This window comes from Methylophaga thiooxydans DMS010 (assembly GCF_000156355.1).
In the GTDB taxonomy this organism is placed as follows: domain Bacteria; phylum Pseudomonadota; class Gammaproteobacteria; order Nitrosococcales; family Methylophagaceae; genus Methylophaga; species Methylophaga thiooxydans.
Genome location: NZ_GG657899.1, coordinates 459,734 through 517,404, shown reverse-complemented (window position 1 = coordinate 517,404; position 57,671 = coordinate 459,734). Strand labels below are relative to the sequence as shown.

Annotated in this window: 55 protein-coding genes and 1 tRNA gene (3 of these 56 only partly in view); 13 read left to right on the top strand and 43 right to left on the bottom strand. The window is 45.1% G+C overall.

Going from position 1 to position 57,671, the window contains the following annotated elements:
• Nucleotides 1–3, bottom strand: partial view of a response regulator transcription factor gene (locus MDMS009_RS11350; protein WP_008291232.1) — the 5' end (the start) only. The gene continues 378 nt to the left of window position 1, outside the view; only the first 3 of its 381 coding nucleotides appear in the window; the start codon lies at nucleotides 1–3; its stop codon lies beyond the left edge, outside the window.
• Nucleotides 1–1,756 carry the 5' portion of a sensor histidine kinase gene (locus tag MDMS009_RS15875; protein ID WP_008291782.1) on the bottom strand. The gene continues 5 nt to the left of window position 1, outside the view, so 1,756 of the gene's 1,761 nt are visible here — the first part of the coding sequence; the start codon lies at nucleotides 1,754–1,756; its stop codon lies off the left edge, out of view. Before MDMS009_RS15875 ends, MDMS009_RS11350 begins: the two co-directional genes overlap by 8 nt.
• Entirely contained in the window at nucleotides 1,744–1,869 is a 126-nt protein-coding gene (locus MDMS009_RS16605; protein WP_272941075.1) for a hypothetical protein, read from the bottom strand. The genes MDMS009_RS15875 and MDMS009_RS16605 overlap by 13 nt, the downstream gene beginning before the upstream one ends.
• A 251-nt stretch (nucleotides 1,870–2,120) precedes the next feature.
• Nucleotides 2,121–2,738 (bottom strand): response regulator, encoded by a 618-nt coding sequence (locus MDMS009_RS11335; protein ID WP_008291593.1) that lies wholly within the window; start codon nucleotides 2,736–2,738, stop codon nucleotides 2,121–2,123.
• Between the two features lie 337 nt (nucleotides 2,739–3,075).
• On the opposite strand from MDMS009_RS11335, the gene MDMS009_RS11330 reads away from it, so the two are divergent.
• Both MDMS009_RS11330 and MDMS009_RS11325 read left to right on the top strand, forming a co-directional pair.
• Nucleotides 3,076–3,306, top strand: a complete 231-nt coding sequence (locus tag MDMS009_RS11330) for a DUF2789 domain-containing protein (RefSeq protein ID WP_008291323.1) — start codon at nucleotides 3,076–3,078, stop codon at nucleotides 3,304–3,306.
• Nucleotides 3,299–4,660: a class II fumarate hydratase gene (locus tag MDMS009_RS11325; protein ID WP_008291385.1), complete on the top strand. Its 1,362-nt coding sequence runs from the start codon at nucleotides 3,299–3,301 to the stop codon at nucleotides 4,658–4,660. The genes MDMS009_RS11330 and MDMS009_RS11325 overlap by 8 nt, the downstream gene beginning before the upstream one ends.
• On the opposite strand, the gene MDMS009_RS11320 is transcribed toward MDMS009_RS11325, so the two are convergent.
• From MDMS009_RS11320 to MDMS009_RS11300, 5 genes are all read right to left on the bottom strand, one after another.
• Nucleotides 4,661–5,416: a slipin family protein gene (locus MDMS009_RS11320; protein ID WP_043888228.1), complete on the bottom strand. Its 756-nt coding sequence runs from the start codon at nucleotides 5,414–5,416 to the stop codon at nucleotides 4,661–4,663.
• Nucleotides 5,413–6,786 (bottom strand): NfeD family protein, encoded by a 1,374-nt coding sequence (locus MDMS009_RS11315; RefSeq protein ID WP_008291427.1) that lies wholly within the window; start codon nucleotides 6,784–6,786, stop codon nucleotides 5,413–5,415. Before MDMS009_RS11315 ends, MDMS009_RS11320 begins: the two co-directional genes overlap by 4 nt.
• 36 nt (nucleotides 6,787–6,822) lie before the next feature.
• Nucleotides 6,823–8,016, bottom strand: coding sequence for a cyclopropane fatty acyl phospholipid synthase (gene cfa, locus MDMS009_RS11310; protein ID WP_008291626.1), 1,194 nt, complete (start codon nucleotides 8,014–8,016; stop codon nucleotides 6,823–6,825).
• A gap of 174 nt (nucleotides 8,017–8,190) precedes the next feature.
• The gene (gene bfr, locus MDMS009_RS11305) at nucleotides 8,191–8,670 is read right to left on the bottom strand and encodes a bacterioferritin (protein ID WP_008291211.1); all 480 of its coding nucleotides are present in this window, start codon (nucleotides 8,668–8,670) and stop codon (nucleotides 8,191–8,193) included.
• A 329-nt stretch (nucleotides 8,671–8,999) separates the two neighbouring features.
• Entirely contained in the window at nucleotides 9,000–9,212 is a 213-nt protein-coding gene (locus MDMS009_RS11300; protein WP_036313956.1) for a (2Fe-2S)-binding protein, read from the bottom strand.
• Nucleotides 9,213–9,368: 156 nt separating this feature from the next.
• Here MDMS009_RS11300 and MDMS009_RS11295 point away from each other — a divergent pair, with 156 nt between their 5' ends.
• A complete protein-coding gene (locus MDMS009_RS11295) occupies nucleotides 9,369–10,067 on the top strand; it encodes a response regulator transcription factor (protein WP_036313958.1) in 699 nt (232 codons plus the stop codon).
• Here MDMS009_RS11295 and MDMS009_RS11290 read toward each other — a convergent pair whose 3' ends face one another.
• The 8 genes from MDMS009_RS11290 to MDMS009_RS11255 are packed head-to-tail and all read right to left on the bottom strand — an operon-like array spanning nucleotide 10,068 to nucleotide 17,880.
• On the bottom strand, nucleotides 10,068–11,369 hold the full coding sequence (locus MDMS009_RS11290; RefSeq protein WP_008291750.1) for a sensor histidine kinase: 1,302 nt from the start codon (nucleotides 11,367–11,369) through the stop codon (nucleotides 10,068–10,070).
• On the bottom strand, nucleotides 11,369–12,406 hold the full coding sequence (locus MDMS009_RS11285; RefSeq protein ID WP_043888226.1) for an SAM-dependent methyltransferase: 1,038 nt from the start codon (nucleotides 12,404–12,406) through the stop codon (nucleotides 11,369–11,371). The genes MDMS009_RS11290 and MDMS009_RS11285 overlap by 1 nt, the downstream gene beginning before the upstream one ends.
• A complete protein-coding gene (locus MDMS009_RS11280; RefSeq protein WP_043888302.1) occupies nucleotides 12,393–13,163 on the bottom strand; it encodes a DUF1295 domain-containing protein in 771 nt (256 codons plus the stop codon). The genes MDMS009_RS11285 and MDMS009_RS11280 overlap by 14 nt, the downstream gene beginning before the upstream one ends.
• Complete coding sequence (locus tag MDMS009_RS11275; protein WP_008291249.1) at nucleotides 13,150–13,683, bottom strand: DUF2878 domain-containing protein; 534 nt, start codon at nucleotides 13,681–13,683, stop codon at nucleotides 13,150–13,152. The genes MDMS009_RS11280 and MDMS009_RS11275 overlap by 14 nt, the downstream gene beginning before the upstream one ends.
• Nucleotides 13,676–14,941 (bottom strand): SAM-dependent methyltransferase, encoded by a 1,266-nt coding sequence (locus tag MDMS009_RS11270; protein WP_008291230.1) that lies wholly within the window; start codon nucleotides 14,939–14,941, stop codon nucleotides 13,676–13,678. Before MDMS009_RS11270 ends, MDMS009_RS11275 begins: the two co-directional genes overlap by 8 nt.
• Complete coding sequence (locus MDMS009_RS11265) at nucleotides 14,938–15,717, bottom strand: DUF1365 domain-containing protein (RefSeq protein WP_008291506.1); 780 nt, start codon at nucleotides 15,715–15,717, stop codon at nucleotides 14,938–14,940. The genes MDMS009_RS11270 and MDMS009_RS11265 overlap by 4 nt, the downstream gene beginning before the upstream one ends.
• A complete protein-coding gene (locus MDMS009_RS11260) occupies nucleotides 15,710–16,960 on the bottom strand; it encodes an NAD(P)/FAD-dependent oxidoreductase (protein ID WP_043888225.1) in 1,251 nt (416 codons plus the stop codon). Before MDMS009_RS11260 ends, MDMS009_RS11265 begins: the two co-directional genes overlap by 8 nt.
• A complete protein-coding gene (locus MDMS009_RS11255; RefSeq protein ID WP_008291751.1) occupies nucleotides 16,960–17,880 on the bottom strand; it encodes an acyl-CoA desaturase in 921 nt (306 codons plus the stop codon). Before MDMS009_RS11255 ends, MDMS009_RS11260 begins: the two co-directional genes overlap by 1 nt.
• Nucleotides 17,881–18,024: 144 nt before the next feature.
• Here MDMS009_RS11255 and MDMS009_RS11250 point away from each other — a divergent pair, with 144 nt between their 5' ends.
• Nucleotides 18,025–18,558 carry a chalcone isomerase family protein gene (locus MDMS009_RS11250; RefSeq protein ID WP_154647025.1) on the top strand — a complete coding sequence of 178 codons (534 nt, stop codon included), beginning with the start codon at nucleotides 18,025–18,027 and terminating at the stop codon, nucleotides 18,556–18,558.
• Nucleotides 18,559–18,560: 2 nt separating this feature from the next.
• Here MDMS009_RS11250 and MDMS009_RS11245 read toward each other — a convergent pair whose 3' ends face one another.
• The 7 genes from MDMS009_RS11245 to ectA all read right to left on the bottom strand — a co-directional run bounded on the left by MDMS009_RS11245 (nucleotide 18,561) and on the right by ectA (nucleotide 26,224).
• Nucleotides 18,561–19,922, bottom strand: a complete 1,362-nt coding sequence (locus tag MDMS009_RS11245; protein ID WP_008291455.1) for an alanine/glycine:cation symporter family protein — start codon at nucleotides 19,920–19,922, stop codon at nucleotides 18,561–18,563.
• 6 nt (nucleotides 19,923–19,928) lie between these two features.
• Nucleotides 19,929–21,347: a sodium/proline symporter gene (locus tag MDMS009_RS11240; protein ID WP_008291397.1), complete on the bottom strand. Its 1,419-nt coding sequence runs from the start codon at nucleotides 21,345–21,347 to the stop codon at nucleotides 19,929–19,931.
• Nucleotides 21,348–21,386: 39 nt separating this feature from the next.
• The gene (locus MDMS009_RS11235; protein ID WP_008291693.1) at nucleotides 21,387–22,262 is read right to left on the bottom strand and encodes a TPR end-of-group domain-containing protein; all 876 of its coding nucleotides are present in this window, start codon (nucleotides 22,260–22,262) and stop codon (nucleotides 21,387–21,389) included.
• Entirely contained in the window at nucleotides 22,247–23,689 is a 1,443-nt protein-coding gene (locus MDMS009_RS11230; RefSeq protein WP_008291361.1) for an aspartate kinase, read from the bottom strand. Before MDMS009_RS11230 ends, MDMS009_RS11235 begins: the two co-directional genes overlap by 16 nt.
• 145 nt (nucleotides 23,690–23,834) lie before the next feature.
• A complete protein-coding gene (locus MDMS009_RS11225; protein WP_008291583.1) occupies nucleotides 23,835–24,239 on the bottom strand; it encodes an ectoine synthase in 405 nt (134 codons plus the stop codon).
• An 89-nt stretch (nucleotides 24,240–24,328) separates the two neighbouring features.
• Nucleotides 24,329–25,663, bottom strand: a complete 1,335-nt coding sequence (gene ectB / locus MDMS009_RS11220; RefSeq protein WP_008291572.1) for a diaminobutyrate--2-oxoglutarate transaminase — start codon at nucleotides 25,661–25,663, stop codon at nucleotides 24,329–24,331.
• Nucleotides 25,664–25,714: 51 nt separating this feature from the next.
• Entirely contained in the window at nucleotides 25,715–26,224 is a 510-nt protein-coding gene (gene ectA, locus MDMS009_RS11215; protein ID WP_008291259.1) for a diaminobutyrate acetyltransferase, read from the bottom strand.
• A 198-nt stretch (nucleotides 26,225–26,422) separates the two neighbouring features.
• On the opposite strand from ectA, the gene MDMS009_RS11210 reads away from it, so the two are divergent.
• Both MDMS009_RS11210 and MDMS009_RS11205 read left to right on the top strand, forming a co-directional pair.
• Nucleotides 26,423–26,857: a chemotaxis protein CheW gene (locus MDMS009_RS11210; RefSeq protein WP_008291326.1), complete on the top strand. Its 435-nt coding sequence runs from the start codon at nucleotides 26,423–26,425 to the stop codon at nucleotides 26,855–26,857.
• Entirely contained in the window at nucleotides 26,850–27,449 is a 600-nt protein-coding gene (locus MDMS009_RS11205; RefSeq protein WP_008291647.1) for a MarR family winged helix-turn-helix transcriptional regulator, read from the top strand. The genes MDMS009_RS11210 and MDMS009_RS11205 overlap by 8 nt, the downstream gene beginning before the upstream one ends.
• A gap of 217 nt (nucleotides 27,450–27,666) precedes the next feature.
• Here the strand turns inward: MDMS009_RS11205 and MDMS009_RS11200 are convergent, their stop codons facing one another.
• From MDMS009_RS11200 to MDMS009_RS11155, 10 genes are all read right to left on the bottom strand, one after another.
• Nucleotides 27,667–28,713, bottom strand: coding sequence for an NADP(H)-dependent aldo-keto reductase (locus MDMS009_RS11200; RefSeq protein ID WP_008291392.1), 1,047 nt, complete (start codon nucleotides 28,711–28,713; stop codon nucleotides 27,667–27,669).
• A gap of 91 nt (nucleotides 28,714–28,804) precedes the next feature.
• On the bottom strand, nucleotides 28,805–30,226 hold the full coding sequence (gene ccoG, locus MDMS009_RS11195; protein ID WP_008291732.1) for a cytochrome c oxidase accessory protein CcoG: 1,422 nt from the start codon (nucleotides 30,224–30,226) through the stop codon (nucleotides 28,805–28,807).
• A 36-nt stretch (nucleotides 30,227–30,262) separates the two neighbouring features.
• Nucleotides 30,263–31,645: an aminotransferase-like domain-containing protein gene (locus tag MDMS009_RS11190; protein WP_008291306.1), complete on the bottom strand. Its 1,383-nt coding sequence runs from the start codon at nucleotides 31,643–31,645 to the stop codon at nucleotides 30,263–30,265.
• 561 nt (nucleotides 31,646–32,206) lie between these two features.
• Nucleotides 32,207–32,283, bottom strand: a tRNA-Pro gene (locus MDMS009_RS11185).
• A 101-nt stretch (nucleotides 32,284–32,384) separates the two neighbouring features.
• Nucleotides 32,385–34,757 (bottom strand): phosphoenolpyruvate synthase, encoded by a 2,373-nt coding sequence (gene ppsA, locus MDMS009_RS11180; protein ID WP_043888224.1) that lies wholly within the window; start codon nucleotides 34,755–34,757, stop codon nucleotides 32,385–32,387.
• A gap of 8 nt (nucleotides 34,758–34,765) precedes the next feature.
• Complete coding sequence (locus MDMS009_RS11175) at nucleotides 34,766–35,656, bottom strand: pyruvate, water dikinase regulatory protein (protein ID WP_008291266.1); 891 nt, start codon at nucleotides 35,654–35,656, stop codon at nucleotides 34,766–34,768.
• Nucleotides 35,657–35,700: 44 nt separating this feature from the next.
• Nucleotides 35,701–37,335 carry an acyl-CoA synthetase gene (locus MDMS009_RS11170; protein WP_008291378.1) on the bottom strand — a complete coding sequence of 545 codons (1,635 nt, stop codon included), beginning with the start codon at nucleotides 37,333–37,335 and terminating at the stop codon, nucleotides 35,701–35,703.
• The gene (locus tag MDMS009_RS11165; protein WP_081443622.1) at nucleotides 37,332–38,489 is read right to left on the bottom strand and encodes an HpcH/HpaI aldolase/citrate lyase family protein; all 1,158 of its coding nucleotides are present in this window, start codon (nucleotides 38,487–38,489) and stop codon (nucleotides 37,332–37,334) included. Before MDMS009_RS11165 ends, MDMS009_RS11170 begins: the two co-directional genes overlap by 4 nt.
• A gap of 44 nt (nucleotides 38,490–38,533) precedes the next feature.
• Nucleotides 38,534–39,769: a malic enzyme-like NAD(P)-binding protein gene (locus MDMS009_RS11160; protein WP_008291596.1), complete on the bottom strand. Its 1,236-nt coding sequence runs from the start codon at nucleotides 39,767–39,769 to the stop codon at nucleotides 38,534–38,536.
• 3 nt (nucleotides 39,770–39,772) lie between these two features.
• Nucleotides 39,773–40,507: a GntR family transcriptional regulator gene (locus MDMS009_RS11155; RefSeq protein ID WP_036312961.1), complete on the bottom strand. Its 735-nt coding sequence runs from the start codon at nucleotides 40,505–40,507 to the stop codon at nucleotides 39,773–39,775.
• Nucleotides 40,508–40,821: 314 nt separating this feature from the next.
• On the opposite strand from MDMS009_RS11155, the gene MDMS009_RS11150 reads away from it, so the two are divergent.
• The 7 genes from MDMS009_RS11150 (at nucleotide 40,822) to MDMS009_RS15870 (ending at nucleotide 48,895) form a co-directional block, all read left to right on the top strand.
• A complete protein-coding gene (locus MDMS009_RS11150; protein ID WP_008291380.1) occupies nucleotides 40,822–41,703 on the top strand; it encodes an HpcH/HpaI aldolase/citrate lyase family protein in 882 nt (293 codons plus the stop codon).
• Nucleotides 41,696–42,772: a MaoC family dehydratase gene (locus MDMS009_RS11145; protein WP_008291569.1), complete on the top strand. Its 1,077-nt coding sequence runs from the start codon at nucleotides 41,696–41,698 to the stop codon at nucleotides 42,770–42,772. The genes MDMS009_RS11150 and MDMS009_RS11145 overlap by 8 nt, the downstream gene beginning before the upstream one ends.
• Nucleotides 42,773–42,785: 13 nt before the next feature.
• Nucleotides 42,786–43,781, top strand: a complete 996-nt coding sequence (locus MDMS009_RS11140; protein ID WP_008291218.1) for an HpcH/HpaI aldolase/citrate lyase family protein — start codon at nucleotides 42,786–42,788, stop codon at nucleotides 43,779–43,781.
• Nucleotides 43,782–43,792: 11 nt separating this feature from the next.
• On the top strand, nucleotides 43,793–44,683 hold the full coding sequence (gene prpB, locus MDMS009_RS11135) for a methylisocitrate lyase (protein ID WP_043888222.1): 891 nt from the start codon (nucleotides 43,793–43,795) through the stop codon (nucleotides 44,681–44,683).
• Nucleotides 44,684–44,726: 43 nt separating this feature from the next.
• Nucleotides 44,727–45,869 (top strand): bifunctional 2-methylcitrate synthase/citrate synthase, encoded by a 1,143-nt coding sequence (prpC, locus tag MDMS009_RS11130; protein WP_008291209.1) that lies wholly within the window; start codon nucleotides 44,727–44,729, stop codon nucleotides 45,867–45,869.
• A 29-nt stretch (nucleotides 45,870–45,898) separates the two neighbouring features.
• A complete protein-coding gene (locus MDMS009_RS11125) occupies nucleotides 45,899–47,356 on the top strand; it encodes a bifunctional 2-methylcitrate dehydratase/aconitate hydratase (RefSeq protein WP_008291406.1) in 1,458 nt (485 codons plus the stop codon).
• Between the two features lie 102 nt (nucleotides 47,357–47,458).
• Nucleotides 47,459–48,895: a sensor domain-containing diguanylate cyclase gene (locus tag MDMS009_RS15870; protein ID WP_008291416.1), complete on the top strand. Its 1,437-nt coding sequence runs from the start codon at nucleotides 47,459–47,461 to the stop codon at nucleotides 48,893–48,895.
• Here the strand turns inward: MDMS009_RS15870 and MDMS009_RS11115 are convergent.
• The 9 genes from MDMS009_RS11115 to rplT form a co-directional block, all read right to left on the bottom strand.
• On the bottom strand, nucleotides 48,892–49,314 hold the full coding sequence (locus MDMS009_RS11115) for a group I truncated hemoglobin (RefSeq protein ID WP_008291702.1): 423 nt from the start codon (nucleotides 49,312–49,314) through the stop codon (nucleotides 48,892–48,894). The genes MDMS009_RS15870 and MDMS009_RS11115 overlap by 4 nt on opposite strands.
• Nucleotides 49,314–50,141, bottom strand: coding sequence for a DUF3034 family protein (locus MDMS009_RS11110; protein ID WP_043888221.1), 828 nt, complete (start codon nucleotides 50,139–50,141; stop codon nucleotides 49,314–49,316). Before MDMS009_RS11110 ends, MDMS009_RS11115 begins: the two co-directional genes overlap by 1 nt.
• Nucleotides 50,089–52,452 carry a bifunctional diguanylate cyclase/phosphodiesterase gene (locus MDMS009_RS11105; RefSeq protein ID WP_237700518.1) on the bottom strand — a complete coding sequence of 788 codons (2,364 nt, stop codon included), beginning with the start codon at nucleotides 52,450–52,452 and terminating at the stop codon, nucleotides 50,089–50,091. Before MDMS009_RS11105 ends, MDMS009_RS11110 begins: the two co-directional genes overlap by 53 nt.
• Nucleotides 52,430–53,059, bottom strand: coding sequence for a methylamine utilization protein (locus MDMS009_RS11100; RefSeq protein WP_008291465.1), 630 nt, complete (start codon nucleotides 53,057–53,059; stop codon nucleotides 52,430–52,432). The genes MDMS009_RS11105 and MDMS009_RS11100 overlap by 23 nt, the downstream gene beginning before the upstream one ends.
• 276 nt (nucleotides 53,060–53,335) lie before the next feature.
• Nucleotides 53,336–53,701 carry a MerR family transcriptional regulator gene (locus MDMS009_RS11095; RefSeq protein ID WP_008291620.1) on the bottom strand — a complete coding sequence of 122 codons (366 nt, stop codon included), beginning with the start codon at nucleotides 53,699–53,701 and terminating at the stop codon, nucleotides 53,336–53,338.
• Nucleotides 53,685–53,981, bottom strand: a complete 297-nt coding sequence (gene ihfA, locus MDMS009_RS11090) for an integration host factor subunit alpha (RefSeq protein WP_008291438.1) — start codon at nucleotides 53,979–53,981, stop codon at nucleotides 53,685–53,687. Before ihfA ends, MDMS009_RS11095 begins: the two co-directional genes overlap by 17 nt.
• Nucleotides 53,982–54,015: 34 nt before the next feature.
• Nucleotides 54,016–56,391, bottom strand: a complete 2,376-nt coding sequence (gene pheT / locus MDMS009_RS11085; protein WP_008291659.1) for a phenylalanine--tRNA ligase subunit beta — start codon at nucleotides 56,389–56,391, stop codon at nucleotides 54,016–54,018.
• 18 nt (nucleotides 56,392–56,409) lie between these two features.
• Nucleotides 56,410–57,426, bottom strand: a complete 1,017-nt coding sequence (gene pheS, locus MDMS009_RS11080) for a phenylalanine--tRNA ligase subunit alpha (RefSeq protein WP_043888294.1) — start codon at nucleotides 57,424–57,426, stop codon at nucleotides 56,410–56,412.
• Between the two features lie 128 nt (nucleotides 57,427–57,554).
• Nucleotides 57,555–57,671 carry the end of a 50S ribosomal protein L20 gene (rplT, locus tag MDMS009_RS11075; RefSeq protein WP_008291239.1) on the bottom strand. 243 nt of this gene lie beyond the right edge of the window, so the window shows 117 of its 360 coding nt (coding positions 244–360); its start codon lies beyond the right edge, outside the window; it ends in the stop codon at nucleotides 57,555–57,557.

Sequence of the window (57,671 nt, the reverse complement as noted above, 5' to 3'; positions counted from 1 at the left end):
CATACCCCCTCACTTTTATATCCGCTTCAAAAGTTGGTATCCACAACGTCACTTGCGTGCCTTGGTTGGGCTGACTGGTAATATCAAGATGGCCACTGTGTAATGCCAAAATTTCGCAAGTAAGTGCCATGCCAAGGCCTGTTCCCGGAACCGAGCCGGCATTATCGGCACGGTAAAATTTTTCGCCTACACGCGACAACTGCGTTTGATTCATACCGATACCTTGATCAGTTATACGGATGCCGAACCAGCTAAGCCCATCAATTTCTTGATTGATAACGACTGTGTCCACGATGACAATACCGTTCTGTTTAGAATATTTATACGCATTAGATAAAATATTCATCACAGCCTGTTCTAGCTTGTGCTCATCAAATTCAATAATCGGCCACGCACAGTTATCTGGCTCAAATATCAACTCACAGTGGCTACTCGTAGCCGCAATGTAATCACAACAGTCTTTTACGAGTTGTTGAACATTACCGTGATTCAGCTCCAATACAGCATTACTACGCGCCTCAATTTTCGCTATATCTAATAAATCATCCACTAAATGCTTGAGGTTTTGAGCTTGGCGGTTAATGGTGTCAGCAACGAACTTTGTTTTTTCTTCAGGGTATTCATTTACCATTAATAATTCACTGTACCCCATGACACTTGCGAGCGGTGTCCTTAACTCGTGAGCAGCAGTGGTAAGGAATTCACTTTTCATTCTATCGATTTCACTTTCGTGGGTAATATCTCGCAGATAAAACACTTCTGAAAAAGCATCCCCAGCATTGGTATTTACACGCTTTTTAATACATTTCAGTACCTTAAAATCTGGCAAATGAACACGAAACTCAGTTAGCTGCAATAAGTCCTCTAGAGATTCAACTGCTTCATGACTTTTTTTATCTATGGTACGGAGTAATAATTGTTCAAACTCATTTAATGTCTGACCTATCAGGTGTTTTACATGTGAGCCAAACATGGCGTGTAATGCAGGGTTGGTGTAGGTGATTAAATGTTGAGCTGACACAATTAAAATGCCATCGGGACTTAAATTAAGTGCCTCATACTTTTCTTTAATTTGGTGCATCATGTTTTTAAAAGCACGACCCGTTCTGGCAATTTCGTCATGACCATCAAGTGGCAACGTCACCCGTGCATCACCCCGCGCGATGCGGTTTGAGGCATGTTCAAGTAATCGTATTTTATTAGACACTTGTTCAGCTAACAGCCATGTCAACAACAAACCAATTGAGGTCATCACCACAGCTGTCATCACCAACTTCTGATTAGCATCCATCAACAGGGCTCGTTGTTGATTGATAGAAAAGCTAACCTGCACCTTGCCTACTGCCGTGTTTTCCACTTGAAAAATATATTCCACATCATAGTAACCATCGGTCGCTGCCAGTAACTGTTTATCTAATTGGAATTGACGCTGTGGGTATGTGTCTCGATGTACCTCAAGAATCGCTTGGTCATAAGAGAAAACACGAATAAAGGCGACATCTTGAAGCTGTAAAAGTGATCGTGTGACCTCATCAATAGCGACCAGATTATCAGTCAGAATTAGTGGTTTTATGCTTGTTCTAATGACTTCACTAAGATTTTCAGTATGGGTATAAAACTGTTTACTTAGCGAGGCAGTCATAATCTTCTGACTAGTTAAAAAAAGCACGAGCAGAAAGGGAATAAAAATCAATGCAATCAACGCGAGTAATTTATTTCGAAACGAGCCATGAAAGTAGCTAATTAGTTGACGCATGCCACATCCATTTGTGCCATGATTTCGTTGTTCGAAGGGGCTTTACTATCAGCCAAACGTTGGGCTGATGCTACCGATGCTAATTTTGCTTGCTGTGTACGCAGTGAAGCCACTGATGCTGGAAACAAAAACGTGAATCTAGTTCGATAAAGACTAAATAGGTCGTTTTTTGTGTTGTACCCGTGAAGAATATCCATATCCATATCCCTATCATCCATATCGCCTGAGCCCGTTGAATCATAGTACGTTTTCGCTTTTTTTCAAAAACTGATGATTATCTCGCGAACGGTAACCCTGCTTTTACGTTACCGACTGCTCCTAACGGAGAATGACATTTATAATTCGAGCAAGACTTTGTTAGCCACTATTTGCTTGCGATGTAATCATTGACCAGACGCTGAATTCGAGCGAAAGAAATCGGTTTTTCCTCAACAACCACATTCTCTGGCAATTCGAATTGATGATAGATTTCGTCTTTATTTAAGCCGGTTACCACCACAATCTGGCAATGCGCCATGTCCGGGTTTTGTTGAATACATTTGATCATGTGGCTGCCATCCATTCGAGGCATTTTTAGATCAGTAATCACAATTTCAGGTTTTATAGCACCGATTTGCAGTAACGCTTCATACCCATCACTAGCAAGAAATACTTGTGTTCTGGGCGTTTGCCAGCTATCAATCTGCATCTGATAAAGTTTGAGCAAATCTTTATCATCATCAACCAGCATGATACGTAAGCTACCATCCAATGTTTCCGGCCTAGGCGCTGACTCAGTGGAGTTAGCTGTTTCTGTGTTCTTTGGTAAATTTTTACCAAGCTTTACTGCTAAACGTTCGATCTCTCGCGCAGGAATACGGCGATGCCCACCCAGCGTCTTAGTCACTTCAATCAGGTGACTATCCGCCCACATTTGAATGGTGCGAGGGGTAACCCCAAAAATCTTAGCCGCCTGCGTCGTTGTATAAAGCTTTTCATCCATAAAATCACGGCTCTTTTGAATTTAAGTTTTGCGCGGCATAATAACCTCAATCCATCTAACCCGCTAAAGGGGGTATTCGTCGCACATCAAGTTTAAGCTATAGTGAAAATAAATTTCTGTTTTTTATATATATTTTAGAATGTACGTCATTTTACCATACAAGATTTTTCACTATATCTAAGTTGATGATGACGGGCAAAATGGAGTTTCCTCAAATTTTATAAAAAACAACTGCTCAATATTACTGGTAGCTGGCTGACGATGCTGTGACTTCCATCAGATATATTAACCGCGTAAGCTTGGAGGAAGGTACGTTGTCTAACAATGGGAGTGTGAAATGGAATCAAGCTTTCACTCACTGGAAAACCTTTTTCTTCAATTAGGCTTGGATAATAGCAACGCGTCGATCGATGCGTTCGTTCAGAAAAATAAGCTTGCTCACGATGAAAAGTTGCAAGATGCCAGTTTCTGGACATCAGCCCAATCTGCATTTATCCAGGAATGTCTTAGCGAAGACTCTGACTGGGCTGAAGTGGTCGATCAACTCAACCTTATGCTTCATGACTAACTCTAGCCACATCAGCCAACATGCTAAGTGGGGTAAACAAACAACCATTGCCTTAAAACATTTCCGGGTTGGCACAGAAACATTCCCAGCAGAACTCCTTCATGCATACGGCATGGTCAAATACTGCGCTGCGGCCGTTAATCAGCAGCAAGACTTAATAAGCTCAGATATTGCCAGCGCCATCATGACGGCAGCTCAAGCATTAATAAAGGGCGAATTAGATCAGCATTTCCCGCTATCTGTCTGGCAGTCAGGCTCTGGCACGCAAACAAATATGAACGTGAATGAAGTATTAGCGAATATCGCTAATCATAACCTCGCAAGCTCGAATAGCGTTCATGCTAATGACCATTGCAATCGTAGCCAATCAACCAATGATAGCTTTCCTACGGCTTTGCATATTGCCTGCACACTGCTCATCACAAGAGAGTTACTCCCTGCACTTGAACGCTTAGCGCAACGTTTCTCAGAAAAAGCCGATACATGGCATTCGCTGCTCAAAAGTGGTCGAACGCATCTGCAAGATGCCACCCCCATCACACTGGGACAAGAGTTTTCAGCCTTTGCCTTTCAGATCAAACAAGCCACAACGTCGATCAAACAACAACTCACCGTCATATCTGAATTGACCATAGGCGGAACAGCTGTGGGAACCGGCGTTAACACCGTCTCAGGTTTCAGCGAAGCATTTTGTCAGCAACTCAATGACCTGACTGGCTTGCAGTTTCAACCTACGCAAAATCATTTCGCAAGCCAAGCTTCGCATGATGCCGTCGTTCAATTATCAGGCAGCCTGAACACACTGGCGACGGCACTCAATAAAATAGCGAGTGACATACGGCTGCTGGCTTCTGGACCACGATGTGGGTTAGCTGAGCTCCATTTACCGGCTAATGAACCCGGCTCATCAATCATGCCGGGAAAAGTAAACCCGTCACAATGTGAAATGTTGAATATGGTGTGTGCTCAAGTAATGGGAAACCACACAACGATTACTGTAGCCGGGGCTCAAGGGCAGTTACAACTAAACACTTTCAAGCCCGTTATGGCTTATAACATTCTGCAATCATTACGGCTTTTAACGGATGCAATTGTCAGTTTTGATACGTTTTGTGTACAAGGTATTCAAGCCAATACGCCACAGCTTGCCGCGATGATGGATAAAAGCCTGATGCTGGTAACCGTACTAACACCACTTATCGGCTATGATAAAGCCGCTGAGATCGTCAAAATAGCAGCTCAAAATAACACGACATTGCGTGAAGAAGTGCTCAACGCTGGTTTACTGACACAAAACGAATTTGATCAACTGATTCGCCCAGAACAGATGGTGTCCCCCAAAACACCAGAGTAATTATGTTTTATCTGTAGCTTTTTTCAAGGTATCCAAAATATCTAAGGGTAAAGGAAACACAATCGTGGACGATTTATCGCCCGCAATTTCTGTTAAGGTTTGCAGATAACGTAGTTGTATCGCCTGCGGTTGTTTCGCCAATATCTCAGCCGCCGCGAGTAATTTTTCAGACGCTTGCAATTCACCTTCAGCATGAATCACTTTGGCACGCCGATTACGCTCAGCCTCGGCCTGTTTAGCAATCGCCCGAATCATGCTCTCATCCAGATCCACATGTTTAATTTCAACATTAGCGACTTTAATCCCCCAGGCATCTGTCTGAGAATCAAGAATGGCCTGAATATCATTATTTAGTTGATCACGCTCGGACAACATTTCGTCCAACTCATGTTGCCCCAATACTGATCGCAAAGTGGTCTGAGCAAGTTGGCTCGTTGCATCGTAATAGTGCTCAACCTGAATAATCGCCTTTTGTGGATCCACAACACGAAAATACACCACGGCATTGACATGAACCGACACATTGTCTTGTGAAATCACATCTTGCGTGGGCACATCCATCACGATAGTTCTTAGATCAACTCGCACAATCTGCTGGATAAACGGAATGATGATGATAAAGCCGGGCCCTTTCACTTTATAGAAGCGCCCCAATAAAAACACGACGCCGCGCTCATATTCACGCAGGATTCTTACCGCACTGAATATCAATAGCAATACGGCAACCACAATCACCCCCAAAACTTGTAATGTCATGATTTGTGCTCCTGTGTTGAAGTGGGTGTCACTTCCAGTATTAAGCCGTGCATATTGAGCACTTCAGCACGATCACCTTTCTTTAAGTGTTGCTTACTTCGCGCTGTCCACTGCTCACCATGTACCCATACCCTACCCTGTCCAATAATGTCATCGACAGCAACACAAGTAGCGCCGATCATCTGCTCCTGTCCTGTCGTTACCTGTTGCTTCCTATTACGAAGCACCATTCCCAGAGCCATCAGGAAAAAAGCGACGGTTGATACCGTAAAGCCAGCGATAACGCCCAGGTTTATGCCATAACCTGGCAACTCAACATCAATTAACATCACAGATCCAACAGCAAAGGCCGCCACACCACCTAACCCCAATACACCAAAACTCGGCTGAAAAGCCTCTGCCACCATCAAGGCAATGCCTAATAAGATCAGCGCTAACCCCGCATAATTAATGGGCAAAATTTGCAAAGAGAATAAGGCCAGTAGCAGACAAATCGAACCGATCGTTCCCGGCACAATTGACCCGGGATTAGCAAATTCAAAAATCAAACCATAAATCCCGATCATCATCAGAATATAAGCAATATTAGGGTTGGTAATGACTGCCAGCACTTTATTACGCCAGTCGGGCAATACTTCAATTAACGTCAACGATTGCGTATTTAAAACACGATCAGCTCCTAAAACAGACACCGTACGACCATCTATCTGTTCTAATAAATCACGCTGGTTGTTAGCAACAATATCAATCACTTTTAACTCTAACGCAGCCTCAGCAGTGAGACTGGCAGCATCTCTGACGGCTTTCTCAGCCCAATCTTTATTTCGGTTGTGTAAATCGGCTAATCCTTTGATATAGGCCACCGCATCATTGACCACTTTCCGTGTCATAGCATCATCTGAACGGGTGGTATTTGGCTCGGTCTCTTTGTTTGTTTTTTCCTGTGGTGATTTATCTTCATCGGAGATAAAAGAGGGTTTTAATTGCACCGGCGTGGCAGCACCTAGGTTTGTCGCTGGTGTCATCGCCGCAATATGGCTGGCATAAAGCAAATAGGTTCCGGCACTGGCAGCTCTTGCACCGCCAGGTGTGACATACATGACAATAGGAACAGGAGAAGCGATGATTTGCTTAATCATCCCGCGCATTGATACATCCAGTCCGCCGGGGGTATCCAAACGCACCAAAAACAATGCTGCATTGGCATCGATCGCCTTTTCGAGTGAACGGGTAAAATAATCAGCGGTCGCCGGACTGATAATGCCGTCAATGTCGATGATATAAGCTTGCTCTGAGTCAGCTGCGGCGATATTAACCGGTAAGCAACAGACCCAAACAAAACTGAACAACGCGAACAGCATGTGTTTCATTTTCCGGCTCCTTTTTGCAGTACCGGTACTTCTCGTTCAGCGTACTGAACGGTATATGTCAGCGCGGTTACGTTTACTCAGAACAATTTGCCAAAGCTGACCTTGGCGGGCTTTAAAAAAGCCGGCACAGCTATGTAGATAGTATTTCCACATTCGATAAAATCGCTCGTCATACTGAGCTGAAATCGTTGGCCAGGAGGCCTCAAAATTTTTCCACCATGCCATCAAAGTCAGATAATAGTCATGACCAAAGTTGTGCCAATCTTCAATGATAAGTCGCTGATTTAGTACAGAACTTATCTGTTCTGCTGACGGTAAATCCCCATTCGGGAAAATATACTTATCAATCCAGGGATCAACTCGGTGAATCGTTTTGTATATACCTATAGTATGTAACAGGAATAAGCCATCGCTTTTCATCAAACGATTCACGGTATCAAAGTAAACGGGATAATTTTTTTCTCCGACATGCTCGAACATACCGACTGAAACGATTTTGTCGTACTCACCGTCAAGATCACGATAATCCACCAGCGCAATCTCAACCGGAAGTCCTGCACAGCGTTCCTGAGCCAGTTTTTGTTGCTGTTTTGAGATGGTAATACCGAGCACTTCGACACCATAGTGTTTGGCAGCATAGTGCGCTAGGCCTCCCCAGCCACAGCCAATCTCGAGTAATTTTTCGCCGGGTTTAAGTTGAAGTTTACGGCAAATCATATCGAGCTTATTGATTTGTGCCTGTTGCAAATCCTCGGCTTGATACCAATAACCGCAAGAATAGCTCATCGTCGGATCCAGCATCGCTTCAAAAACATCGTTACCGATATCGTAATGCTGTTCACCGACTTGAAATGCCCGTTTGCTGGACTGCAGATTGAAAAGACGATGGCGCATGATTTGCACCATGAGATGAAAGCGGCCCCAGCCAGCGAGTTTTTCTTCAATATTGATACTAAGCAGACGATGGAATAGCTGATCCAGATACAGGCAATCCCACAGACCATCCATATAACTTTCGCCAAAACCCAGCGAGCCCTGAGTCAAAATACGTTGATAGACTTCATCGGAATGAACTTGGATGTCCCAGGGTGCATCGCCGTTAAACGTCACGCCTGCCTGTTGAGCTAGTTTAGCAAGCACGCCTGGAGGCTCAAGCGAGGTGGCTGTTGATGAGCCTGAACCGCTGTATGTATGCTCTAGTTTTTGCTGGTATTGCCTGAATCTAGCCATGCCGTATCCCATCCCATAGAGAATAGCCTGATTAAATTACATAAACCTGCTTGAGTATAACGCTACCGCGATCTTGGGGAGATTACAATCGAAACCGCCGATAGTGACGTTATTTGAGTGTTTTGAGGAAAAGATAAAGCCCCGAAAATACGGTATTTTCGGGGCTTTTGTATCTTATTCGGCTTCTTTAACGATCTGAGCCTGATGATAGTTTTGCAGGCCCATTTTTTCTATCAGGCCAAGTTGCGTTTCAAGCCAGTCTACATGCTCTTCTTCAGAGTTCAGAATGTATTGAAAGAGATCTCTTGAACCAAAGTCACTAATAGACTCAGCATACTGAATGCCCGTTTTAAGATCAGGAATCGCATCCAACTCTAGCGCCAAGTCGGCTTCGAGCATTTCTTTGACATTTTCACCGATTCGCAAGGCACCTAAATCCTGAAGATTAGGTAAGCCTTCCAAAAACAAAATGCGTTCAGTCAGCTTGTCTGCATGTTTCATTTCATCGATCGACTCATGATATTCATGCTCATACAAATTGGTTAGTCCCCAATCTTGATACATTTTGGCATGCAAGAAGTACTGATTAATGGCGACAAGCTCATTCCCCAACACTTTATTTAACAACTCAATTACTTTTTTATCGCCTTTCATGGCTCTACCTCTTGTCAATCATTAACATCGTCTACGATTATCGTTTTTTTATACAAAATGTCAAAGCTAAGCACTTGATATAAAAATAAAATCGCAATTATTCTTATCTAGATTGGTATGCCTGAAATAGCACATTTGTCATTATTGAGACGGGTCAAAACAATCAGAAATTGATTTATTTTTTAGAAATGAAAAACTTAGGCCATTTCTTCAAAATGACAAGAAAGCTGTTTGGGTATCAGAATCTGGAAAATGAGAGGTGGGAATGCGAAATCTAAGATGCGACGACACTGCCAGGGCGACTGATGCTTGCGCAAATTAAGGAAGGATTAAGAGTACACCGCTTCTGACATGCAGGGTGCAAGCGCAGCCAATTCAGCTTGCTCCCGTTCGTGCAGCATACGGTTAACTTTAAACTGACACTTACCACAACAATCGGATGCACCGGTATCCTGGCGTACCGCTTCAACAGTTCGCGCACCGTCATCTATAGAGGTGTGAATCATCTCTGAGTTAACATTGTTGCAGACACAAACGATCATAGTTTCACCCGGTTATCTCAATCTTGTTCTAAATGATAATGATTGTTATTTATTAAGTCAACAACTTTATTAATGAAAAATTGATAGATTCACAATGTCATCACAACGGCATACGGTATGCTTTAATCTAAGATATAAAGTCAGGGTAGGAATAGCATGAAAATCAATCCAGCAACGGTACTTATTGTAGAAGATCATCAGGATCTTGCCGCCAATATTGGCGATTTTCTTGAAGCCGGTGGCATGACGGTTGATTTTGCTGCCGATGGTATAACCGCATTGCAGTTATGCAGCCAAAACCGGTTTGATGCGATTGTGTTAGATATTATGATGCCAGGAATTGACGGCTATGAGGTCTGCCTGCGAATCCGTAATGAGTTACAGCAAGATATGCCCATCATTATGCTCACCGCTCGCGATACCCTTGATGACAAACTAACTGGCTTTGAACAAGGTGCCGATGATTATTTAATTAAACCATTTGAAATGAAAGAACTGGAAGCACGCCTCATTTCACATATTCGACGCCACCGTGGTGATATGGATACCAAATCACTCACTATCGCCGATATGGTTTTTGAGCCCAAGACGATGCGGGTGACGCGGTCTGGGGAAGCCATTAAATTATCACCCATTATGCTACAAATTCTGCGTATTTTGATGCGTGAGTCGCCAAACCTTGTGTCACGAGAAAAACTTGAAGCTGAAATTTGGGGTGAAGATACGCCTGACAGCGATACCTTACGAAGTCATTTGTATAACTTACGCAAACTTATAGACAAACCCTACCAACAACACTTACTGCATACGATCCCCGGCATTGGCTACAAACTCTGCGAGGAAAAAGATTTGTAATCAGTCTTTACTGATTTGTGATTTCGGAAAATGCACACTCACTTCAGTACCAGAACCTAATTCACTGGAAATACTTAAGTGCCAGTTATAGCGGTTACACAGGCGCTTGACGATAGTCATGCCCAAACCGTATCCATCTGCTTGGTTTTGCTTTTCACCACGGTAAAACGGCTTAAACACTTGTTTGACCTGTTGCTTATCCATTCCAACGCCACTGTCTCTGACAGAAAACCCCTGCTGCCATATTTTTACCGTTATAGTGCCCTTCGGCGTGTAATTGAAAGCGTTGCGGATTAAGTTTCCTACTAATATATGTACTACTCTCTCGGGCGCATCAAGTTCCAATTTTGCCGTTTCTTCTATCTGCACCACCAGCGACTTGTCCTGAAACAATAGCTTTAAGGTATCGATTTCTTCTGTCACTAGCGCATTGAGCTGTACCCGGCTTGTCGGTAACACCTGCTCTTGTTCTCTGGCCAGTATCAACAGGGTTTCAATCAGGGCTTCCATATCATAGAGCGTGCGATAGATTCGGCTTATGGTTTTGTCTTCTTCGACTTGGTAGCGTCGTTCGAGTAACTCCATCGCACTGCGAAGCACAGCAATCGGGGTACGTAGTTCGTGGCTGGCATCTCGCGTAAATAAGCGTTCACGCTCAATAAACAGTTCCAGCCGGTCGGTAAACTGGTCCAATGCCTTCACCAGACTACTGACTTCTTCATCAGGTGACTCACGTAGTTCATGTAAATCCAGATCAGTTAGATGACCTTCTTTAACTTCAGCCTCTTCCACCGCTTTAGCTAGTTTAACAATGGGGGAAACCGCTTTATGCGATTGACGATAAGCAAACCACGCCAATAAATACAGCACCACCAAAACGGCAGCCAATGGCAAAATACCAAACACTAACGCAAGTCGGGACACCTTGACTTCATCAAAAATGAGATAGAGTCTTTGACTCCCCTTATCTTCAACATAAACGATTGGGGTTCCACCATTTAATTTTGCTCGTTGCAAGCCGGGTTCGAGAGTCTGCAAACTTTCAGGCAAATGTTGGGTCTGACCATTCATCGCTAGATACGCTTTCAAGTTCATCGTATTTGGAAGCGGAAAGTCGGGTTGTTGCTCACGCACAGACCAAAAATGGCTGGCCTCTCCCTCCAAAGCTGCACGCACCAGAATATCTTCAACCGTGGTTTTAGCTGCATAAATACCAGCAATAGTGACTACACTAATTAAAGCCACCTGGATCAGGAAAACTTTAATCAGCTTGGCATGAAGATTTGTTTTGGTTTTAGCCATTAACCTGCCATTTTCTTAGTGAATAAGTAATGACCGACTAGCCATTCATTGCCATCTCGATAACCAAACAACTCGGCGCAGGCCATGAAAAACAGTCGCCAGCGTTGTAGCCACTTTTTAGCTTCTTCTTCACCGTAAACATCACTAAAGAGCTTTACAATCTCATCGTGATGTTTATCCGTGTTATCAAGCCACGCTTCAGCGGTTTTCTGATAGTGCTTACCATTCACCAGCCATTGGCGTTCTATCTGCATCGTTTGCTGAAAATGCAATAACGTATCAGCTGATGGCATTAATCCGCCGGTAAAAAAATAGCGTCCCATCCAGTTGTCATCGCCCTCAGTTTCGAAAGGATAAACAACATGACGGTGGCAAAATATATGGACAAAGAGTTTACCGTCCTGACTAAGCCACTGACCTATTTTATCGAACAGCCGCTGATAATTACGCATGTGTTCAAACATCTCAACTGACACAATGCGATCAAATTGTTCATCCAACTCAAGCTCATTCACATCACACGTTATGATGCGGACGTTACTCAGCCCACGTGCTTTTAACTGTTTATCGATGTGAAGTCGTTGCGATTGTGAGTTCGAAACCGCAGTGATATGTGCATAAGGTAGTTTTTCAGCCATATGCAGCGTCAGCGAACCCCAGCCACAGCCGAGTTCCAGAATATCCTGTCCATTGGCTAGGTCTGCACGTTTGAGATAAAGATCCAGCATCGCGCGTTCTGCATCATCCAAAGTCAGGCAAGCGTCATCCCATAAACAACCGCTGTATTTGAGATGTTTGCCTAACACTTTTTCATAAAACGCTGCGGGTACCTCATAGTGCTGTTGGTTAGCTGCCTCTGTTTCAACAGCTATCGGACTTTGCCGAAGCATATCAATACAGTCATTTTTCCTCAGGCTGGCCGCTTCTGGGTCGTAGGCCATTTCATCCTGTAGCCTTTTTTTCAAAAGCTGCCTGATACCAACCCGGATCAAAGGATCCGGTACGATTTTTTTCTCCGCAAAATCAATCATTCGCATGTTTTTTCCTCCACGGAATAAACGCACTCGTGGTACGTTGATAACGACGGTAAGCATCGCCTCTGCTGCGTATTGCTTGTTGCTCGGTATAAGGAATGCCCGTGAATAAATACAAAAAAGCCAACATGACTACAGGAGCTAACCACAGCCAGCCCCCTCCCAGTAGTCCTAGGCCAAGAATGGGGTAAGCAAACCAATGCAGCCACTCAAAGAAATAGTTGGGATGACGTGAATAAAACCATAAGCCTTTTTCACAGACCTGTCCTTTGTTATCAGGATTTTCTCTAAATGACTGCAACTGCTTGTCTGCAATATAGACACCGGTACTGGCAAACAAGACCAATACCAGCGCCACAAAGATAGTGATAGGGTTGGCTTGCTCAGCTTGGCTCAACCACCACACAGGTAGCGTGAATGTCCAAGCGAGAACTGCTTGAAACTGGAAAAAGAAAAAATGATTTCGATGTGTTTTTTCACCCCAGTATTGTCGCAAATACCGGTAACGGCCATCTTCATCCTCAGCAAATACGCGACCACTTAAATGCACACACAAGCGTAAATACCAGATCCCCATTATCCCCGCAGCGACTATTCTCAAGAGTACATCGCCGTCGGCTTGCCAGGCGTAATAAACAGGTATCAAACTCATCAGAGCAGCCCATAGCACATCGACCACGCCGGCATTATCCGTTTTGCCCTCATACAGCCAGCCCAGGAACATCACTATCACCGCGAACATATAGCTAGTAATGAGCATAGATTGTCTCCTTATCAGCCTGCTGCCAACGCTCAGCGAAAGCCATAAACATAGGTACAACGATTGACCAGCTCAATGCTAATGCCACTAACGCCGGAACAAACTCAAGCAAAAACACAGCCCCTAATTTACTGCCGGCATAATAGGACAATGGTGCTGCAACGAGGGTACACATCACGATCAGACCGTAGCGTTTTTTAAGCCAGTTTAATGAGTGGTTAAGGGTAAGCATAAAATTCAGCCACAACGCCCCAATCCATATCGGCGGCAAACCAGTCTGTGGATCAGCGGCATAAGCTATCCAGCCTAGGTGTAACCAGACAGTATCTAACAACATGCCGACCACGAGACCGCTCACCAAAAGCTTTGCATCAGCCCAGCGACAATGACTAAAAGTTAATTGCAACAAGGCAAAGGTAATGACTGCAGCAAGCGCATAAAGGCTGCTGCCCTTGGCCGCAGTGAGAACAGTGATGAACCAGACTAACTGGAATGCAAGGAAATTCAGAATATTAGCCATTGCGTGGTATCCACTGCGCTCTACGATTAGCTGTTTTACTGAATAATAAATGTACATCGCTAATGCTGCGTTCGATAAAGCCCCCTTCGCAGTAGCACAGGTAAAACTCCCACATACGGATAAACTGTTCATCGTAGCCCAGCGCCCTGACCTGCTCGATGTGTTGAAAAAAGCGTTGACGCCAAATATTCAATGTTTTGGCATAACTGGGGCCGATATCTTCAAGATTGCTTAATTTAAGTTCGGCTCTGCCAGCGGCTTCGACTAGAACACTAACGCTGGGAATAAAACTGCCAGGGAAAATATAACGCTTAATGAAATCAACGCTGTTTATAGCTTGATGATAACGATGGTCTTCCAGCGTAATCGCTTGAATGATGGCTAAACCATCGGACTTTAATAGGTCATGACAGCACTGAAAGTAGTCATCAATAAAGTGATGCCCTACCGCCTCTACCATTTCGATAGAAATCAATTTGTCGTATTGCCCCGTCAGATCACGATAATCCTCTAGCAATACCGTCACTTTATCTTCTAAATCAAGTTCGCTGACGCGTTTGTTGGCGAGATCGTACTGCTCACGTGAAATCGTCGTCGTGGTCACGCGACAGCCATAGTGCAACGCAGCAAATACGGCACAGCCTCCCCAGCCAGTGCCAATTTCAAGCAAATGATCTTCAGGCTGCAAATCGAGTTTGTCACATAAACGGCTTAGTTTATTGAATTGGGCTTGTTCCAGTGTCTCGCTTGCATCAAAAAACAACGCCGAGGAGTACATCATATGATCTCGGTCCAGAAACAACTCAAACAGCTCGTTACCCAAATCATAGTGTGCCGCGATATTGTCACGGCTACCTTCTCGGGTATTTTTACGCAGCCAATGCACTCCCTGCATCATCCACCCCGTGAACCGCGCCAGCCCCTTTTCCATATCATCGACCAGGTGGCGATTTCTCACCAATAGTCGTACCAACTTAGTGAGATCATCCGTTTTCCACTCACCAGAGATATAAGATTCAGCAGCGCCGACTGAGCCCCCTAAAACAGCCGCTTCAAAAAAATGGGCATCGTTAACATGTATACAGGCCTGTAGGTCGGCACCTTCTTGACCGAGGTGAATGACTTCATCTGCGGTATAAATCGTTAAATGACCATCCGTTAAATCAGCAAGCTGCTTTAACAACAAAAATTTACAGAGCCGACTAAACCGACTTGGTTTGGTTTTATCTGCTGAAATAACTGCTATCTTGGAATTCATGACTTTTCCCTGTTTTGGGTTTTGTCGGTCTGACTAACAGCATCTGGGTGGGTATAGAAAGGTACCCGCTTTAGCCACAACTTCATCGCTTGCCAATAAATACGACCTACAATTCGTAGAGTTTGTATGGGGTAGCGTTTGGGTAAATCAGCCATACTTGCCTTGGTAAGTGGCTGAGGCCGGAGTGTCATATCAACATGAAACTGTTCCTCAGCGTGGCGAAATAATGTCATGTGAACGGTCAGTTGATCGTCGGTAAGATGAAACCGCCAGTCATACTGCATATCCATTGGCATAAAAGGCGAAATATGAAAAGACTTATCAAACTGGGCGCGAACTTCGTTCATTGAAGACTCTGCCCTTAAGACATAGCAATGGCATTCATTCCATGGGGTGTTATTGATATCTGCTAGCAGATAAGCCAGCTGATTTTTTTCGTTATAGCAGAAATAAAAACTAACCGGATTAAAGACAAATCCCAGATAACGCGGCTGAGTCAGCAGAAACACCTTACCGGCAAAGTGTTGTCCCGTAGTTTTGAAGATCTGCGCTTGCACCGCTGTTTTCAGATCACCCCTGTTACGCCCCAAATAATCTTTGCGGAAAAAACTGATGAGATTAAATTTTTCCAAAGACCACCAGCGGGATTGTTTGAAGCTATCCGCTAGCTGGTCAAGATCCATCATCACCATCGATAAGGTGTATGTAAATTGATGTTGGATGGGTAGTAATCTTTTGTGACTAACGTGGCCACGGTAGATTGCCGACTTAAGCATGTGATGCCCTCTCAGCAACCTGTTCGACCACATTCAGTGCGCTTGTTACGCCATCTTCGTGAAATCCCCAGCCCCAGTAGGCACCACAAAAGTAAGTATGCTGCTGCCCTGAAATTTCACCCCAGCGTTGTTGTGATTGTATGGTCTTTTCGTTAAACACCGGATGGCTATAGTGCCGTTCCAGAAAGACCTTGTCGGGATCCACACGCTCTGCTGAGTTTAGCGAAACAATAAACTCAACCGGTGCATTCAAGCCCTGTAATGTATTCATATGATAAGACACCGTGCAGTGCTGGCTCAGTGCTTTCCCGACATGAACGTTCCAACTGGCCCATGCCTTGTGATCGACAGGTAACACCGTCTCATCTGCATGAAGTTGCATATGGTTATCTTGATAGGCGATGCCCCCCAAAACTTCCAGTTCAGCTTGGCTTGGCTCTGAGAGCATGCCTAAGGCCTGGTGCGAATGGCAGGCTAGCACCACCGCATCAAAGGCGAGTTGTTCACCGGCAACACGCAGCGAAACACCGTTATAAACTCGATTGATGTACTGAACCGGACTGGATGTCAGCACGTTTGCCGGGAGCTTTTCTAATAATTTTTCAACATAACGACGAGATCCACCTTTAACAACCCGCCACTGTGGCCTGCCGGCAATAGACAGCATTTTGTGATTGGCCATAAACGCCACCAGAAAACGGGCTGGCATGGTCATTAAACTGGCACTTGGTCCTGACCACAAAGCACACGCCATCGGTAGCAGATGATCATTGATAAAAATGTCGCTGTAATGATGTTTTTTCAGGTATTGCTCTAGAGTTTCTTGATTGTCCTGCTCCGTCAGCAAAGCAGGTGCCTGTCGGTAGAAGCGCACAAGATCACTCAACATCTGGTAAAAACGTGGATTAAACAGATTCCTGCGCTGGCAAAACAGTTTGTTCAAATTGGTGGCATTGTATTCCAGCCCAGAATCGCTGTTAGTGACACTAAAACTCATTTCTGTCGCCACTGAGTCGACATCTAATTGCTTGAGCAGAGCACTAAAGTTTGGGTAATTGTGTTCATTGAAAACAATAAAGCCGGTATCGACTGCCCAACTTTTCCCAAGCACATTTATCTCGTGGGTGTCGGTGTGTCCGCCGATATAGTCATTGGCTTCAAAAACGGTTACATCGTGCTGCTTGGATAAATACCAAGCGGCGGTCAGTCCCGATATACCGGCCCCCACTACAGCGATTCTCATTAAACGACGTCCTTGCTCAGGTGATTTCTATCTCGTTTAGCAACAGGGATTGTCCGCATGTCCCAGATTAATCCGAGCTTATTCATTATTGATAAAATATAGTAACTAATATCTACTTCCCACCAATAAAAACCTTGTCTGGCCGATGCCGCATGGTAGTGGTGATTGTTGTGCCAGCCTTCCCCCAAAGTGAGTAATGCCAGCCAGAAATTATTACGGCTGTGATCGGGTGTGTAGTAACGTCTTGAACCCATTTTGTGTGCTAGTGAGTTAATAAGCAAAGTCGCATGAAGCAACACAATGGTAGATATACAATAGCCCCAGACAACTAATTGCCAACCGTTTGTCTGCATTGATGGAAACCAAGCTGCCATCATCTCGCCCAGCACATAAAGACTGACAGCAAGAAGAATTGGTACAGCAATATCAAACCTATCAAGCCAGCGTAACTCAGGATAGGTCGCCAGTTCAGGCACCATTGCATAATCAGTATTGAAATGCTGTTTGTTGAGAAACCAGCCTATATGACTCCACCAGAAACCTTGCTTGGGTGAATGCGGGTCATCCGGCTGATCAGCAAACCGATGATGTTTACGATGATGTGCAGCCCACCATAGCGGGCCACGTTGGGTTGCACTGGCACCTATCACAGCGAACGTGAGTTGAACCACACGTGATGTTTTGAATGATTTATGTGCGAAAAAACGATGGTAAAAAGCAGTAATGGCAAACATTCTCAGCAAATACAACGCCACTGCGACTGTGACGGCAAACACTGAAACACCCACCCAAATCACTGCCAGACTGCCTAAATGCAAGGCGATGAAAGGTATGATCCGCATCCAGTCGATATCACGACTACCCGACTCATTGGAATCGGTTCGCTGTTTACTATCAAACCAGTGACGTATTGCTCGCATAAGTTACTCTCATTAGATACTCATCAAGCCTAGACAGGAAATTGTGAATTTGTTGTGAAAGAAGCTATAGCAACACTTCACTGCAATTTCACAGTGTTGCATATTCACTATGTAGCGAACACAAATGGTCGAATTGGAGCCGTGATGATAAAACAACTAAGCCTATTAATCGCCATAACATGCTACTCATTTTCAGCTTCTGCTGAAGGCTTTCCTGAATCTATTTCTATGGATGGAAAACAGTTACAACAATGTAGCAAAACGGCCATCAAGGTACTCAAGTTCATTGATGTCGGGCAAGCCGCTTTGTTCACATCAGATTGTGGCAAATTACCCAACTTAACTTCGAGCCTACAGCTCTCCTTTATTTACCATCGTGATTTTGATGCGGACGACTTTGTCGAAGCATCAGAGACCCTGTTGCAACGAAACCTCACTGCTAGTCAGTATGCAGAAATCCAAAACGAATTAAACGTGTTTAACCAATCATACCAGTCTGTGGTTGAAGGTGATCGTTATGACATTAGATTGAATCAGCAAGGGTTGTTTTTGATAAAAAATGGCACGCCGCTTAGCCATAGCACGTCTCAATTATTAGGTAAGCATTACTATCAGATCTGGTTCGGTGCTAAGCCTTTCAATCAAAACCTGAAACAGGCGCTGCTTCAAACTGAATAGATTCAGCTTGAATGTTTAAAATAACGTTGGGCCTCAGCATTAACCTTCGGTGCCAGCAATATCGCTGCTGTCATGGTCGGGATTGCCATCAGTGCATACATTGAATCAATCAAGCTCATAACCACCTGCAAAGAAGCAATTGCCCCCAATACGACTAAGAGAATATAAATCCAGATGTAGCGGTCCTGATTTTCGGCACCAATCAAGAAGCCCAGACATTTACTGCCGTAGTACCAGAATGTAAACACGGTACTCATACTCAACAGCCCCACAATTAGCACTAATATCCAGCTACTACCCTGAGGAAACAGCAATTTAAATGCTTCGGCCGTGAGTGTAATGCCATCATAGTCAGTGTTTTGCCAAACACCACTGATAAGAATCACTAAGGCGGTGCAGGTGCAGACAATTAAAGTATCAATCACAGGCCCCAGCATCGCGACCATACCTTCGCGTACCGGTTCTTTGGTTTTGGCTGCACCATGCGCCATCGCTTCTGTGCCAATACCAGCTTCATTTGAAAAGGCGGCACGTCGGATACCAGTCACAATCACAGCCCCAACGACACCGCCTGCTACAGCCTGACCACTAAAAGCATCAACTATAATTAGCTGCAATGCTGCCGGTACAGCATCAATGTGTTGAATGATCACCGTGAATGTTAGTAGCAGGTATGCCAGCACCATTGTTGGCACCAGCCAGGCGCTAACAAAACCCAGTCGAGGTAACTTACCTAAGCCCACAACAAGCACCAGACCAGCTAAAACAATGCCGACACCTAAGTCGAAATGAAAATGATCGACCTCAGTTGTCATTCCCGCTGGAATCGCAATAATATCGCGTATTACCTGCACTAACTGATTCACCTGAAAGATAGGCATGGTGCCCAACAAGCCGGCAACAGCGAAAAAATATGCAAACGGCCGCCATCGGCGAGTCATGCCTTCCCGAATCACATACATTGGACCGCCTTGCCATTGGCCACGACTATCCCTGCCTCGGTACATCACTGCCAACGTGCAAGTGTAAAACTTCGTGGCAATGCCGAGAAACGCGCTCACCCACATCCAGAAAATGGCGCCCGGGCCCCCCATCGCAATAGCTAAGGCTACACCCGATACATTGCCCATGCCGAGTGTTCCGGAAAGCGCGGTACTCAATGCTTGAAAATGGGATAGCTGGCCAGGATCATCCTTATCTTTATGCCGAAATAACAGTGCAATACTGAGTCCAAGGTGACGATAAGGTAAAAGACGGGAATAGAATAAAAAAAACAGGCCACCGCCGACCAGCAAGAAGACCAGAGGCAATCCCCATAAAAATCCGACCAGTTGTTGCAAAAAATGCTCAATCTGGGCTTGCATCAAGATCTATCTAGCAGTGGCAGGTTCACGTTGTCTTTGTTGCCACCACATGGTCAGTAATAGCAGCAATAGGCCTGAAACAATGCCAGGCAAGCCTTCATAGACTGCATTATGCCAGCCAGCAAAGCGCCAGCCCAAAGCGACGGCTAACCCTGCCAACATCGCAATAATGCTGAGTTTCTGGCTGGGTTTATAGCCCAGAGATAACACCATGAGTAAGGGTGCAAAAGCACTCGCCAAGCCAGACCAGGCAAAGATCACCAAACTGAACACGCTCTCCGTGCTGGTTAACGCCCATAGCAATGCAACAAACACAATAACGACAGTGGTGAGTTTTAGAATTAGGGTGTTTTCGATTTCGTGCGGTAAGAGATCATGTGTGACAGCTGCTGAACAATTTAAGACAAGCGAGTCTGCTGTCGACATGGTGGCAGCGAAAATTCCTGCCAGCACCATGCCCACTAACACCGGTGGTAGTAATTCAACCGCCATCGTCGGCAAAGCTAGCTCAGCATCGAATGAGGATGGGTCCCCAAGATAAACACGAGACAACATGCCAACCCCCGTTGCCATGCAATAAAACGCGACAAACCACACGTAATACCACACGCGAGCCTGTCGCATACGACCGCTTTTATTCAATGCCATAAAGCGAACCATAACGTGCGGTTGTCCAATGACAGAAAAGCCAGCAAACATCCAGCCTAGGGCGAACATCACACCACCCGCGAGCCCAGGGAAAATAAGATCATCAGGAAATAGATTGAGAAAGCCATCAACATCGCGCATTTGACTGATTGCGCCATCCAACCCGCCTAGCGACATCGTTGCAACAACCAACATTAAAGCCATAGCCACAATCATCACTACCGATTGCGCGGCATCCGTCCAAATGGAGGCACGAATCCCGCCTGCGAAGCAGTACAAGGTCACCATCACCGCCCCCATCAGGGCACCGGCGTAGTGAGGCCAATCCAATAAGACCTGCAATGCCTTACTGCCAGCAACCAATTGTGCACCGGCATACGCCAGCAAAAATATAAGGGAAATAAGCGCAATTAAACGCTGGAGGGCTTTATCGTTTTGTCCGAACCAGTTACTAAGCACTCCGGCATAGCTGGCTTCTGCCGTGTCTTGTGTGGCTTTGCGTAAACGGGAATGAATAAAGGTAGACGCCATAAAGTCACCTAAAATCCAGGCCACCATCAACCACACAGCAGCAAGGCCCGTAGCATAGGTGTAGCCAATCACCCCGATAAACATATAGCCACTGTTGTTGGTGGCTACCGCCGATAGCCCCACCAGACCGGGCGAAATATCACTGCTGGCTAGGTAATAGTCTTTCTTGGTGCCACGGCTTCGTAAAACCGAACTCACACCGATAATGACAAAGATCGCAAGAAAACCAAGAAAGCTCCAGACCATTATTATTTCCTTATTTGACGCTCGGTACTGAAAACAAACTTAGTTATCACTGCTGGGTTTAAGCAGCTCTTCCAGTCCGGGATAACTTTGCAATGCAGCTAATGCCGGATCATTCCCACATTGGTCACGGTAGGCATCACTGTGGCCGATTGCCTTTTGTAAGAAGTGTACGGCCTCATCAAACTGTTCCATTGCCGTATGAGCACAAGCCAGTTGATAGAAAGCATGACCATTTTCTGGATCAGACTCTAAGGCTTGATGACACAGATTCGCAGCCCATTGCGGCTCATCCAGCTCTAGAACGGCATCAGCCTTATAGGTTAAGGCTTCAACATCGTAGGGCCTAATTGCCATGATTTGGTCATACACCGCAATTTTACTGGCCGGGTTTGTTTCTTGTCCGGCACGCAACCAGAGTGATTGAGCCTCTTGTGTGCGCTCAATCTTCTCGCGGTTTTCTTCAATTTGCTGTGTTTCCAAGCTCAATTGCTGTTCGATCGCACGTAAGCGTTGTTCATACTCGCTTACCAGACTGTTAATTTCCTGATCCGCTAAGGTGTGCACACGTTCTTTAATTTCACGGATTGAAGACCAACCTACCAGCACCAAAATCGACGATGCGGCAGCGATTAAATAGAAAAAGTAAGTAACGGTGTCGGTTGCATAAGTAACCGCTTTATCCACCGCTGAATACTCTCTATCGACAGACATTTGAATTAACTCAGCCCGCTGCGCCGCCATGTCGGTACGTAATTGTTTGAGTTCATCCAGCACATAGCGCTCAATAAACGGCGTATACAACGGTTTTTCTAACTGTTCCAGTGTTTGATTAATTTGCGCTTCATTACTCGTTTCAGCTGCAAGCAACTGAAACGGCAATAAAAAGATAATAACTAATGCTAGGAAGCGAGACATATGGCTTTACCGTGATCATGAATTTCGACCAGTACACTATGCAGACTTTTTATTGCATCATCATAATCATTTTCATCGATGATGAATTGCATATCGACTTGACGCATAGATTGGTGCATCGCCAACACACTAATATTTTGCTTGGCCAATGCCCCCACGGTTTTTGCCAAAATGCCCGGTATTTTCATATCACTACCGATAGCTGAAACAATAGCAACTTTCTGCTGATTAATTTCGGCATCGGTAAATTTCTGTTCCAAGGCATTACGAATACGCTTGATGGTTTTCAAGTTAGTGGACAGGTAATGTGTGATCGTATTGGCATTAATATCTTTGGATACGATGTGCGCTCTGAAGCGACGTATCGTTGCTAGGATTTCACGATCATACTCATCGATGTTGCCTGCCATGTCCTGATCAAATAACTCAAAGGCATAAACGCCTTTACAGCCCGCAATGATCTCAACACAAGGATCGGTACTGACATAATCACCGGTGATGAGTGTACCTGCGTGTTCCGGCTCAAACGTGTTGCGTACGCGAAGTGGAATCTCATTTCGACGCATGCCTTTCGCCGCTTTCGGGTGAATTGCTTCCATCCCCAAATTAGCCAGTTGATCAGCAACATCGTAGTTAGTACGACCAATCGGCACGGCATTATCTTCCCCTACTAAACGGGGATCGGCGCTGCTTAAATGAAATTCTTTATGAATGATTGCTTCGTTTGCTTTTGTCAGCACAGCGATCCGACTAAAGGTCATTTCACTATAGCCACGATCAAACATCGACATTAAGCCATCATCACTATGTGCATAACCGGTACAGATAGGTAACTGTTTGTCGAGATCAATCTCACGGAATGCATATTCGATGCGCTCATCCAACGGCAAATGGTTATCCGTTTTCCACCCTGTCAAATCGACAAAGCAGGCATTGATGCCATCACGCTGCAATAACTGTGTTGTGTTCCAGGCGCTGTGTGCTTCACCAATACAGGCCAGCATTTCACGCACCGTTTCCAAGTGCATATCTAACTCAAAGTGACCGTGTTGGCAGAGTCGCTGCAAATCAGTCAGACAACGTTCTGCGTCATCCAGTCGCTCACCAATGAAGTTATTAGCGCGTTCTAGATTTTCCTTTTTGGTGTAAAAGGTTTTGTTGATATCAAAGATTTTTTGCTTTAATTCGTGCAGGGCATCTTTCCAGCTATCATCTTCATGACCACTGGCAAAAAGACCAAACACGCCAGGCTGGCCTGTCTTTTTGTGTTCAAGCAACATATCTGTAATGCCGCCGTAAGCAGACACGACAAATATGCGATTGTAGAGCGAGTCGTTATGAACGGGTTTCAGAATGATATTATCGCGGACTGCGACGTAGTCGCTCATAGACGTGCCGCCGATTTTTTCTACCGTATGAAAACTCATTGTATTGTCTCTGTATATCCTTTTTTAGGGGTTGCAGTTTGGGCAACCAATTCGACCACGTTTCTGCAGTCGACGAAAACAGGGCTCGACCCTGTGGCCAAAATCCCAGAGCGCATTAAAGCGCCTGGGATAGACCTTAACTTGTTTAACTGCTGATGGTGTCAGCTTCTAACTCGTAAGAACCATCTTTGTTATGTACTTCCGTACCATGCAAAGGTGGGTTGAAAACACACGCCAGCTTTAACTCTTTAAACGCACGCAGCATGTGACGATCATGCTTGTCCAAGTTATATAAAGTGCCTGGTGTAATGGAATATTTTTTACCGTCTTCAAGTGATTCAATTTCACCTTCACCACTGATGCAATAAACTGATTCCAAATGATTCTGATAGTGCATACGGAAATCTGCACCTTCGTAAATCGTTGTGACATGGAATGAATATCCCATATTGTCGTCTTTCAGCAGCAGGCGGGTGCTATCCCAGTTACCGTTAGGATCATAAATCTTACGGTCGGTTTGTTCTGCTTCCTGAAGTTGTCTGACGATCATTGTAATTCCTCTATTCTAAAACTGATAAAGATTGGGGTGAAGTAAAACAATCGGCAGATAGTCACTGCCGATTGTTTGTGACTTGACTGTTATGGACGCGCCATTTTGTCAACTTCGTCGCTGACCGAATAGTCGCCTTCAAAGTAATCTTTTTCTTCCGGAATATCGCCTGCTTTAGCACAGACTTCTTTGATCGACTCTTCCAGAATGTTGATACCTTTTTCCAGGTTTTCTTGTGTAATGGTCAATGGACACAAGAACTTAACAACGTGGTCTTCGGTACCACTGGTTTCGATAATCAACCCTTTTGTGAACGCATTGTGCGTAATTTTTCCTGCAATATCACCGCTTACACAGTTGATACCACGGAACATACCGCGACCATGCGAGTTAAAGTTACCTTCACCATATTTTTCGACAATTTTGTCGACACGTTGGGCAATATAATCGCCTTTGGCTTGTACTTCTTTGGCAAACTTATCATCTTTCCAATAGTTGTCGATCGCTGCCTTAGCCGTGATAAAGGCAGGATTGTTACCACGGAAAGTACCGTTATGTTCACCCGGCTTCCATTGATCCAATTCCGGTTTCATCAACAGGATGGCAAAAGGTAGACCGTAACCACTTAAAGATTTAGAAACGGTAACGATATCTGGGTAAATACCAGCTTCTTCAAAGCTAAAGAAGGTACCGGTACGACCACAACCAGCTTGTATATCATCGATGATCAGTAACACGTCGTGTTTTTTGCACACATCAGACAAGCTCTTGAGCCATGTCATAGAGCAGGCGTTAATACCACCTTCACCCTGTACAGTTTCAACAATCACAGCTGCGGGTTTATCAACACCACTGCTTGAATCTGACAGTACCTTGTCTAGGTAATTAGTGGTGTCCACTTCATCACCTAAGTAACCATCGTAAGGCATGCGGGTAGCACCACTCAGGCTCACACCTGCACCACCACGGTGATGACCATTACCGGTAATCGCCAATGAACCCAAGGTTTGACCATGCCAGCCGTTGGTGAACGAAATCACATTCTCACGTCCGGTGTATTTACGTGCTGTTTTTAGCGCTGCTTCTACTGCGTTGGTTCCAGTAGGACCAGTAAACATCACAATGTAATCCAAATCACGTGGCTTCAGAATATATTCGTTGAAGCTTTCCAGAAACTCACCTTTAGCACGAGTGTGCAGGTCTAAGCCCTGTGTAATACCATCATCTTCAATATATTTAAGCAGTTCTTTTTTGAATAGCTCGTTATTGTGACCATAGTTGAGCGAACCGGCGCCGGCTAGAAAGTCAAGATAGACGTTACCTTCCTCATCGTAGACGTGCTCATCTTTAGCACGGTTAAAGATACGGGGAAATGAGCGCGCATATGAGCGTACTTCCGATTCAATTTCCTCAAAAATTTTCATGGTATTGGTGTCTCCTGATAAATGTTTATTCGGTTCGAGTTAGTGTGTGAACTAACTGTTGATAGGACCGATTTTGACCAGCATTTCCGTTTCGTGCTGGCCGGCAAAATGTTGCTGACGATCAAACATGACTGAGTGATTCAATTGGGCACTCAATTTATTCGCCAGGCTCTCAAATAACGCCCATGACGCTCGATTATCGGGGGTGATGGTCGTTTCAATATACTTTACTTGCTGACACGCTGGGCGCTGCAAAATGTCACGAAGCATGCGACTTGCAAGGCCTTGCCCGCGCGCTTTCTCTCCTACTGCGACCTGCCATATAAATAAGGTATCAGGCTGCTTGGGTAATACATAACCGGATATGAATCCGACAATGTCTTCATCCAACTCGGCGGCTACCGAGGTATCTGAGAAATGACTGCTTTGAAGCAAATTGCAGTACATAGAGTTGGTATCCAACGGCGGGCATTGGGCGATTAGTTCGTACACTGCTGCGCCATCTTCTGCTGTGGGTGCCCGCAGAATAATCGGGGCAGCATCGGCTTGTGCAAGGTTCATATTATAAATAGCTCTATTATTTATATGTCTAATTAATTAAATTTGGATTGTTGACGAATAACAGCAGTTAATTCAATAATTCACGTTGTTTTTCAGTTAATTATCTAATTTAATGCTTGATTTGTTTAGACGTCTAAATATATAGTACACTAAATAAATATAAAGTCCAGTCTCCGTTCACCATCCTAAGTTGCATAGATGTCAGAACAATTACACAGAGAACAATGGCTTTGTTTTCAGGTTGAAAACGAAATGTATGCTCACCCTGCGCATCAAGTCAGAGAGATTCTCAGCTATATAAAGCCCGTCCCCGTACCCGGTTCATTGGCTTGTATTGAGGGGGTGCTGAACATCAGAGGCGAGATCGTCACCATCGCTTCATGCCGACACTTATTGGGCATGACTCGTTATGCAGCAAGTGAGCACATCATCATCGTGGAAACTGTTGTTGGCTTATTTGGTATTAGTGTCGATGAAGTAGACAAGATCAAATTACTGAACAAAGAAGAGATGGAACTAACACAAGCATCGAGTGATTACAGCCCCGTCAAAGCGACGATTAACGACCAACAACAGTTGTTGATCCTGACCGACTTTGATCGTTGCGTTAAAGAATTGGAAAATTATGAGTAAAACTATCGGTTTAAATTTAGACGCGGTTTATAATCTGAACCTAAACGACGCTCAGAAGGATCAGCTATTGAACCATATTGAAGAAGTGTTAATCGCGCTACGACGCGTGATTAGAGCCACCGACCTGCACTCTAAATACTTGGCTAAAACAACCAGCCTCACCGCACCACAAATTTTGTTACTGCAAATTTTACGTGATAAAGGCCAGATTACTATTGGTGAATTGGCGCAAGAACTTAGTCTCAGCCAAGCAACGGTGACAACGATTCTTGACCGGCTGGAAAAGCGTCAGCTTGTTTATCGCCAACGTTCAGAAACAGATAAGAGAAAGGTTCACGCATTTCTCACTGATGCGGCGATGGAAATTCTGAAAAACGCACCGATCCCACTGCAAGAACAGTTTACCCGTCAGTTTGGTGATCTGCAGGAGTGGGAACAAACCATGATCATTTCGTCATTAAAGCGCGTGGCACAAATGATGGATGCACAACATATTGATGCTGCCCCGGTGCTGGATATTGGTGTACTGGACAGACAAGATACCGTCATCGAAAAGCCACACGCATTTGAAGAAGACAAAAAGAAACGTTAGCAACTCAACATTTTAGCTTGTTCTTGTGTTTCGACGCCTTCAGCAATGTTTCTTAAATCAAGGTTTTCGGCTAATTGCACTATCGTTTGTGCATTAGTCGCATCTTGACTATTCAGAGCAAAATTTCATCAACAAACGGCTTATCGAATTTTAAATGTATCCAGTGGAAATGTCTTAAGGTAACTCAAGGGTGTTAGCCCTCCCCTTTCAGAGGCTATCATGGTGCAGGATTGGCATAGCGTTGATGAATATCAGCTATGCCCGACAGCACCTCATCACTCAATTCTAGCTCAATACTGGCTATGTTCGTTTTTAGCTGTGCCAGACTCGTGGCACCAATAATGTTAGCAGCCAGAAAAGGTCTGGTATTAACAAAAGCTAATGCCATTTGTGCGGGATCAAGTTGCTGCTGTTGGGCTAATTCAACATAGGCTGTTGTTGCTGCAACCGCTTGTTCATTACTGTAACGCTTGTAATGGGGCCAACGCGTAATTCTCGCCCCTGCCGGTTCAGCATTATTTAAGTACTTTCCTGTTAATACGCCAAACCCAAGTGGTGAATAAGCCAGCAAGCCAATATTTTCTCTATGACTTATTTCAGCACACCCGACTTCATAACTACGATTAAGCAAACTGTACGGGTTTTGAACACTCACAATAGACGGCAAGTTGTAACTTTTGGCAGCGTTAAGAAACTGCATTATGCCCCAGGGCGTTTCATTAGACAGGCCGATATAGCGAATTTTTCCTGCATTGACCTGTTGCTCCAATGCTTTGAGCGTTTCATGAATAGGTGTCAGATCGGCTTCGTTAGGATCTGCCTCATAGCCTAACTGACCAAAATAATTTGTTTCACGCTCTGGCCAGTGAAGTTGATATAGGTCGAGGTAATCAGTCTGTAATCTCTTAAGGCTCGCATCCAAAGCCTGTTGGATTGTTTTTGCATCAAAACGTGTTTGTCCGCCTCGGATATGAGCAACCCAATCTGGGCCGGGGCCAGCGATTTTACTGGCCAGCACAATATCATCACGTCGCCCCCGTTTTGTCAGCCAGCTTCCAATCACTGATTCAGTAGCGCCGTAGGTTTCTGCTTTTGGAGGAATGGCATAGAGCTCAGCCGTATCAATAAAATTCACCCCTTGATCAACCGCAAAATCTAATTGCTGATGACCTTCCTGCTCGGTGTTTTGTTCACCATACGTCATGGTACCCAGACAAATTCGACTGACCCGCAAATCGCTTTTCCCCAACGTGTTGTATTGCATAAACCCTGTGCCTTATATAAAAAAAGCCCCGCTCTGTATCAGAGCGGGGCTATTAACTTAACAATAGTCTGTTTGACGGTGCAATCCTGATTTACTTAGGCCCCATAAAGATACTTTCATAGACAGTGGAGATCTCCGGGTTATTGATCACATTCGCCTTGAACTCAATCGACGTTAAGGCTTTGTTAATATCCTCTGCATGAACGCGTACCAACGCCGTCAACGGCACGACTTTACCCGGTTCCACGGTGATTTGGTCATTCATTCCATGCAAGGTCGCGCCCTCAAGACCACTCAACTGATAACGCACTTCTATCGCTTGCTGGGTTTTATTCAGTAGCTTCAGCGTGTATTTGTTTTGTATCGACCCATCACTGAGTTTAACGAACAATGGCTGACGGTTATGGATAACTTTAAATTCGGTCGGTGACAGGGTGGCAAAACCATACATTATCCCAGCCAAGGCGGTGAGTAAGATAACGCTGTAAATAATCACGCGCGGCCGTTTGTATAAGGGTAAGACGTTGGCATCGTGGTGCAGTTCCTTATACGAGGCATAACGGATAAGTCCGCGTGGCTGGTCGGTTTTGTCCATGATGCTGTCACAGGCATCAATACACATGCCACAGGTAATACAGCCTTCTTGTTGGCCTTTACGGATATCTATACCGGTCGGACAGACAGCCACGCAGACTTTGCAGTCAATGCAGCTGCCTTTGCTGGTATCCACCTGGCCTTTTTTGAGTTTACCGCGAGGTTCGCCACGTTCAGCATCATAGGCGGGTAAGACGGTGTCCTGGTCATACATGACGCCTTGCAGACGAGCATAAGGGCATAGCCAGAAGCAGACTTGTTCACGCATAAAGCCGGCAAAGACATAGGTGAATATGCCAAAGGTGGCCATGGATATCCATACAGGCAACGGGGCTTGTAAGGTGAAGATGTCACCCCACAGTGCGAAGGCGTCGGTAAACCAGGCAGCAAAGGAGATACCGGTGAGTAAGGCGATGGCTATCCATAGGCTATGTTTGGCACTAACACGCCAGAGTTTGTCGATACTCCACGGGGCTTGTTTGAATTTATGGGCTTTTTGCGGGGTGTCGCCTTCAAACCTGGTTTCAATATAGGTGTAGATATCGGTCCAGACGGTCTGGAAGCAAAAGTAGCCACAAAACACGCGTCCGGCGACACTGGTCACCGCGGCCAGTAAGATAGCAAAAAACAGCAGTGTTAACGATAGCATCCAGATGTCTTGGGGAAAGACGGTGAGTTCGAACAGGTTGAATTGGCGATTGGGAATATCAAACAAGATGGCTTGCTGGCCATCCCAACGCAGATAAGGACCGATAAAGAAGATCGACCAAATCGACATGCCAAGCCATTTCAGATTCCTAAAGCGGCCTTTCAGACGCTTGGCTACGACCTTTTCGCCACCCGCATTAATGTGCCAGTCGGAGACTTCGTCGTAAATTTGTGAGACGTCTTGGACGTCATGCATATCATTAAGAGCCATAAGTTACCTGCTTACATTCTTTAATATCAATCATTTTTAAACCACCGCTCTGGTTAAACGCTGCGTTTGTGAAAGTAATCGTGTCAAAATCGTCAGCGCCTCGGTAAGCGAATCTAAGTCTGTAGCGAGCCCTAATGAGACTCTAACAGCATCGATTGGTTTATTTGTAATGGCAAAGCTGCTGCTAGGCACAATCGTGACCCCCATCTTCTCCGCATGAGAAGCAAAGTCGGCTGCCAGCCAATTATTCGGTAATGCCAACCATAAATGGTGACCATCGGGATCCGCCTGATAAGTCCAGTCCTTCAATATCGTCGCAGCAAGCTGTTGCCTTGCATTATTTTCCTGACGAATAGCCTGTGCAATATCATCTAGCGTGCCGTCGTAAATCCAGCGGGTCACTAAGGCACACATTAATGGCGGTGCCATCAACTGCGTCGCACGAATGACGTCTGCAAGTTTTTCAATATCATCAGCATTGGGAGTAATGATGAAAGCCACCCTGAGGGCTGGGGTTGCACACTTTGAGAGTGTTGCAATGTGCCACGTCAGTTCAGGTAACAGCGAGGCAAATGCCTCAATCGGCTTCGTTTGTAGCGTTGAATAAGGATCATCTTCAATAATCGCCACCTTATAGCGTCTGGCAATCTCAACGATTTTCTTCCTTCTCGCTAGCGGAATCGTAGCGGTCGTTGGGTTATCCAAAGCTGGGATGACATATAAAGCCTTTATCGATTTTTTTTGACAACTTTGCTCGAACGCATCAGGAATAATCCCCTGCTCATCCGTAGCAATCGCTTGTAGTTGACAGCCTAATTGTTGCGAAACGGCATTCAAACCCGGGTAGGTGTATTCAGCTGTTGCTAAGTATTCACCTTGTTTTAGCAAGTGATGACAAATGGCATACAAGGCACTTTGTGCGCCACCAGTGATCAGAACACGATCAGCATGGATGTTGACTACTTTTGCCTGCAACCAATGTGCAGCCGCTTCACGGTCAACGGGGTTACCCGCACTGTCTTGATAATGCAATTGAAGCATACGGCGTTGATCCGCAATGAGTCCGGCGATGCCCTCGGGGATCCGCTGCTGAAGATTGGCTGAAACAGGTTGGGGTGGATTATTCATACTTAAATCCAACAAAGCCTGTTTATCTGAAATTAGCTTTTTCTCAACCGCACCACGAATAAAACTGCCGCGACCTTTATTGCCCTCAACTAAACCGCGTCGACGAGCCTCATTAAAAGCTCGAGTCACTGTTGTCAGATCAACCCGCAACGCCTCAGCAATAGCCCGTTGGGATGGTAAACGGTCACCAGGTTTAACGCGGCCAGCATATATATCAGACTCCAACGCCTGAACGATGCCAAGGTACTTTCTGCTTGCTTCGTCATGTAGATGTGGTTGCCATAGAGCCATAATTAGTTCTTGTATGCGTTATATATACATACAAACTATCAGGGTCTTAGGGTCATCACAAGTGATAATTTATCTCGCTCCACACAAACGGCATGACACCAACTAACTTTTTGTTTTTATATTCATAAGCACAGTCACACATCATTATATTGCGCTAACATCAAGACACAAAAACCGCATTGTATGGCTATTACTTGAAGACATAAAAAAAGGATGACACCAAAGTGCCATCCTTTCCTCCTCAACTAAGAGGATTCGCGCAGATAGATGCTGACGAACAGGTCAATGACCGCCAGCACAATGTATGACTCCATGCAGATAGCAGCTATCCATTGGAATAATTACTCAATCATTGTTTAGTGATTTATAAAGTGCAACTGAGAACAATGCGAAAGGTTGAATGACTTGGGATGTGACTAAATAGAATAAAAAAACCAGCTCACCGGGAATGAGCTGGTTTAGGGTGGAGTGAACCATGAATCATATAGTTCAGCTCAAGCTTAATAATTTAAACGAGAAATTTCTGTGAAATTATTAGCGTAAATCAAAAAGCAGAATAATTGGTCGGGACAGAAGGATTTGAACCTTCGACCCCTTGCACCCCATGCAAGTGCGCTACCAGGCTGCGCCATGCCCCGACTGATTAAAACTGGTTGGAATATCGCCAACGAGGGCGACATATTAGCAGGAACCAATACTAAAGAATAGAGAGGTTCCTGCTAAATGAGCGATATTGTTTTTATTTTGATGCGTCCATCTCAGACAGCGATTGCCATGTGCTGACAACAGTATCTGGGTTGAGCGAGATACTGCTGATACCACGTTGTAACAACCACTCAGCCAGATCGGGATGATCTGATGGCCCTTGGCCGCAAATACCCACATATTTACCGGCATCACGACATGCTGTAATGGCCATATCCAACATAGCCAATACCGCGGGGTTACGTTCATCAAATGATTCTGCAACCAGCGCTGAGTCACGATCCAGCCCCAGCGTTAGCTGAGTCATATCGTTTGAACCGATAGAAAAGCCATCGAAATATTCGAGGAATTCTTTCGCCAATACCGCATTGGATGGCAGTTCACACATCATGATCAAACGCAGACCGTTTTTACCACGTTCCAAGCCGTTCTCTTTCATCAATCTGACAACAGATTCAGCTTCAGTCGTGGTACGAACAAATGGAATCATCAATTCAACGTTGGTCAGCCCCATCTCATCACGAACTCGCTTCATCGCTTCTACTTCTAACTTAAAGCAATCTGCAAAATCTTCTGAGCTGTAACGTGATGCACCACGGAAACCAATCATCGGGTTTTCTTCATGGGGTTCAAACAATGGGCCACCGATCAGGTTGGCGTACTCGTTTGATTTAAAGTCTGACATGCGCACGATAACCGTTTCCGGGTAGAACGCGGCGGCGATTGTTGAAACACCTTCCGCAATACGGCTGATATAAAATTCAACGGGATCGCCATACGCTGTAGTACGTTCTTTAATCGCTTGTTTGACGTCACCTTCCATTTTATCAGCGTTCATCAGTGCTTTTGGATGAATACCGATCATGTTGTTGATGATAAATTCCAGACGCGCCAGACCGACACCTTTGTTAGGTAGCTGCGCAAAGCTAAATGCACGATCCGGGTTACCCACATTCATCATGATTTTGACGGGTAACTCTGGCATGTTATCGAGTTCTTCAACGCGGTGATCGAACTCTAACAAACCAGCATAGATATTACCTTCGTCACCTTCTGCACAAGAAACGGTAACGTTAGAACCCTCAGCCACTTTCTCTGTTGCATCACCACAGCCAACAACAGCCGGAATACCTAATTCACGAGCGATAATCGCAGCATGACAGGTACGACCACCACGGTTAGTGATAATCGCCGAGGCGCGTTTCATAATCGGTTCCCAATCAGGATCCGTCATATCTGTTAGCAATACGTCACCGGCTTCAAATTTATCCATTTGATCCAGGCTATTGAGTAAGCGCACTTTACCTTGGCCAATTTTGCTGCCGATTGCACGCCCTACTGCCAGCAAGTCACCTTGTTGGTTGAGTACGAAAGATTCACGCACGTTTTTCTTAGTGCGGCTTTGTACGGTTTCAGGACGCGCCTGAACAATGTAGATACGGCCATCATTACCATCTTTTGCCCACTCGACATCCATTGGACGACCGTAGTGTTCTTCAATAGTCACGACCATTTTAGACAAGGCTTCGACTTCTTCATCGCTCATGCAGAAAAATAAGCGCTGCTCTTCGTCAACATCGATAGTTTTAACTGGGTTAGAAGCTTCGCCCGAGTAAACCATCTTGATCGCTTTTTGGCCGACAGTGCGACGCAATACGGCTGGACGGCCATCTGCTAATGTTTTTTTGTGAACGTAGAATTCGTCAGGGTTGACCGCGCCTTGCACAACCATTTCACCCAAACCGTAACTACCCGTTACAAATACGACGTCGCGGAAACCGCTTTCTGTATCCAATGAGAAGGCAACACCGGCACAGGCGATATCTGAACGTACCATTTTCTGTACGCCCGCTGACAACGCGACTTCACTATGATCAAAACCCTGATGATCACGATAGGCAATGGCACGGTCATTAAATAATGACGCAAACACTTCACGAATTTGTTTTTTGATATTGGCAAGGCCTGAAACATTGAGGAATGTTTCCTGCTGACCAGCAAATGACGCATCTGGTAAATCTTCTGCCGTTGCTGATGAACGCACTGCATAGGTGGTTTCTGGACCGTATTCTTTTTCAAGCGCGGTGTAAGCTTCATCGATCGCTTTTTCCATCGCTTCTGGATACGGGATAGTCATAATCCAATCACGGATTTCCTGACCTGTTTTTTGCAGTTCAGTCACGTCATCGACATCAAGCTCACGTAACCTTTCGTTAATTTTATCCTGCAAACCGTCGTGCGCTAGGAACTCTCTGTAGGCATCTGAAGTTGTGGCAAAGCCGCTAGGGACAGCTACACCCAAAGGCGCCAGATTTTGTAGCATTTCACCTAAAGAGGCGTTTTTGCCACCGACTCTGGGGACATCTTCCATGCACAGCTCATCCAGAGAGATAACATATTCCGACATAGTTATTACTACCTTGCTTTTATAAATTTATTAAATATTAAAGTGGACTCACGAACACGCTCACGAGCAAGACCCAGCGTACGCACAACCCGACTCGATATTTCTTCAATCGACGTATCGGTGGTATCAAATACCGTAATTCCAGCTTTCTCAAACATTGATTTAGCTTGCTCCAGCTCTGACTGACATATTTCAAGTGATGAATAGTCACTATCAGGTCGGCGCTGTCTGCGAATACGACTCAAGGGGACGGGCTTTATTGTCAAACCCACCAATTTTTCTAAATTGTCTGTTAAACATTTAGGTAATGTTTCAGACACCAAATCTTCCGGTGTCAGTGGATAATTAGCCACTTTCAACGAAAAGTTCATCGCCAGATATAAACTGGTTGGTGTCTTACCACAGCGTGATACACCGGCCAAAATGACCTCTGCATCATCGTAGTGATCGGGACGAACACCATCATCATGAGTCAAAGCAAAATCAATCGCATCAAGGCGTCTCTGGTACGTCGTATCACTGAACGAAATACGAGACACCCCTTGTTTGTGCGAGGATTCTACACCAAAAAAGCTCTCAAGGGAGCCTATAAAGCTGTGGAAGAGGCTGATTACGCAGGCATTGGCACTTTCAATGATGTATTGTTCGTCATCATTGACCAGAGTGCTGAACACGACAGGCTTTAGGTTTGACTCCAGACTGGTGTGATTAATTTGTTCACGCGCATGTAATGCTTTTTCTGTAGTATCGACAAAGGCGAGTGTTATCGTTTCAAACTCAAGATCGGGAAATTGCGCGAGAAGACACTTCCCATACGACTCCGCTGTCAGCCCTGTGCGATCAGAGACAAAAAATACTTTTCGGATCTGCTCGGATTTCTTATTTTCATGTTGCGTCATGGGCTAATCATGTCCTGAAAAGCCGTCAATGATCAACATAAATTTTATGAGTTTGATCGTTCTATCGCAATATTCGGACTCACCTCTCGCCGTAAAATCTTGCCATTTTTGGTGCGTGGAAAATCGTTAGCAATGTAGATCACTTTGGGCGATTTATATGCCGCCAAATGTTGCTTACCAAATTGCTGCAACTCATCTGCTGTGATTGTTTTCCCATCTTGCAAAATGACATAAGCCACAACCAGAATTTTATCTTTATCGATTTCTTCACCGACAGCAGCACAATCGGCTACAGCATCATGCGATTTAAACACTCGCTCGATTTCATAGGGTGAAACACGGTAGCCAAAGCTCTTGATAATGTCATCTTTGCGGCCTAAAAACCAAAGATAACCATCCTTATCGTAACGAGCATAGTCCCCGGTTAAAAACCAGCCATTGCGTTTCAATTTGGCGGTTTCCTCAGGCAGATTCCAGTACTCGATAAACAGCCCCGGATCGTCATCGGGAACACAAATCATGCCCTCCTCTCCGACTGGCACAGGTTTTAATGAGTCCGGCTCCAAAAGCTGGATATCATGGCCTGGTTGAGGGAAGCCCGCCGAGCCGGGTCTGATAGGTCGCCTTTTGGTTTCACATAAATAGTAGGAAAACTCAGACATACCCACGGCTTCGTAAATATCTACAGTAAAACGCTGTCGCCACTGCGTCAGCACTTCATCTGATAAATGTTCTCCCGCGCTCATACAATGCCGTAAGCTAGGCACATCCTTTTTAGAAAAATCGGTTTTTTGTAGGACCTGTCTATATATAGTGGGAACACCAATAAAGATGGTTGCGTTGTGTTTGGCTATTAAACGTGGCCACAAAGTGGCGTCGTTCTTACCCTCATGGACGATGACCGTTTTCCCCAGATAGAGCGGATCCATCAGCCCCGAGCCTAAAACATAAGTCCAGTTAAATTTACCAGAATGCAGAATCCGGTCTTGCTTATCCTCAGAAAAATCAAACCAGTAAGTCGATGCCGGTGTGCGACCTATCATCGCTCTGTGTGCATGTAACACACCTTTGGGATATCCCGTCGTACCCGAGGTATAAACAAGATAGGCTGGATCATCAGCCAAGGTTTGTTTGGGCGGCAACCAGGTGTCAATCTGGTCAACGCTGTTGGCTAAATCTGAAACAGTGATTCCTGCCACATCGTTATCGACATCTCCCAGCCCTGACAACAACACCAATTTTATTTTTTCGCAGTCACTAATCTCTGTTTTCAATTGCTGCCAAAAACGCTTATCCACCACCAGTACTTCTGCAGCAGAATCTTTCACCAAATACAGTACTTCTTCAACGGTAAGTAATGTTGATGTGGGAACCGAAATAGCGCCCAGTTTCATTGCCCCCAGAAATGCAGTGGGATAATCCAGACTATTTGGCAGCCGAATCAACACCCGATCACCAGATTCAATACCGGCATTTCTCAACACTTGAGCAAACTGATTGGTACGTCGAGACAGTTGAGCAAAGCTGATTTCATCGGTACCCAATTCATCGTCTTCAACGATCATCGCGGTATTTTTACCGGTAAGCGTACCCAAGTGACTATCGGTACACGCCACACCAATATTAAAGTGCGTTGGCACTTGCCAGTGCCATTGAGGGAAAGCTGGTAGGTTTTTCATAAAATGGCTCCATATGGCCAGTTCTCACGAATAACTTGGGTAGGCATCAGTCGCAGCACTTTCATCGCAAAGTTGCGATCATCATCGTCCAAGGCTCTCAGTGCATTGGCTCTGAGTAGGGTTTGTAACGCTTTACCAAACATCGGTGGATCAAGCATTTCACCTTCAAACTTGATGGCACCACCCAACAAAGCATCCGCCTCAATGGCGGCTTTGAGAATGCTGATCTTTTGATTGATTTCTGTTGGTGACGGGGTATATGCCACTTTGCATAAATGAATATGGCCGGGGTGGATAACCTGTTTACCGGTCAAGCCCATCGCGGTTTCTTCGCAGGCGTGTTTATAGACAATGCGTGATTCATCTTCACCATGCAGATCCAGCCAACGGCGAACATCATTCGGTTCAACAAACTTTTCCGGCATACTTGATGAGCCGATCAAGGTTTCCACACCACCAATAACGCCTTTACCCGCGATACGCGCTTCGAACATGATCTGGTAAAGAAAGTGTTTCAGCTCATCAGTCCAATGCTCAGGCGTAATGTGAATCCCCATCGCTTTTGAAAAGTCATGAATGCCAAATACCACGTGCTTGACCGTGTTGTATTGCATTAATTCTGGTGCAATTTTGAGGGATTTAGGATGCTCAATAATAGGCTGAATCGTGATCTTGTCATTGATGCTGACCAACAAATTCGATAAGTCGCGTACCTCAGCTGCGCCATAGGCTTCGCCGGCTTTTGCCAGCATCACCACATCAATGCAGTCCCCCATATCCCTTACCAGGTCCATATCCTGTTCATATTCGTAAGTACGGAATGGATTTACGCGTACTGCAATCGTGACGTTTTTATTATGTTGGCGTAAGCCATGCAGCTCTTGTCGAAGTAAGGTTCGACTCATTTCTTTCTGTCGACAGCCATCTTCCAAGTCAAAAATAAGCGTATGCGCATGCGTTTCATAAGCATGTTTTTTCATGCGTGATGATGCGGCTTCCAGATCTTCATAAATACCCAGCGAAGGAGCATATTTCACTGGTGGGTAATACAACTGAATGCCCGGCCAGAAATCACCTAACACACTGCTATTAAAGACCCGACAGAAATCGACATCGGCATAAGGTTCGGCATACTGATTGTTGGGATATTCCATCACTTTCCCCTTTTCATGTTACTAACGCTATTCCTACTCGGCCTCTAACCTAACTTTTTATCTTGCTCAGCTTGTTCCGCTAAACTCGCTTGAAATACAGCATCAGAAACGTGTTTAAGTAAACGGGGATCGAACGGTTTAGGAATGATGTAGTCTTTACCAAACTGCATTTCAGTGACATCGTAGGCTTCCATCACTGAGCTGGGTACAGGCTCTCGGGCCAGCTCTGCCAGTGCGTGTGCTGCTGCGATTTGCATGGTTTGACTTACTTGCGGTGCTTTAGCATCTAAAGCGCCACGAAATAAATAGGGAAAGCAGAGGGCATTATTGACCTGATTTGGAAAGTCAGAGCGACCGGTTGCCATCACTAAGTCATCACGCAGCTGGGTTGCAACTGATGGCAAGATTTCAGGATCCGGATTCGCCAACGCAAACACCACCGGATTCGCAGCCATCTTCATTAGTAACTCAGCGGGTAAGGCATTGGCCGCAGAAACACCGATAAAAACATCGGCATTATCCATCGCATCGGCCAGAGTTCTATCAGCCGTTTCACGTACCAAGTCCTGCATGTCCTCATTAATATCGTCACGTTGCTTATGCAATACACCGGCTTTATTCACCATGGTGATGTCAGTTGCACCCATCGCTTTCAATAAACGCGCCGTCGCCATACCGGCAGCACCAGCGCCCAGAAAGACGATTTTAGCTCTCGCTAGTCGCTTATTTTGTAATTCCAAGGCATTGATTAATGCAGCACAGATGACCACAGCGGTGCCGTGTTGATCATCATGAAACACAGGAATAGAGAGTCGCTCACGCAGTTCACGTTCAATCCGAAAACAATGGGGAGCAGCAATATCCTCAAGGTTTATGCCGCCAAATGTCGGTGCAATATTGACCACCGTTTCGATAAAGCTCTCAACGCTCGGCGCTGTCACTTCAATATCAAACACATCAATATCAGCAAAGCGTTTAAATAACACAGCTTTACCTTCCATGACCGGCTTACTCGCTAACGCGCCGACATTACCCAAGCCCAGAACAGCAGTTCCATCTGTAATAACCGCCACCAGATTGCCTTTATTGGTATAGCGATATGCCGTCTCCGGATCGCGGTCAATTTCGCGTACAGGCTCCGCAACACCCGGCGTATAAGCTAATGACAATTCAGCCGCAGTAAAACATGGCTTACTTGATTCAACACTGAGCTTACCGGGACGAGGAAACTCGTGATAATCAAGCGCTTGTTGTTTTAATGTCGGCTGCTTGTCATTCATGGGTTACTCCAATTCGTTCAGATAATGATGATTGTCGGTCACGCAAAGACCAACACGCCATTCCATGGGTTTATCACCATAGGTATAAGCCACGCGCTCTATGCGCAGCAATGGAAAGCCTGGTTTTACATTCAACAACGCGGCTTGTTCGGGCGAAGCAGATACCGCAGTTAGTTTCTCTTCAGCTCGCACCATAGGAATGCCATATAAGGTTTCATACATACTGTAGAGAGAGCCGTTGTGTTCGCTGATCTTCGGCGCAGTAAGACCACGGAAAAATTTTGACTGCACGATGATGTAATCAAGGATTTTGGGTTGTTTGGAGAAGGTGAGTAAGCGTTTTATCTCGATCACTGCTGTACCGTTTTTCAAACCCGTCAACTGGCTGATCTCGGCACTGGCTTTTAGACGCTTACAATCGAGCATCGTATTTTCTAACTTTTCTTTATGACCGTCTTGAGAGTTCAGGCGTAAGAATCGTAATTTACTCTGCTCTTCTTTATGCGTGGCGACAAACGTGCCCTTCCCTTGGCGACGAATTAAAATATTTTCCATCGCTAATGCATCAATCGCTTTGCGCACAGTCCCCTGACTCACATTAAAACGAGCTGCTAGCTCCATTTCACTGGGGATACTCTCGCCCGGCTTCCATTCACCAGCAATCAGGCTTTGCGTCAGAAACACCTTTATTTGCTCATAAAGCGGTTTGAATACGGGTGCCGATACAGTTTTACTCATCTTATTTCCTGTTAATAATTCAGTTTCTATGTGCATAGCCTACCAAACCACTCTTATATAAGACATATAAAATTCAATACTTATAACAAGTAAAACCTAACTTTTTCTTCTTCTCTCTTGTTTTCAGCTCGTTCTAAATATTTTTCTATATAACTGAAAACACTGTGATATCTAATCTATACCAGTTAAAAAAAGATGTCCAGTGTTTTATATCTTATATAAGACATAAGATAAATATTGACACTTTAAAAAGGAGTGGCATAGAATCTAATCAAGGTCAGTGCGCTAACACTGATAAAAAGATGAGGAGCCGCATGAATAATTATTACCGGCCACGCCGTTCAATGTTATATGTACCGGGATGTAACCCGCATTACTTGGAAAAGGCCCGCAGCCTTCAGGTTGATTCCATTATTTTGGATCTCGGCGCCCCGATCCTGTTGTCGGCGAAAGAATCATCTCGTGACAATGTGGTTAATGCCCTGAAACAGGGGGGCTATGGCAATAGAGAGGTCGTTGTACGTGTTAATGACCTCGACTCAGACTGGGGCTATGACGATATTAACGCTGTCGCCAATCTGGGGGCTGACGCTATTTTGCTATCTAATATAGAGAACGATACAGATGTATTTGCCGGTATCAAAGCTCTGGAACAAGCTGGCGATCACACCACGCCAATCATGGTGATGATCGAGAGTCCACTGGCTGTTTTACACGCAGAAGAGATAGCAAAATCTTCCGATCGTATCGCTTGTATGGTCATGGCAACCTCAGATTTAATCTCCGATCTCCACGCCAGACCCACGCTTGAACGTACCGCTATTCGCACGAGTCTGTCATGGGTAGTTCTGGCAGCACGTGCGTATGGCCGTGCCGTTATTGATGGTATCCACAGCGATCTGAAAGATATGCAGGCATTTGAATATGCCTGTCGGATTGGTCGTGATATGGGGTTTGACGGCAAATCACTGGTCCACCCTTTCCAGCTTCCTTACGCCAATGACGCTTATACGCCAAAACCGGCTGAAGTCGAAAACGCCAAAGAAATTATCGAAGCACTCACTGCCGCGAATGCCGCAGGACGAGGAACCGTTTTGGTTAATGGCAAACTGGTAGAGCACCACCATGTGACTGCAGCCAAACGGTTCCTCGAGCTCAGCCAGATGATTACTGATTTGGAGTTGGATAATGAGTAAAACGCCATTCAATCAAGGTCGCTTCTTTGAAGACTTCAAACTCGGCGAGACTATTATTCATGCAACCCCCCGTACTGTCACTGAGGGTGATGCTGCACTCTATATCGCTTTAACGGGCTCACGACATATTGCACACTGTGCTAAACCCGTTGCACATGCTTTAGGGTTTGCTGATAAAACAATTGATGATTTGCTGACATTTCATATTGCCTTTGGCAAAAGCGTGCCCGATATTTCCGTCAATGCAGTTGCGAACTTAGGCTATGCCGAAATCAAATTCAGTCATCCGGTTTATACGGGTGATACCTTGACCACACAAACTGAAGTGATTGGTCTGAAACAAACATCGAGTGGTAAAAATGGCATTGTTTATGTGCGTTCTACCAGCTTTAATCAGAACCACAAAGCCGTTCTATCCTGGGTGCGTTGGGTCATGGTCCACAAGAAAGATTTAAATGTCACCACACCAGAAACACACATTCCATCACTCGACAACGTAGTAGCGGTTGAAGATTTAATCATTCCAGCTGATCTCGATGCTAATAGCTTTGATACGGCGGTGACTGGCTCTCAACGGCTATGGGACGATTTTAAAGTAGGTGAAAGGCTCAATCATCCTGCGGGTATGACCGTGGATGATAGTGACCATACCTTAGCCACCAAACTGTATCAGAATAACGCCAAGCTACACTTTGACGACCTATCCATGCAATCCAGCGCATTTGGTAGACGGTTGATGTATGGCGGCCATGTTATTTCAATCTGTCGTGCATTGAGTTACGACGGTCTTGAGAATGCGCTATTTATCGCTGCTATCAACGCCGGGACACACGCCAACCCCAGCTTTGGTGGTGATACTTTTTATACCTGGACAGAAGTCTTGGAAAAATGGGAAATCCCTGGCCGTGAAGACATCGGCGCACTTCGTTTGCGAATGGTCGGCTTGAAAAATCAAACCGCTGACAGTCTCGAATCTACTTATATCGAGGAAGATGGCAAACAACGCTATCACGCCAATGTCGTGCTCGACCTCGACTACACCGTATTAATGCCGCGCAAGTCAAAATAAAAGAGAAAAGCCAATGAATAACACCAATATGACGCACCCAAGCCAGGCTTTATTTGAAGGTGAAGAAGCCTTTCCCATTATTCCCAGTTGTGAGCATTTTGCAGGCAACGAAAAGCTCATCACCAAGGCGCTCTCATTCCAAGACACGATTGGACCGGTATTTGATATCACCTGCGACTGCGAAGATGGTGCTGCAGCTGGCACTGAGAAAGAGCACGCCGAAATGATCGTGCGCGTGCTTAATTCTGAAGCCAATAAACACAACATGGCTGGCGCACGTATCCATGATTACACACATGATGCATGGAAACAGGATGTGGATATTCTGGTTGCTGGTGCCGGTAATGTGTTGACTTATATCACCATCCCCAAAGCAACCAGCGTGGCTCAGGTGACTGAAATGATTGGCTACATCAAAAAAGTGGCGCAACAGAACCGGATTGAACGTGACATCCCCATCCATGTATTAATTGAGACGCATGGTGCTTTACGTGATGTGTATGAGATTGCCGCACTCGATTGGGTACAGGTGCTGGACTTTGGTCTGATGGATTTTGTCAGTGCCCACCATGGTGCTATTGCTGCCTCAGCCATGCGCAGCCCCGGTCAGTTTGATCACCGCCTGCTTGCTCGTGCCAAATCTGAAGTCGTGGCTGCGGCCTTAGCCAATGGCGTCGTACCTGCTCACAACGTGACACTCGATTTAAAAAACCAAGAAACGACCCGATCGGATGCTTCAAGAGCCAGACATGAATTTGGTTTTTTAAGAATGTGGAGCATTTACCCCACTCAAATATCAGCCATTGTAGATGCCATGAAGCCCGATTATAGCGAAGTGGTTGTAGCTGCCAATATTTTAATCGCAGCACAACAGGCCGACTGGGGCCCAATTCAATACGAAGGTGAGTTACATGATCGCGCCACCTACCGTTATTTTTGGGCATTACTACAACGTGCCAAACAAACCGGTGTAGAACTTCCCGTTGACGCTGAAAACGCATTTTTCTAAAAGGATTCGCCATGAGTTTACCTTCAGCAGGTGCCCGCTTTAGACAAGCTGTAATCGATGAGCAACCCTTACAAGTCATGGGCGCGATTAATGCCTACCATGCCCGCCTGGCAGACAGTGTCGGTTATAAAGCCCTTTACGTATCCGGTGGCGGTGTTGCCGCAGGTTCGCTGGGCGTACCAGACTTGGGTATCACCACCATGGAAGACGTTATTACCGACGTTGAACGCATTAGCAATGTCACTGAGTTACCGGTGTTGGTCGATATCGATACTGGATTTGGTGGCGCCTTTAATATTGCTCGCACGATCAAAGCGATGATTCGCGCCGGTGCCGGGGCGGTACACATCGAAGATCAAGTTCAAGCCAAACGTTGTGGTCATCGCCCCAATAAAGCCATTGTCAGTCAGACTGAAATGGTGGATCGCATCAAAGCCGCGGTGGATGCCAAAACGGATCCTGACTTTGTGATTATGGCCCGCACCGATGCCTTAGCAGTTGAAGGCCTGCAATCAGCGATTGATCGTGCTTGCGCTTGTGTGGAAGCCGGTGCCGATATGATTTTCCCGGAAGCAATTACCGATTTGTCGATGTACAAACAATTTGCCAAAGCCGTAAACAAACCTGTTTTAGCCAACATTACCGAATTTGGCAGTACCCCATTATTTACTGTCGATGAGCTTGCTGATCACGATGTCAGCTTGGTGCTATACCCCCTATCTGCTTTCAGGGCAATGAATCAGGCAGCACTCAATGTTTATCAATCGATACGTGAACACGGCACGCAACAACACGTTGTCGATTCAATGCAAACACGTAACGAACTCTATGACTATCTTGATTACCACGCTTACGAACAAAAGCTGGATCAATTATTCAACAACGAAAAAGACCATAAATGATAACGAAACATTAGCAAGCAGTAGACTCTGCTGGGAGAACAGCATGACTCAAGTTCAAAAAAAGAAAAAAGGCGTTGCTTTGGCAGGAATTTCTGCTGGCACAACCGCCGTTTGTACCGTAGGCCACAGTGGTAACGATCTCCACTACCGCGGCTATGACATTCTTGATTTAGCAGCTAAATCTAACTTTGAAGAAGTCGCTTATTTGCTCATTCATGGTCAACTACCGAATCAGCAGCAACTCGACACGTATAAAGCTAAGCTGAGACAACTTCGGCACATTCCTGATGCCTTAAAGCTGGTACTGGAACAATTACCAGCAACGGCTCACCCGATGGATGTAATGCGAACCGCCTGTTCCATGTTAGGCACGCTAGAACCGGAAGCCGCGGATCATGCTGCACAAGGCGCACGTGATATTGCTGATCGTATGATCGCGTGTTTCGGCTCAGCATTGCTCTACTGGCACCATTTCAGCTTAAACGGCACACGCATTGAACTGGAGACCGATGATGATTCCATTGCAGCCCACTTTCTCCACTTGTTGCATGGCAAACCACCTTCGGCATTACACACCGCAGCAATGAATGAATCACTGGTACTTTATGCTGAACATGAATTTAATGCCTCTACTTTCACCGCTCGTGTGGTTGCCGGTACGCTAGCTGATATTTACTCCTCGATCACCGGTGCGATAGGTGCCCTCAGTGGCCCCAAGCACGGTGGTGCTAATGAAGCCGCGATGGAAATCATACAACGCTATCAATCAGCCGATGATGCCGAAGCTGACATCATGCAGCGCATGGCTAATAAAGAAATCATCATCGGCTTTGGCCATCCGGTTTATACCATTTCCGATCCAAGGAATGTCGCCATCAAAGAAGTATCCAGACGCTTATGTGAAGATGGCAATAATATGAACTTATTTAAAATCTCTGAGCGCATCGAACAAGTGATGTGGCGTGAGAAAAATATGTTCCCAAACCTCGACTGGTACAGTGCATCCAGCTATCACATGATGGGCATTCCCACCAGTTTCTTTACCCCTATATTTGTTATTTCCCGTATTACCGGCTGGGCAGCACACGTCATCGAACAACGTATCGATAACAAGATTATCCGCCCCAATGCTGAATATACCGGGCCAGAAGATCGCCCTTACGTTGCTATTGATGAGCGTGACTGATCTTCAATTTATTGTTTAAAGGAAACCTTATGTCATCTGCTATTTCTAATGTGCGTCCTGATCCCGATCAGGTGCTGGTTGATATCGCCGAGTATGTGTCAGATCACCTGATTACCAGTCAAGAAGCATTAAATACCGCACGCTATTGTCTGATGGATACACTGGGCTGTGGTTTCGAAGCCCTTTCATATCCGGCGTGTACCAAGCTTTTAGGCCCTGTCGTGCCAGGCACAATCGTACCCAATGGCAGCAAAGTTCCTGGCACGCAGTTTCAGCTTGATCCTATTTTGGCCGCTTTTAATATCGGTACCATGGTGCGCTGGCTGGACTTCAATGACACCTGGCTTGCTGCTGAGTGGGGACATCCTTCAGATAATCTTGGTGGCATTCTGGCAACCGCTGATTATTTGTCACGAACGCGTAAAGACAGTGACCCCGTTATCACCATGCGTGATGTCTTGATTGCGATGATAAAAGCCCATGAGATTCAAGGCGTTTTAGCATTAGAAAACAGCTTCAACCGTGTAGGACTGGATCACGTGGTGTTAGTGAAAGTTGCTTCCACGGCAGTTGTGACTGGCTTATTGGGTGGGAGTAAAGAAGACATTATCAACGCCGTATCCAATGCCTGGGTCGATGGGCAAAGCTTACGCACCTATCGTCATAGCCCCAACACGGGGTCACGTAAATCATGGGCGGCGGGTGATGCGACGAGTCGTGCTGTACGTTTAGCGATGATGACCATGAAAGGTGAGATGGGCTACCCCACTGCTCTAAGCGCCAAAGGCTGGGGATTCTATGATGTGTTATTCAAAGGCCAACCCTTTCAATTTCAACGCCAATACAGCAGTTATGTAATGGAAAATATATTGTTTAAAATTTCATTTCCGGCTGAGTTCCATGCTCAAACAGCAGTTGAATCTGCTTTTCAGCTGCATCCTCAGGTAAAAGATAAGATCGATACTGTCGACAAAATCGCCGCCATCGATAAGATCGTGATTACAACACATGAATCCGCTATCCGAATTATTGATAAACAAGGGCCATTAGATAATCCTGCCGATCGGGATCACTGCATTCAATATATGACCGCAGTTGGTCTACTTAAAGGCTCACTGACAGCAGCAGACTATGAAGATAATGTTGCTGCCGACCCACGAATTGATGCGTTGCGAGATAAGATGCAGTGCGTTGAAAAACCTGACTATACCCAAGATTACCTCAACCCTGAAAAACGCTCCATTGCCAATGCAATTCAGCTGTTCTTCAACGATGGTTCGAGCAGTGACAATATTGCTGTTGAATATCCGATAGGCCATCGTCGACGTCGAAATGAAGGTATTCCAGAGCTGATTAAAAAGTTCGAAATCAACTTGGCACGCCGCTTTCCAGCCAAACAACAACACACAATCCTGAGCGTTTGCATGGACGAAGCCAAACTATCAGCCATGCCTGTAGATGAGTTTGTTGACATGTTGCAGATCTAACCTTGCACCATGTCAATGTGATTTAACAAAAACAGAAGTATTTGGGATTGCCAGTCATGCTCTGGCGTATTAGCATCAGCTTATGTTGATGCTAATACGAGCATGAAGGTGCTCTCTTTTACCCGCCCCATATTCTGGTTTTGTATTGCTGTTATCACTATCACTACAAGTTCTATTTTGATGAGTGCTTGGTGGGTAGGTAAGCAATATAGCCACGAAGTTGCCCAAGCTCAGATCACACGTGCTGATTACTATCTGCAAGGTTTTCTTGCCGCTCAACAAGCTGAACAAATGACCTCAGTCACGGGTATTCTCTCGGACTATGGTTTTAAACGCACCATCGCTGATGACGATCCCGCCACCATCGCCAGTATGCTTGAGAATCATGCACAGCGTGTTGACCTTGATTTATTGTTGGTGTTTGACCGTAATGGCAAACCTTTAGCTGATTACAGCAATTTGATTCCCGCTAAAGAAGCATCAAAAATCTTCTCCATCATGATGAAAAAGCCGACCGAACCGAGAGTGATGGCATTGACCAATGGTTTTTACCGTTTATATCAATCCCCCATTAAAGCGCCTCACATTATCGGCTATGCTATCGCTGGCAAAGTTATCAATAAAGATCGGCTGGAACATATCAAGTTAATCACCGGGCTCGATCTTACTCTGCACTCAAAAGATAAAGGTTATTTGCTCAGTACATCCAACATTGCCAATCAAGTCATTAATGACTCTCCAACACAAAAACCTTCTGCACCTTTCTGGAAACGGCAACAGCTGATTAACAAGCAGATCGATATCGAATCACCACCGCCTTATGATGTAAAACTTTTTATGTCAGCAGACTTAACAGAATTTCACAGCAGATTCGATTGTTTCGGTCAGACGCTCGTCGGCGTGACTTTGTTACTCGTCGTATTTATCTTTCTGCTCAGCATGGTCTTATCCCGACGCATGTTTATGCCCTTGCAACGTCTGCATAAGAAACTGTTACGCCGAGCCAGTTATGATCATCTAACAGGCATACATAATCGTATTACCGCCAATGAACTTGGCTACCGCATGCTCATCGAGTGTTACCGAACTGAAAAACCATTACTTGTCGCCTTGCTTGATATCGATCATTTCAAAGACATTAATGACAATTATGGTCATAGTGCTGGTGACACCATTCTGATAGAAGTGGCAAATCGGTTAAAACGTGCTTTGAGGCAATATGATGTGATTGGTCGCTTTGGTGGTGAAGAGTTTATTATTTCCTGCTCGATGTCACGCGAGGTTGGTCATGAAACCTTAATACGTCTTAAAAAGACTATCTCTGAAAAGCCTTTTAGGTATAAAGACAAGCTGATCCCGCTAACAATAAGCATCGGTGCTTGCTTCATTGATTTTAATCAGTACGCCAGGCTATTAACACCAGAAGAACTTGTCGAGTGGGCCGATCAAGCCTTGTATGCGTCCAAAGACAATGGACGTAATCAAATCACCATCAACCATTACAAAAATGGCACACTTAACGCTGAAACAATTCTTTAACGATAGATAATATCTTTCCTCATTGGCGCTAGGCGAGCCAATAATTGATTTTGAATATGATGTGGCACATCGGCCTCATACATCGCTTCAATCAACAAATCCACCATATGATTAAAATCACGTTCATTAATGGTCATGCCATCATGAATTAACTGCATGGTATCGCCGGTATAGGTACAGGGACCATCGCTAATGTCACACAAATGCCAAGCAAGGTGTTCTTTAAATCGCGTCACATTGGCCTCGGCAAAATAATGAAAGATTTGCTCATCATGACCAATATTTTGCACTAAATTAGTGACGATTTTTTCTACTCCAGGCTCACCACCCAGTTTGTTGTATAAGGTTCTTTCTGTTGATGTGGCACAAGCTGTTAACAACAGCAACGCAGCACAATAGGAAAAGCATTTTTTCAACATTAGTAATTGCCCACCATAGAGAAGTAGAGCCCATCCTGATCATCAATGCCAGCAATTTCACCTAAATCAAGCCAGCCTGCCGTGAGGCTGACATATTTGTTAGGTACCCAGGCAACAAAAAGACTTTTCCAGTCATTCTCTTTTAAGCTCAGATTGTCAGGCTTTTCACGATATTCAACCCCCACGGCTAGGTGACGGCCAAATAGCAGTGCCGTTGATGCTTCCAGCATCAGCTCATGATCATGGTCTTCCGAGCCGAAACCCAGCAAGCCAATTTGATTTGCTTCGGTATAACGACCGGTGACGTTCCATAACCAATTAAGACCACCAACGGCTCCTAGATGTAATTTACTGGCTGCTAAATAGTAGTCTGTACCGCTGTCTTTTTCAGCGCCCAGTAAGTTAGCTACCAAGGCGTCATCCAGTTGCTTGTATTGAATACCAAGGCTGACTTGAGGCCAACGACTATATACCAAGTCGCCATAAAGCCGTATTTTCCCACCCAACACCCGTTGCCGAATTCGTAAGTCCAATGCCTCAACATCAAACTCTTGTTCTGCTATCGACAGTTCAAGTCGGTCGTACAGATTGAGCTGTGCACCACAGACATCTAGCTTAAAATCATCCACGTTGCCATGACTACAAAAGGCATTAATAGCAATCTCATCACGACTGGCATAGCCTGCTAACTGCGCCCAAGGCACAAGACCGCCACCGGCTGCCCCCTCAATCTGAGAGACACCGGGTGTGGCAATGAGTTTACCGTCAGCCGCATTAACCGCGCTGGTCGTAACCAACGCTGCCAGTAATAGTATTGTTTTCAACATGATCTTTATGCCACTCACTCACAGCCTCTGCTGCGATAGGTTTACTAAAATAATAGCCCTGAAGCTGATCACAGTGATACTGCTTAAGGATTTCGAGACTCGCCTCGTTTTCAACACCTTCAGCCACAACTTCAAATCCAAGGCCATGAGCTAATTCGATGGTTGATTTAACAATTAATTGATCTTTGGGTGACTCATCTAAGTGCATAATGAAGCTTTTATCTAGCTTAATTTCATCGACGGGTAATCCCTTAAGTTTCGACAGCGAAGACTGTCCAATACCATAGTCATCAATTGCGATAACAAAGCCCATTCTACTAAGACTACGCAATGACATCACCACAGATGCCTCATCGTGCATGATGTCTCTCTCTGTAATCTCTATCGTAATATAACTCGGAGAAACGCCAACGCCGGCACATGTTTCGCTGATAAATGTTTCGAAATGTGAACTCGCCAAATCCTGCGCTGATACATTAATTGCGGCACCGATGAATAAGCCATCTGAGTGCCATTGTCGTACCTGCTCCAAAACGCCTCTAACCACCCAGTTTGTCAAATCGACAATCAATGACGCCTCTTCAGCCAAGTTTACAAATACTTCTGGCGAAATAAAGGTGTTGTCTTCGCGTCTCCAGCGAATTAACGCTTCCGTTTTTATATACTGTTTATCATTGATTGAGAGTTTTGGTTGGTACACCAAAAAAAGCTCGCCTTTACCGCCCTCAAGCAACACTTTCCGAAGTGACTCTATCATTGATATCCGTTGTAAGTGCGCTTCATCTTCTCCCGTTTCATAGTAATGAATACGTTGTTTTCCATTTCTGGCGGCATCAAGTGCGATTGAGGTTCGTCGAAGCATTTTTGATGAATGCACACCATGTTCAGGATATAACGTAATGCCTGCATTCAAATCGAGTTTGATATTCAAATCAAGGACAACAAAATCATTTTCTAATTCTGTCAGAAACATCTCCACAACTTGATTAGGGCTATGACCAGAAAGCGGACTAAGTATGACAAAAAATTCGACGCCTTCCATGCGTGCAGCCAATTGGATATCAACGGTTTTGATACTTTTAAGCCTTGCTGAAATCATCCTCAAACATGCATTGGCAATATCTGAACCTAATCGATCATTGATTTGCCTGAAGTTATGTATATTGAAAGCAACTAAAAGTAATTCTTGGTTAGGCTTAAGATAGTTTTGTAATTGTTTTTGTAAGGTATGGCTATTCATCAATCCTGTCAGAATATCGTGTGTCGCTTGATAACTGATCTCATCCTCACGTTGCTTTATCTGCCACCCCATCTCCCGAAAAGACTTTTGCAGATTGAGAATTTCTTCACCACCACGTAACTCAATATTTTTGAGGTAATCGCCTTTTGCATAATATTCCGCTAATTGACCTAACTTGGATAATGGGACAGTCAGGGTTTTAGCAAACACAATACTTAAAATGCTCGCAATAATAGCAGCGATAATTGCTAACAATGTGTTGTGAAATACTATCTCGTCGTATTGTTTGTATAACGGTTTCAGGCTACTGATTAACAACACAAAAACAGGGGCGTTGTTAGCCGAGCGAAGTTCAATTTTTTCAGTCAGAAATGCTGGTCTGTCTATAAATAGCCACGGCGAGCTTTGAGCTTGTAAAGCATCATGAAAAGCCTTGTAACTCGTCATTCTAAATGTACTACTCAATAAATGCGTGTCGCCCTGATAAAAACTAATATCAAGGCCTGTTAAGGACTTTAGTTCCTTGACCGTATCCTGCTCAATCTCAAAACCAATAACACTATATGCAATCACATGCGGCGCTTTGACCGGCAGTAGAATCAATTGATAGACATGCTCTCCAACAGTCGCAAAAAAACTTTTTGCTGGATTCTCAATAAGCCTTTGAACCGAATCCTTAGTCAGTTTCTCTGTAAGCCCCTCTCCCATTTGACTGGATACGGTGACGTTGCCAGACATATCGGTCAACAACATCATATCTGCTTGAATTCGTTCGCTATGATTGTGCAAAACACTATTGATGGTTTGCATATCGGATGTTGCTACCGCACGAAGAAAACCAAAGTCAGCGGTTAAAACATTTGCTGCTGTTACGAGCAGTCTTTCCTGAGATGACAAATACTGTTCAAGCACCTGCTTAGCATTGGAAGTCTGTTGATTTAGCTGCTGTTGGTTATAGCGGTTGCTGCCATACCACGAGCTTATCTGCACGGCGATGGTGGTGGACATGACCAGAACAACACACAGCAGAAAAATCTTGTTTCGTAATTTAATCCTGTTGAGAAAGTCCACCAAAGGTATCCTCAAAGCTATTTCTTGGTGCTGGTGGGATGATGTCAATTTTAATCAGATAGCGACCGTTCTCATCCTGCTTTAAAGTATCCAGCTCTATGTTCATTAATGTTTCAGGACCGGCTACGTTGTTGGCATGCCAAACATTGATCTGTTTGATTGCTTGCTCACTCTGTATCGATATATCACCCCTATCTCCTGTCATCACTGACTGAGTAGATTTTGAAACAAAGATATAGCCAATCATCGAGTCATGGATATTACAGCCCAGTACAACGACGCCATGTTCGGGAAATTGAATGGGGGATTCCGGTGTATCAGCATAGAGTTTCAACTCAAACATCTTGGCCTTTGAAAACGAGTAAACATGGTGGCGAATATTGTCGCTGTTGGGAAAATCAACAAGTTGCCCAGTTTCTATAAGGATTTGCTGAGGTATAAATTGTTTATCAATCTGATCGATGATAGCAACGTCAGCAGTAGCATTCGTAACTGCCGCTAAGTCAGGCTCAATAATGACATCAGCTAATGGCAGCCCCTTATTATCGGTGACGTAGAAGGTGTAATCATTTTGTGCGTAGGCTGAAACAGCTAGAAAATAGCTCAAACAAAAAACGAACTTCAGATAAAAATAGCTATGTCGCATGCTGCATCCATTTGTTGGTGTTGTCTGCTAACCAAGTTAATACTATGCATCATAACGGGTTGATGCAAACACCATTGTATTTAATTGCCTGACTTGACTACTCAGCAAAAAAACAACTCGATACGGTCAAAAAAAATAAGGTTTTTTTTGAGGAAAAAAAAATAAGGTTTTTTTTGAGGAAAAAAAAAGCCGCCACATAATCATGTAACGGCTTTTTCATTGATATCTTTAAACTGATCAATTAAGCAGCGTACGTAAATCCTCGAGCTCTTTTAGTAATTCGCGAACCAGGTCTTTTTGATCACTCGATGTGACAGTTGCTGCTTTCACATCCCCTGTTGTGCCAAGTTGCTGTCTGGCACCACCTATCGTAAAGCCCTGCTCATAGAGCAAGCCACGAATCTCACGAATCAAAACGACGTCATGACGCTGATAGTAGCGGCGGTTACCACGACGTTTGACCGGCTTAAGTTGTGAGAACTCTTGCTCCCAATAGCGTAAAACGTGCGGTTTAACGCCGCACAACTCGCTCACTTCACCAATTGTGAAGTAACGTTTCCCCGGAATAGGCGGTAATTCGTTGTTGTTACTCGCTTCCAGCATAATTGTCCACCCTTGCTTTCAGTTTTTGTCCGGGTCTGAAAGTCACCACGCGACGTGCCGAGATGGGAATTTCTTCACCGGTTTTGGGGTTACGACCAGGCCGTTCACTTTTATCTCTCAATTCGAAATTACCGAATCCCGATAATTTCACTTGCTCACCATTTTCCAATGCAGAGCGAATTTCCTCAAAGAACATCTCAACAAGCTCTTTTGCTTCACGTTTGTTAAAACCCAGCTCGTCGTACAATTGTTCCGTCATATCGGCCTTAGTCAGTGCCATGTGTACCTCAAATTCTTCTTTTATTATTAACAGCTTATGATCTTATCGCCGCACCAACAGATTGTTCCAGCGTTTCTGTCACAGTTTTTATCAGAGCATCAACTTCTTCGTCAGTGAGCGTACGCTCAGCATGTTGAAGGTGGAATGCCACAGCCAAACTCTTCTTGCCGTGCTCGACTCCATCTCCACTATAGACGTCAAATAGTTGAAATGACTTAAGAATATCAGAATCGTTCTTGCTCAGGCAATGCTCAATTTGACCTGCTGTCACAGAATTGTCAACTAATAAAGCTAAATCACGGCGAATTGCCGGGAATTTAGATAATGCTTCAAACTCAGGTACTTGTGCAGCTAGTACCGCAGACAGACCTAACTCGAAGACATAAACTTTACCGTTAAGATCTAACGACTTATTCAATTTCGGGTGAATGGCTCCCAACCAACCAATAGCATCACCATTCTTATAAACGCGGGCAGTCTGGCCCGGGTGAAGCGCTGGGTGAGTGTCAGCCTCAAAGCGAACGTCTCCCCCCGCTATGCTCAGTAAGGCTTCAACATCAGCTTTGGCATCAAAGAAATCCACTTCACGTTGTTTTTGTGACCATTGTTCAGGATAACGATCACCATAAATCAGGCCACCGATTTGACGGTGCTGTTCTATGTTTTCAAGGTTGCCTTTGAACACGCGTCCAACTTCAAATAAACGAACGCGTTCATGTTGGCGGTTAGCATTATAAACCAATGCTTGAACCAACCCCGGCCAGAGCGATGTGCGCATCACCGATAAATCAGCTGAAATCGGATTAGCCAATTTAATCGGGTCCAACTCATTTTCCGCAAGTAATTGCTGCATTTTGGGTTCAACAAAACTATACGTCACCGCTTCATAATAGCCGCGATCGATTAAGACGTTTTGCAGGCGTTCTAACTGAGTCGCTTTTTCAGTAATGTTAGTCGTCAGTACCGTGCCTTGTGGGCGTGTTTTGGGTAACTTGTCATAGCCATACAGGCGACCTAATTCTTCTATCAGATCAACTTCGATGGCCAGATCAAACCGGAAACTGGGTACGGTCACTTGCCAACCATCACTCACGCGGTTCAAGACTAAACCCAGACGGCTTAATTGCTCTTCAACCTGTGCTTCATCCAAATTGATGCCAAGAACGCGTGCAATACGGGCTTCACGAAGATGAATAGATGCCGGCTGTGGTAGCGTCGACTCACTGGACTTTTCTGTTACAGCACCAGCTTTACCACCCACAATATCCAGTAATAATGCGGTTGCTCTTTCAATAGCAAGTTTTGCCAACGCAGTATCGACACCACGTTCGAAACGATGTGATGAATCTGTATGCAAACCATAGCTTCTTGCTTTACCTGCAATCGCTTCTGGTGCAAAGAACGCCGCTTCCAAGAACAGCTTGGTGGTAGAAGCCGTCACACTAGAGTCCAGCCCCCCCATGACGCCAGCTAAGGCTAATGGACCGTTATCGTCAGCAATAAGTAAGGTATCAGACTGCAACTCAATCTCTTGAGCGTCTAACAAGGTGAGCTTTTCACCGGATCTTGCATGACGAACCGTGAGCTGACCTTGTAACTTATCCAGATCAAACGCATGCATGGGCTGACCCAGTTCCAACATCACGTAGTTAGTCACATCGACCACAGGCCCCAAACTACGAAGACCACTACGACGCAACTTTTCATACATCCACAATGGCGTTTCAGCTTGTGGATTAATATCGTCAATGACACGGCCTAAATAACGCGGACAGGCATCGTGAGCTTCAACTACTACAGGAAAGACGCTATCTGTTGACGCAGCAACATCAGTGTTATTCACAGCACACACATCGGTCGATGTTAAAACGCCGACTTCTCGAGCAACACCGGCGACACCAAGACAATCACTCCGATTAGGCGTTAAATCAATATCGATCGCAACATCATCCAGATCGAGATAGTCACGAATATCAATACCAACGGGAGCAGTATCAGCCAATTCCATTAAGCCATCGGCACTGTCTGTCAGGCCGAGCTCTTTTGATGAGCACAACATGCCAAACGAAGGCACGCCACGTAATTTGGCTTGCTTGATTTTAAAGTTTCCTGGCAAGACTGCACCAATCACAGCAACCGGAATTTTTAAGCCTTCCCGAACATTACTGGCACCACAAACGATTTCCAATAATTCATCAGCACCAACGTCAACTTTGGTCAAACGCAGCTTATCTGCATCAGGATGTGGCTCAACGGTTTTAACTTGGCCGATTAAGACACCGTTAAATTCACCAGCGACTGGTTCAACGGCATCAACTTCTAGTCCGGCATTCGTTAGTTTTTCAACCAATTCATCAGTGGATAAGGAAGGATTAACCCATTCACGTAACCATTTTTCACTAAACTTCATTGTTTCTTATCCCGCCGATTAACTAAACTGCTTCAGGAAACGTAGATCGTTATCAAAGAAAAGACGTAAGTCGTTAACGCCGTATCGCAACATCGCCATTCGTTCGACACCTAAACCAAACGCGAAGCCGAGATATTTTTCACTATCAATATTGACGTGCTTAAACACATTCGGGTGAACCATGCCGCAGCCGAGAATTTCAATCCAACCCGTATGGCTACAGACACGACAACCTTCACCACCACAGATCACACATTCAATATCGGCTTCTGCCGACGGTTCAGTGAATGGGAAATATGAAGGACGGAAACGCACTTTCAAGGGCTTTTCAAAGAAGGCTTGCAAGAAGTCTGACAACACGCCTTTCAGATCAGTGAAGCTGATGTTTTCATCAACCATCAGGCCTTCCACCTGGTGGAACATCGGCGTATGAGTCAGATCTGAATCACAGCGATAGACACGACCGGGGGCAATAAGACGTAAAGGTGGCTGTTCCTCTTCCATCACTCGAATTTGAACCGGTGAGGTATGCGTGCGCAATAATTTATCGGCATCAAAATAAAACGTATCGTGCATCGCACGCGCCGGATGATGTTCAGGGATATTAAGCGCAGTGAAATTATGATGACCGTCTTCTATTTCCGGTCCTTCGGCGACATCAAAGCCTATATCACGGAAATAACGTTCAATTCGCTGAAGGGTACGGGTGACAGGATGCAGACCACCTACATCACTATTACGACCCGGTAAGGTCACATCAACGGTTTCAGCTTTTAGCGCCGCTTCCATAGCGGCATCAGCAAGCGTTTTGGTGCGTGACTCAACCAGTCCCGCCACTTCCTGTTTTGCCAAATTGACTGACTTACCAATGACCGGACGCTCTTCAACACCGACATTGCCGAGCTGTTTGAGGTAGGCAGTAATTTTGCCTTTTTTACCCAAGTATTCAACGCGCACAGTGTCTAAGGCGCGATTATCCTGTGCAGCGGCGACAGCTTGTTTTGCAGTCGCAACAATATCTTCAAGAGCCTGCAACTGTGATGCCAGTTCAGCCATATAACCCCCGTCTGAGGAACAACATCAGAAACAAAAAAGGGCCGTGGTGGCGGCCCTTTTTCGACTTAATAACAGCAAAATAGCTATTATCGCTTTTAAAAGCGATATTACTCAGCCAATGCTGCTTTAGCTTTTTCCGCAATGGCTGCGAATGCCGCTTCATCGTGTACAGCAATATCTGCCAGTACTTTACGATCGATTTCGATTGACGCTTTTTTCAGGCC

Bases quoted from the DNA above. Each gene is read 5' to 3' on its own strand.
- MDMS009_RS11325 (WP_008291385.1), top strand. From the start codon at position 3,299: ATGACTAACTCTAGCCACATCAGCCAACATGCTAAGTGGGGTAAACAA.
- MDMS009_RS11275 (WP_008291249.1), bottom strand. From the start codon at position 13,683: ATGGCTAATATTCTGAATTTCCTTGCATTCCAGTTAGTCTGGTTCATC.
- MDMS009_RS11335 (WP_008291593.1), bottom strand. From the start codon at position 2,738: ATGGATGAAAAGCTTTATACAACGACGCAGGCGGCTAAGATTTTTGGG.
- MDMS009_RS11280 (WP_043888302.1), bottom strand. From the start codon at position 13,163: ATGCTCATTACTAGCTATATGTTCGCGGTGATAGTGATGTTCCTGGGC.
- MDMS009_RS11150 (WP_008291380.1), top strand. From the start codon at position 40,822: ATGAATAATTATTACCGGCCACGCCGTTCAATGTTATATGTACCGGGA.
- ihfA (WP_008291438.1), bottom strand. From the start codon at position 53,981: ATGGCACTGACTAAGGCCGATATGACGGAACAATTGTACGACGAGCTG.
- MDMS009_RS11230 (WP_008291361.1), bottom strand. From the start codon at position 23,689: ATGAGTTTTCATACGGTAGAAAAAATCGGCGGCACGTCTATGAGCGAC.
- MDMS009_RS11205 (WP_008291647.1), top strand. From the start codon at position 26,850: ATGAGTAAAACTATCGGTTTAAATTTAGACGCGGTTTATAATCTGAAC.
- MDMS009_RS11295 (WP_036313958.1), top strand. From the start codon at position 9,369: ATGAAAATCAATCCAGCAACGGTACTTATTGTAGAAGATCATCAGGAT.
- MDMS009_RS11110 (WP_043888221.1), bottom strand. From the start codon at position 50,141: ATGTTGAAAACAATACTATTACTGGCAGCGTTGGTTACGACCAGCGCG.
- MDMS009_RS11140 (WP_008291218.1), top strand. From the start codon at position 42,786: ATGAATAACACCAATATGACGCACCCAAGCCAGGCTTTATTTGAAGGT.
- MDMS009_RS15870 (WP_008291416.1), top strand. From the start codon at position 47,459: ATGAAGGTGCTCTCTTTTACCCGCCCCATATTCTGGTTTTGTATTGCT.
- MDMS009_RS11200 (WP_008291392.1), bottom strand. From the start codon at position 28,713: ATGCAATACAACACGTTGGGGAAAAGCGATTTGCGGGTCAGTCGAATT.
- cfa (WP_008291626.1), bottom strand. From the start codon at position 8,016: ATGGCTAGATTCAGGCAATACCAGCAAAAACTAGAGCATACATACAGC.
- MDMS009_RS11320 (WP_043888228.1), bottom strand. From the start codon at position 5,416: ATGACATTACAAGTTTTGGGGGTGATTGTGGTTGCCGTATTGCTATTG.
- MDMS009_RS11260 (WP_043888225.1), bottom strand. From the start codon at position 16,960: ATGAGAATCGCTGTAGTGGGGGCCGGTATATCGGGACTGACCGCCGCT.
- MDMS009_RS11285 (WP_043888226.1), bottom strand. From the start codon at position 12,406: ATGCGAATGATTGATTTTGCGGAGAAAAAAATCGTACCGGATCCTTTG.
- MDMS009_RS11270 (WP_008291230.1), bottom strand. From the start codon at position 14,941: ATGAATTCCAAGATAGCAGTTATTTCAGCAGATAAAACCAAACCAAGT.
- MDMS009_RS11265 (WP_008291506.1), bottom strand. From the start codon at position 15,717: ATGCTTAAGTCGGCAATCTACCGTGGCCACGTTAGTCACAAAAGATTA.
- MDMS009_RS11245 (WP_008291455.1), bottom strand. From the start codon at position 19,922: ATGCAAGCCCAGATTGAGCATTTTTTGCAACAACTGGTCGGATTTTTA.
- MDMS009_RS11170 (WP_008291378.1), bottom strand. From the start codon at position 37,335: ATGAAAAACCTACCAGCTTTCCCTCAATGGCACTGGCAAGTGCCAACG.
- MDMS009_RS11300 (WP_036313956.1), bottom strand. From the start codon at position 9,212: ATGATCGTTTGTGTCTGCAACAATGTTAACTCAGAGATGATTCACACC.
- MDMS009_RS11145 (WP_008291569.1), top strand. From the start codon at position 41,696: ATGAGTAAAACGCCATTCAATCAAGGTCGCTTCTTTGAAGACTTCAAA.
- MDMS009_RS11160 (WP_008291596.1), bottom strand. From the start codon at position 39,769: ATGAATGACAAGCAGCCGACATTAAAACAACAAGCGCTTGATTATCAC.
- MDMS009_RS11290 (WP_008291750.1), bottom strand. From the start codon at position 11,369: ATGGCTAAAACCAAAACAAATCTTCATGCCAAGCTGATTAAAGTTTTC.
- MDMS009_RS11255 (WP_008291751.1), bottom strand. From the start codon at position 17,880: ATGCGAGCAATACGTCACTGGTTTGATAGTAAACAGCGAACCGATTCC.
- ppsA (WP_043888224.1), bottom strand. From the start codon at position 34,757: ATGTCGGAATATGTTATCTCTCTGGATGAGCTGTGCATGGAAGATGTC.
- MDMS009_RS11175 (WP_008291266.1), bottom strand. From the start codon at position 35,656: ATGACGCAACATGAAAATAAGAAATCCGAGCAGATCCGAAAAGTATTT.
- MDMS009_RS11330 (WP_008291323.1), top strand. From the start codon at position 3,076: ATGGAATCAAGCTTTCACTCACTGGAAAACCTTTTTCTTCAATTAGGC.
- prpB (WP_043888222.1), top strand. From the start codon at position 43,793: ATGAGTTTACCTTCAGCAGGTGCCCGCTTTAGACAAGCTGTAATCGAT.
- prpC (WP_008291209.1), top strand. From the start codon at position 44,727: ATGACTCAAGTTCAAAAAAAGAAAAAAGGCGTTGCTTTGGCAGGAATT.
- MDMS009_RS11210 (WP_008291326.1), top strand. From the start codon at position 26,423: ATGTCAGAACAATTACACAGAGAACAATGGCTTTGTTTTCAGGTTGAA.
- ectA (WP_008291259.1), bottom strand. From the start codon at position 26,224: ATGAACCTTGCACAAGCCGATGCTGCCCCGATTATTCTGCGGGCACCC.
- MDMS009_RS11165 (WP_081443622.1), bottom strand. From the start codon at position 38,489: ATGGAATATCCCAACAATCAGTATGCCGAACCTTATGCCGATGTCGAT.
- MDMS009_RS11315 (WP_008291427.1), bottom strand. From the start codon at position 6,786: ATGAAACACATGCTGTTCGCGTTGTTCAGTTTTGTTTGGGTCTGTTGC.
- MDMS009_RS11095 (WP_008291620.1), bottom strand. From the start codon at position 53,701: ATGCTGGAAGCGAGTAACAACAACGAATTACCGCCTATTCCGGGGAAA.
- bfr (WP_008291211.1), bottom strand. From the start codon at position 8,670: ATGAAAGGCGATAAAAAAGTAATTGAGTTGTTAAATAAAGTGTTGGGG.
- MDMS009_RS11115 (WP_008291702.1), bottom strand. From the start codon at position 49,314: ATGTTGAAAAAATGCTTTTCCTATTGTGCTGCGTTGCTGTTGTTAACA.
- MDMS009_RS11250 (WP_154647025.1), top strand. From the start codon at position 18,025: ATGATAAAACAACTAAGCCTATTAATCGCCATAACATGCTACTCATTT.
- ectB (WP_008291572.1), bottom strand. From the start codon at position 25,663: ATGAAAATTTTTGAGGAAATTGAATCGGAAGTACGCTCATATGCGCGC.
- MDMS009_RS11225 (WP_008291583.1), bottom strand. From the start codon at position 24,239: ATGATCGTCAGACAACTTCAGGAAGCAGAACAAACCGACCGTAAGATT.
- MDMS009_RS11125 (WP_008291406.1), top strand. From the start codon at position 45,899: ATGTCATCTGCTATTTCTAATGTGCGTCCTGATCCCGATCAGGTGCTG.
- MDMS009_RS11190 (WP_008291306.1), bottom strand. From the start codon at position 31,645: ATGGCTCTATGGCAACCACATCTACATGACGAAGCAAGCAGAAAGTAC.
- MDMS009_RS11240 (WP_008291397.1), bottom strand. From the start codon at position 21,347: ATGGTCTGGAGCTTTCTTGGTTTTCTTGCGATCTTTGTCATTATCGGT.
- MDMS009_RS11155 (WP_036312961.1), bottom strand. From the start codon at position 40,507: ATGAGTAAAACTGTATCGGCACCCGTATTCAAACCGCTTTATGAGCAA.
- MDMS009_RS11235 (WP_008291693.1), bottom strand. From the start codon at position 22,262: ATGTCTCGCTTCCTAGCATTAGTTATTATCTTTTTATTGCCGTTTCAG.
- ccoG (WP_008291732.1), bottom strand. From the start codon at position 30,226: ATGGCTCTTAATGATATGCATGACGTCCAAGACGTCTCACAAATTTAC.
- pheT (WP_008291659.1), bottom strand. From the start codon at position 56,391: ATGAAGTTTAGTGAAAAATGGTTACGTGAATGGGTTAATCCTTCCTTA.